Raw genomic sequence first — 57,671 nt, forward strand, 5'->3', positions numbered from 1 at the left:
CAATCCAAGGCCCTAACCCGGCCTTTGTTTTCTTAGAATTTTCAGGGTTTTACATACTGTTTAATCTTCAATTTTCAAGGTGCTTTCAACATTGACGCCAAAGCGTTTCAGCGGCAACTCCTCTATCCTATCACAACCATTCCGCTTTGTCAATCGTTTTTTTATTTTTTCTCTTGCGCATTGGTTCTTACCGCAGCGCAAGAGATATATTATCAGATGATTTAACAATTGTCAACAGCTTTTTTAACTTTTTTCAACATTTTTTTCATTTTATAAAAGCCCCCAAAAAAAGACTTCCTTTACATGCTGCTATCCAGAGTAAACCAGAATTTCACTCCCCCTTCCACATTTTCAACACCGCAGGCCTTATTATGAGAATCCATAATCGCTTTCACAATCGACAGTCCGATGCCGCTTCCTCCGTAAGCTCTGGTTCTGGCTTTGTCCACTTTATAGAATTTTGTCCATAGATTGTCCATGTCTTTCTCCGGAATGTGCTCTCCTGTATTGAATACGCTCACCTTCACCTCTCCTGCTACCTGCTCCAGATTGATTTCGATCTGCTTCGTTCCGGTCAGATGATTCATAGCATTGTTAAGATAATTAGTAATTACTTCTTCTATTTTAAATTCATCTGCCCAGACCCATACAGGCTCCTTCTCCTTAAATATTACCTTAGCCTCCTTCTGCTGAAGCAAAATACCGGCAGAGGAAAGAATCCCCTGGATTAAGCTGGTAATATCAAAGCGCTCTATAACCGGTACATCATTGCCAAATTCCAGAGCTGTCAGGTTCAAAAGCTGCTTTACCATGGTATTCATCTTGTTAGCCTCATCCATAATTACCTCGCAGTAATAATTCCTGCTGTTCTCATCCTCAGCCATCCCTTCGGTAAGTCCCTCTGCATACCCCTGAATTAAGGCAATGGGAGTCTTTAACTCGTGAGAAACATTTGCAATAAAATCTTTTCTTGCTTCATCAACACGTATCTTTTCCTCTATGTCTCTTTGAAGCTCATTGTTGGCAGTTTTTAGCTCCCCTATGGTCTCCTTCAGTTTATCGGACAGGGTGTTCATACTCCTGCCCAGAACTCCTACCTCATCCTTCGCCTCACCTTCGTACTTGGCATCAAAGTCTAAATTGGACATTTTCTCCGATAGGGCCGACAGAGTCATTATGGGAGAGGTAATCTTCCGGGTGGTTACGTACATAAGGACGCTTCCAATCATCAAAACAGTAATTCCTACATAGGTCAAAAACAAATTGGACAGCTGGACGCTGTCCCTGATACTGGCCAGCGGAATGGATACGATAAACATAGTGCTGTTATCGGAAAAAAAACCCCAGCTTTCCAAATTATAATTATTATTTCTGGGATCATAGGTTTTTTCTATGGTGTAATTTTCATGCTCAGCCACAGTCTCAGTACCGTTTTTATTCTGTCCCAGCACATACCGCTGTACCTTTAAGGCCAGCCACTCACTCTCTCTGGCCGATGACAAAAAGGCTTTGCCTGTATTGCTATCAATCATAACGATTGCCACATTGTTGCTCTCTCCCAGACCACGAATCTTTTGGAGTATGGACATGGCCTTATTCTCCTCCGTCTCCTCATTCTCTCTCCATTCAGAGGCCTGATCCTTTTGTCCTTTCGTTTTGCCCCATTCCATGGCAGCATCTGATCTTCTCTGGGCTTCCATTGCTGTTTCCAGCAAATCCACAATACTGCCTCCCCGGCTCATCTGCTCCAGAACCGCAGCGTCAATAAGGTCGTAGGTACGTTCCATGACCTTCACCTTCTGATTAACATAAAATGGCTCCAGATACCATGTATTCACTGCCAGAACCGCAAGAAGCACCAATGTCATCAGGCCAATAAAGATCAGGGTAAACCGATATCGGATGGAATATTTCATTCATTCACCTCAAATTTATAGCCCATTCCCCATATCGTCTTAATCAAATCTCCCTTCTCTCCCAGCTTGCTGCGAAGCTTTTTTACATGGGTATCAATGGTTCGGGCATCTCCAAAATAGTCATAGTTCCACACATTGTTCAGTATCTTTTCTCTGGATAAAGCAATTCCCTGATTTTCTGCAAAATAACTTAAAAGCTCAAATTCCTTATAGCTAAGCTCTATCTCCCTACCGTCAACTGTCACCTGATGGGCTGCCTTATCAATACAAATTCCGCCCAGGTTTAGGCTCTCCCCGGAGGTCATATTCGTTCTGCGCAGAATTGCCTCTACCCTGGCCACTAAAATCTTTGGGCTGAAGGGTTTGGAAATATACTCGTCAACTCCCAAGGCGAAGCCCTGCAGCTCGTCTCTTTCCTCGCTTCTAGCCGTCAGCATAATAACAGGAACCTGAGAGTATTTCCGTATTGTTTTTAAAACCTCCCAGCCGTCCATCTTAGGCATCATCACATCCAGAAGCACCAGGGAAATGTCCTTTTGCACAAAAAAAATGTCGACTGCTTTCTCACCATCCTCTGCTTCTATGACAGAAAACCCTTTGTTGGTCAGGAAATCCTTCACCAGTTTCCGCATTCTGGCTTCGTCATCTACAACTAATATTTTTAATGTATCCATGAAGCTGCCTCCTCAATCCCTTCCGGTTTAAAATTTGTAGGTTCTGGATGGTTTTATTTTAGCAAAAAAACAGGAACATTTCCATCATTTCACACAAGTTTCACAGCCCGGATTTGATCCACACAGAGATTTCAGGCATAAAAAGCCTTTGTTTCGGGCAGCAAAAAACCGACGCTGCACAGCGCCGGTCTTCCCGAATCATTTATAAAGTTCCATTCAAGCTTCATCCAGCTCCTCTTCACTGATAAGCTCGTCAAACTCCTGCTCATCCAAAAGCTCATTAAAGGCGTCTGCTACCAACTCATACTCATCATCATCCTCAATGTTATCCAGGGATGGCTCTCCTTCAGCGGTTTCGGCATAACGGTACAGGTATACTTCTCCTTCATCAGAATCAGCGCCTTCTACCGGAAGAAGTGCAATGTAATCACGCTCTCCTGCCTGGAAAATGGTCAAAACCACACACTCCATCTCTGTATCGTCGTCCAGAGTAAGGGTAACTGTCATCTCCTGATCTTCGTCATTTAAATTCTTCTCGTCTGCCATAGTATGATTCCTCTCTCAATAGATAGATTCAGATTTGTCTTTGCAGTTACACTGTAGCAGACTCATGAAAAAAATGCAAGGATTTAAAGTTTTTTCCATCTTCTGCTTCTGATCGTATATATTCCTATTGATAGGTCTTATTATATGAATACAATAATCCCAAAAGCCCTGCAAGCCCTGCAAGCTGCGCTCCCAAGTGCAGATATCCTACCGCTCTCTGCCCCCAAATAATCAATCCTACGAAAAAAACAAAAAGCAAGCCCTTTAAAATAAATACTCGCATCATAACTCTCCTTTTACCCCTTAAGTCCTCCAAGACTCATACCTTCCGTCAGTTTTTTCTGTACCAGCAAATAAAGAATCAGTGTAGGAAGCATAACCAAAACCAATCCTGAATAGAGCTGCCCATAATTGGCAGCAGCCTTCTGAACGCTGTTTAAATTCATCAGTCCTACAGGCAGCGTCTTATAGGCATCCTTAGTCATTAACGTCATAGCTAAAATGTATTCATTCCAGAATGTGAGGAAATTAAAAAGGATGATTGTAATAATGCTGGGCTTCGCCATAGGCATCATAATTCTCACCATAGTATTAAAATAGCCGCTTCCATCCACAAAGGCTGCTTCCTCATAATCCTTAGGTATGGTAGCGAAAAAACCGCTGAGGAGATAAACCGTAAAGGGCAGGTGGGTAGAAGCATAAACCAGCGACAAAACCACCCGGTTATTCAGGAAAATTCCTGTGGCCCCGATGGAACGAAGAAACGTATCCGCATCTACAAACATCAGGAAAATCGGCACCACAATATAATTCACATTGACAAATAGTCCTGCCATAAAAATAATGTTTAACAGCTTACTGCCTCTAAAACGGTACCTGGCCAGCACATAAGCGGCAGGCAGGGCAATTATCAGCAGAAATGCCAAGGACAGGGCCGTGACAATCACAGAATTCAGCATATAGCTTCCCATCTTCGCCGTTTTAAAGGCATCGATAAAGTTCTGGAAATACAGTCCTTTTGGTAACATCCATGGACTTTGTCCGTAAAACTCAGAATTTTCCTTAAAGGATGCCATAAATACCCAGGCCACCGGTACAGCAATACATACAGCCAAGAAAATTAAAAAGAAATAGGTTAAAACGTTTACCAATTTATTTAAAAATGCAGTCTTACTCTTATCCATCATTCCACCCCCTTAAAATTCCAAAGCATCGCGCTTCGTCACTCTATTTACAACAGCAGCCAATGCAAAAGAAAAGAGGAAGATCACCACTCCAATGGCCATACCGTATCCATATGAGGAATTCGTATACGCCTGATCGTACATATAATTCAGGAATACATCTGAGGCTCCGTCCGGCTTTCCTCCTGTCATTGCCTTTACCAGCTGAAAGCTCAGATTAATCGTGCTGATAATGAAGAAAGTCAGGGTGCTTCTGATATTAATCCAAATCATAGGAAGGGTCATGGAAAAAAACTGGCGCACCTTCCCAGCCCCTTCCAGAGAGGCCGATTCATAAATACTTTCCGGGACTCCCGCCATACTGGCCATGTACATAACCATATAATATCCAATAGCCTGCCAAATCAGCGCGATAATAATAGCCCACACTACCAGCCTTTGATTTCCCAGCCAGGCTATCAAACCTTTACCATCCGGCGCCACCGGACGGAATATATAAATAATACTGTTTAAAAGCCCATCCCTCTGATCGTAAACTGCTGAGAAAATTGCCGCAACAACTACAATGGACAGGATGTTGGGGATATAAAAAATCGTCCGAAAAAGAGCCTGCCCTTTTATCTTTTCCCGGCTCAGAATATAAGCAAAGATAATTGCCAAAGCCAAAGTTACCAACGTCACCACTGTAATAATCAAAATAGAATTCTGCATGGCTCTGAGAAATTTCATATCAGAGGCCAAAGTTTTAAAATTATTAAATCCTACAAATGTTTTTTCCGCTGAATACCCTCCCCACTTATAAAGAGACATCCGAAAAACATTGAAGGTAGGCACTATCATAAAGATAAATAACAGAACTGCGGCCGGAGCCACGCATAAAAAAATAAATAAGCTTCTTCTGCGATTTTTCACCTACATTCCCTCCTAAAGCTTGTATCCGTCAGGTCTTTCTTTATCAATACCCGGATACTTCGTAAAAAGAGGCTGCAGCAAAATACAGGAATATAGCTAGTATTTCGCCGCAGCTCTCCTAAATCTTACTAACAGGCTATCCTTTGATACAGACTACTTCATTGCCGCTCTCAGCTGATCGCTGACTTCTTCCACAGCGGCCTGCCATTCATCCACCGTCTTATCACCTGTTACAATACTGTCAATGGTAAAGAACAGAGTATCCTTCATGCTTACTCCTTCTACTGCTTCCGTTGTCGCAAAGCTTCCCATGGAAGCCTTTGCTCCGTTATCATAAATAGAGTAAATCAGCTTGCTGTCTTCATTGGTGATAAACTCGCTGACGCCCTCAACTGGCTGGATTGCGCCAGATTTAGCAAAAATCTCCACAGCCTCGTCAGAGTACATATATGCCAGGAATTCCTTAGCCAGCTCCTTATTCTCTGCCGCTTCAGGAATCCACATCTGCTCAAAGAAGGTAAATGCATAGCGATCTCCGCCCTTTTCCATTGCCGGCAACGGCATGAAGCCCCACTTAAAGCCCTCTGCTCTGGGAGCGTCTGCCATCTCACTGATAATCCAGTTTCCATTTGGCATAAAAATCGCCTTGTCATCCAGAACGAGCTGCTGATTCTTTTTGAAATTATCACTGTTTGCGTTACCTACAGTCGTAGGCTCTGTATAGCCAGCCAGCTTTGCAATCAGATCCAATGCTGTCCTAGCCTCCTGAGTTTCCCAAATACCGTCTGTATAGGTCATTGCCTGATTATAAAAATCCGGTCCGCCAATCTCAGTAAGAAGGCCAAACATAAATGCGTCAAAATATCCGGCTACCGGATAGGTGAACAAAGAAATCCCCTCTGCTTTTGCCTTATCTCCGAGGGCCCACATATCATCCCAGGTTTCTGGAAGCTCCCAGCCCTTGCTCTCAAACAATCCTGCGTCATACCAAAGACCGCAGGGGCTGTAGAACATAGGAGCCAGGTATGTTTTGCCGTCGTTATAAGGATTGGTTACCAGTGTGTCAACGAAGCCAGGAACAATCTTTTCCCCTACCGTTACGTCCTCTCCCGGAACCTTCATGGAAAGCACATCCGTAATATCCGCGATAGCCTTATCCTTCAGAAGAGTCTCAGGAAGGGCCAGCTCACGTCCTGTCGCCAGGTAAACAATATCAGGATAATCTCCTGCCTTCATCAGAGGGCTGATCACTTCTTCCAGATTCTTTTCCGCAGTCAGCTCAATGGTAACACCCGGATTGTTTTCCATAAACTTTTGGGTTACCTCTTTCCACATTTCCGTACCATAGCCGCCATCAAAGGCTGCTACCTTTAACGTTCCTTTCAGTCCCCCTTCCACAGGAGTCTCCTTTTCTTTATCAGCCGCCGCAGATTCCTCACCTTCTGCAGATGCCGCAGCCGCCTTTGTTGTAGACTTAGCAGCTTGTCCGGAACAACCGGCCAGGCTTGCCGCCGCCATAGCCGCCGCACAGGTTAACGCCATAATTTTCTTCAATTGCATAATCCTTCCTCCTCTATTAGATTAAACTTACTATTATCTTGTATCATTCATTATATATATTTCTTTTTTTATTCTCTATCATTATCTTGCCATATTTTATATAGATCTTGTTTTTTTTGTCAAAAAATTGTTTTATATTTACATTTTTATTCTTTTCGTATATAATTTGCTTAATTTGAATCTTTTTTTATCTTTAGCATTTTGTATAAGTGGTACATTTTTACTTGAATTTAAAAGGAGTTTTTCCCAAATGAGCATGCAGCGCTATGAAATCAAGCCTAAGCATTTCCAGCACTTAAATTCCAAACTGCTGTATATCTCCACGTCCAAATATCAGGGCGACTGGAAAAGCATACCTCACAGCCATCACTTCACCGAGCTGTTTTATGTAGTAAGCGGTAAAGGAACCTTTCTTTTGGACGGCCAGATCTTCTTTATCGGGATTAACGACTTAATTATCGTTCCTCCCAACATAGAGCACACAGAACAATCTCTGGATGCGTCACCTTTGGAATACATTGTCCTGGGAATTGAGGGTATCACCTTTTTTAACACTGAACTTTCCAGCAGCCGCATCATCTGCAACTACTCTAAAAAGACGGAATTGCTGAATATCCTGAACCTGATTATGGAAGAAGTTCACCATGAGCCTTTGGGCTACACTCTGGTGTGCCAACACCTTTTGGATATTCTTCTAATCCAGATTATCCGCTGCCAAAAGCTGGTTCCTGCCTCCATCGGCACGGCCAAAATGACACGGGAATGCGGACAGGTTAAGCAATATCTGGATTCCAACTATGCAGACAATATTTCCCTGGACTCTCTGGCTGCCTTTACTCACATGAATAAGTACTACCTGGCCCACGCCTTCACCAAATATACAGGGCTGTCCCCAATCAGCTATCTCAATACCAAGCGGCTTCAGGTCAGCCGTGAGCTGTTGGAATCCACAGACCACTCTATTGCGGAAATTGCCACATCCATCGGCTTTTCTTCGCAATCCTACTTTTCCCAGGTTTTTAAAAAAGCAACCGGCATGACTCCCAACAGCTACCGGAAGCTTAAAAACAGGGAACATAAGCATGCAGAACAAAAAAAGGAAGAGCATAACCAGAGTCGATTACACAAAATCAAAGATTAGGAGAATTTAACAATGAAACAGCCAAATATCGTATTAATTATGACTGATCAGCTTAGAGGCGACTGTCTGGGAATCTCCGGACATCCAGATGTAAAAACGCCTTACCTGGACTCTCTGGCAGCTAAGGGAACACGGTTTGACAGAGCCTATTCCTCCTGCCCCAGCTGTATTCCTGCCAGGGCGGCCCTCCATACCGGTCTTTCTCAGGAGCATCACGGCAGAGTGGGCTATCAGGACCTGACAGACTGGAACTATCCTCATACAATGGCAGGAGAGCTTGCCAAAGCCGGCTACTATACTCAGTGTGTGGGAAAAATGCATGTACATCCCCTGCGGAATCTTATGGGCTTCCACAGCATTGAGCTTCATGACGGATACCTTCACGCCTACCGCTATCCGAATACTCCCTACTATGAATCTCAGAAAATCGCTGACGATTACTTCTATTGGCTCAGTCAGGAAAAGGGGATCGGGGCCGACGTAACAGATACCGGGATGGAATGCAATTCCTGGATGGCTCGCCCCTGGATATATGAGGAAGCCTGCCATCCCACCAACTGGGTTTCCAGCCGGGCTATTGACTTCCTCAGAAGACGTGATACCAGCCGGCCGTTTTTCCTCATGGCTTCCTACCTAAGGCCCCATCCCCCTTTTGACGCGCCTCAATACTATTTTGATCTGTACAAAGACAAGCCGCTCTCCCCTCCGGCTTTGGGAAACTGGGAGGACAGCAAAGAACTGACCCATCTGGGCCGGATCTACGACTCTCCCACCGGCCCCCTGGACCCAGAGCTGCTGCGACAAGCTCAAATTGGCTACTATGCATGTATCACTCATCTGGATCACCAGATAGGACGGTTGATACAGGCTTTAGTCGAACACCAGCTGATGGATGATACTGTGATCCTCTTTACCTCTGACCATGGTGAGGAGCTGGGAGATCACTACTGCTTCCGAAAATCCAGGCCCTATGAGGGAAGCGCCCGTATTCCTATGATTATCTCCGGCCCTTCCCGGCTCATTGGGGGAGCTGCCGGACAGGTTTGCCACAGCGTAGCTGAGCTGCGGGATATTATGCCAACCCTTCTGGATCTAGCCGGGCAGCCTCCCATAGAAGGTCTGGATGGTCAAAGTCTCATGCCTCTGGTTCAGGACCCTTCCATCCAACTAAGAACATACCTTCACGGTGAGCACACCCTTGGCATCCACTCCAATCACTTTATTGTAACGGAAACCGATAAATACATATGGTATTCTCAAACTGGTGAGGAACAATATTTTGATCTTTCCCAAGATCCCCACGAGCTTTCCAATCTGATTGGGGAGCCTCACTTCCAGGAACGTATTACCTTTCTCCGCACCGCCCTTATCCAGCGCCTGTCAGACAGGGAGGAGGGCTACAGCAACGGACAGCAATTAATTACGGGAAGGCCGCCTCAAACCCTGTTAAAAAGCGTTCTCTCCCATTAGTATTCAATTCCCTTCCTGGCAGCGATTCCTTCTGTAAAGGGATGCTTGCGCAGCTTCATCTCCGTTAGATAATCCGCATAGGAGCACAAGGCTTCGGAGGGATTCCGGCCTGTAAGAATCACCTCCAAAGCCTCCGGCCGCTCCTTCAGTGCAGCAATAAGGGCCATCTCATCCACAAAGCCCAGATTAACCGCTCCTATTACCTCATCCAGAATAAGCAAATCATATCCGTCTCCCCCCTCTTTTCCTGCTGCCACACGCCAGGCTTCCTTAAAGCTGCGCCCATAGTAAAGCTCTGCCTCCTTACGGGTTTCTGGTGACATCTGCCAGGAAAATCCAAAATTCCGGAAACAGGGCATAAGCGTAATTCCCGGAAGCAACGGAAGGCTGATAACCTCCCCCGAATCTTCTGTTTTCAAAAACCTGGAAATTAGCACTCTTCTCCCCCGCCCGGCAGCCCGGACAGCCGCTCCTAAAGCCGCTGTAGTTTTTCCCTTTCCATCTCCGCAGTATATATGGATCAGCCCTTTCATGACCTTACCTCCTCTATGAATCTTGATACTTCCTGCCTCTTATGGTAGCGTTCTTTTACATAGTAGAGATGGAGCCTCTCTTTTGCTCTGGTCATAGCCACATAGAACAGCCGCCTCTCCTCCTCTACGTCAGGCTCCAACACTGCCTTGTGATGGGGCGTAATGCCCTCATTGGCATCCAGTATAAAAACCACCCGGTACTCCAGACCCTTAGCGCTGTGCATGGTCATGAGGCTTACGCCAAAGCCCTTTTCATTCCGGCTTCGGGCTTGCAGCAGCAGCTGCTCCTTATATTCTCCCATGTGAGCAAACCAATCCTCACAGGTCTTAAAACCAGAGGCGCTCTCCTGAAGCTGATCCAGCAGCTCCAGCAGCTCCTCCGGCTTCATGCGCCTGTCTTTTGCATACTCCCGGATATAGCCGTCATACTCCACAGCCTTACGTATATAGTTTACCGCAGCGGCAGGAGCCATATTCTTAAGCATCATTAAATCATATTCCAGCTGCTCGACGCGATCCACCATCCAGCTCTTATCCTGATAGAAGGACTTTACTGCCTCCCAGCTGACCCTCTGACCCTCTAAAGCATCCCGGCTGATATAGCGCTTAGGACGGTTGATAATGGTTAGAATGTTCCCCCGGCTCAGATCACCTTGGGCTGCCCCTATGTAAGCCAGCACATTTTTCGCAATCCAGTGATCATACAGATTGGGAAGGGTATCCCCCATGGAAAAGGGTATATTATACTCCATCAGCTTTTCAACCAGAAGCCTCGGCCCAAGGTTGGTGCGGTATAGGACTGCCATGTGCTCATAGGGGATTCCCATCTCAGCGTAGGACTTAAGCTCCGATGCAATGGCGGTGGTTTCCTCTGTGGGACTTGGCCATTCCTTTATGATTACATCCCGGCCATTGCCTCTGGCTGCCCGTATTTTCTTGGTAAATCTGGTACGATTGTGACAGATAACCCGACAGGCCGCTTCCACGATCTGGCGGCTGGAGCGGTAATTGGTGTCTAGCAGCAAAGTTTTCGCCCCAGGATAATCCCGCTCAAAGCCCAGCATCAGCTCCGGCTTGGCCCCGCGGAAGCGGTAAATAGACTGATCGTCATCCCCAACGATAAAAAGGTTGTTTCTGGGCCGGGACAGCATTTTTACAATTTCATACTGAATTCGGTTAATATCCTGAAATTCATCGATCAGTATATATTGATATTTGTTCTGCCAGGCAGCCAGAATATCCTTCCTCTCCTTTAAGAGTTCATAACACATTACCAGCATATCGTCAAAGTCCAAAAGCCCAGTTTGCCTTAACCGCCTCTCATATTCCTGGTACAGCTTTTTAAACACAGCCTCAGGGCAGTTTTTTGAATAGTAATAATCCAGACTTAACTGTTCCCCCTTTACCAGGCTGATTTCACTTAGAACTGCATTAATAAATTCTCCCTCATCTTCTATCTCTAGCTCGCACCCCTCCAGAGCCTCCCGGATAAAGCGGACTCTCTGCTCCTCCCTCACAATATCGGCAGCCTGGTAGCGGTAAGCCAGCTTTAACATGAGAAAAAAGACAGAATGAAAGGTTCCAAAGGAAACCCTGTTACATCCTGCCTGAGTTATCTGCTCATACCTTTCTTTCATCTCTCTGGCTGCTGCCCTGGTAAAGGTAATCACCAGGATGTCCCCCGGCTCCACTCCAGCCTTCTCCGTAAGATACCGAACCCGGTTGGTAATGACTGTGGTCTTTCCTGAACCGGGTCCTGCCAGTACCAGCATAGGGCCTTTTCCATGCCGGATTGCCTTTTTCTGTATTTCATTTAATGCCATGAAGTCTTTATCCTTGTTCCTGCAATAAATGGATTCCCTTGCGGATTCGCTCCAGGGATTCCTCTTTCCCCAGCACCTCCATAATCTCAGTTGCTCCCGCCGGCGTCATCTGCTTTCCAGATAGGGCTGTTCGGATCGGCCACATTACAAAGCCTGTTTTAACGCCTGTAGCCTCCACATACTTTGAGAGAGCTGTATAGAGAGCGCCGTTTGAAAAGTCCTCCTGAGCTTCCAGCACAGGAAGGAGATCGGCCAGCACCTTTAGGGAGGTCTGAGCGTTGGTCTTCATCTTCTTATGAGTGTACATGGCAACGTCATATTCCGGAAGTGTCTCAAAAAAATCAATATGTCCCTGAATATCAGGGAATACCTCAATTCTGGTTTTTACCATAGACGCAATCTTTTTAAGATCCAAGGGCTTCTTAATCACTGCCTTAAGGTAAGGCTCTGCCATCTCATAAAACCTGTCAAATTCCATGGCCTTCATATACTCGCCATTCATCCAGCGCAGCTTGGTCATATCAAATACAGCCGACGACTTGCTCATACGGTGATAGTTAAATTCCCGGATCATTTCCTCCAGAGAAAAAATTTCCCTGTTATCCTCCGGAGACCAGCCAAGCAAAGCCACATAGTTCACCACTGCCTCAGAGATAAAGCCCTGCTCTATCAAATCCTCAAATGAGGAATGTCCGCTCCTCTTACTCAACTTGTGATGCTGCTCATCTGTAATAAGGGGACAGTGGACATAAACCGGCACTTCCCAGCCAAAGGCTTCATATAGGCGGTTGTACTTAGGTGAGGAGGACAGATACTCATTGCCTCTGACCACATGGGTAATACCCATGAGATGGTCATCTACTACATTGGCAAAATTATAGGTGGGATATCCGTCGGATTTGATAAGAACCATATCATCCAATTCGGAATTGTCCACAGTAATATCTCCGTATATTTCATCCTTAAAGGTAGTGGAGCCTGTAACCGGATTATTCTGGCGGATCACATACGGAATGCCTGCTGCCAGCTTCGCTTCCACTTCCTCCTTTGAAAGGTGCAGGCAATGCTTGTCATAGGCCATAATCTCCTCGCCGTTTACCGTGGTCTTAAGCGAGGAGAGACGCTGAGGAGTGCAAAAGCAATAATAAGCCTCCCCCTTTTCAACCAGTTTTTTGGCGTACTCCAAATAGATCCCTGATGCCTGACGCTCACTCTGGACATAGGGTCCGCAGCCGCCGTCCTTATCAGGCCCTTCATCGTGAATGAGTCCTGTATCCTTAAGTGTTTGGTATATAATCTCCACTGCGCCTTCCACATAGCGCTCCTGATCCGTATCCTCTATACGGAGAAGAAACTCTCCTCCCTCGTGCTTCGCAATCAAATACGCATACAATGCGGTTCTTAAGTTTCCTACATGCATCCTTCCCGTGGGGCTGGGTGCGTACCTTGTCCTTACTTTGCTCATCTTCTTGATTCTCCTATCATTCCCCGGCAGTTTCTGCCTTCGCTGCTGACTGTTACTGAAACAGTTCACAGTGAACATTATATAACGAAGGTCAAAAAAAGACAATGCCCGATTTTTTCAGGCATTGTCCGTTTGCTTTTATTTGAATGTTGAAGCCTCTGCGTCTGCCACGAATTTATAATATCAGAGGGCATCCAGACAAGCGTTTCCTGCCAGGACTACGGAGCAGACCTCAAGCAGGGCTGCAAAATCACAGCTGCTTTTCTTTTCATTCCAAGTCACTAGGCCTCATGGTCAGGTTAATTCTTCCCATCTTGTCAACCTCAGTCACCTTTACAGTAACCTCATCTCCAATATTCACAACATCCTCTACCTTGCCCACCCGATTGTCAGCCAGCTTGGAAATGTGAACCATACCGTCCTTGTTAGGAGCCAGCTCCACAAAGGCTCCAAAATTCATGATGCGCACCACTCTGCCGTTGAACACCATGCCTGGCTCGATATCAGTCACAATACCTGTAATGATAGACATAGCCTTATCAATCATAGCCTCGTCTGTACCGCAGATACTTACAGAACCGTCATCTGTTATATCAATCTTAACACCGGTTTCCTCGATGATTTTATTAATAACCTTGCCCTGCTTACCCACTACATCGCCAATCTTCTGGGGATCAATGGTCAGCTGCTTAATCTTAGGAGCATACGGACTTAAATGCTTTCTCGGCTCAGAGATAACAGGCATCATGACCTTCTCCAGAATATACATTCTGGCTTCTTTCGTTTTTGCGATTGCCTCTTCAATAATCGGACGAGTAAGGCCGTGAATCTTAATATCCATCTGGATTGCAGTGATGCCGTTCCTTGTTCCGCCTACCTTAAAATCCATATCTCCAAAGAAATCCTCCAGACCCTGAATATCAGTCAGCACCAAATAATCATCATCCGTATCGCCTGTAACCAGACCACAGGAAATGCCTGCAACCATCTCCTTAATCGGTACGCCTGCCGCCATTAGGGACAGAGTAGAAGCACAGATGCTTGCCTGAGAGGTGGAACCGTTGGACTCCATGGTCTCAGATACAGTGCGGATAGCATAGGGAAATTCCTCCGTACTTGGAAGCACAGGAAGCAAGGCCCGCTCCGCCAGAGCGCCGTGTCCGATCTCCCGGCGGCCCGGCCCCCGGCTAGGCTTTGTCTCTCCCACGGAAAAGGAAGGGAAGTTGTAGTGGTGCATATACCGTTTGCTTGTCTCATTTTCATCCAAACCATCAACCCTCTGGGCCTCTGACAGCGGAGCCAGGGTGCAGGCATTGAGAATCTGGGTCTGTCCGCGGGTGAACATACCGGAACCGTGTACTCTTGGAAGAAGGTCAATCTCAGCAGCCAGATGGCGGATCTCGTTGATTGCCCGGCCGTCAGGACGCTTATGATCCTTTAAAATCATCTTGCGGACAGTCTTCTTCTCATATTGGTAGATTGCCTCACCCAGTATATTCAGCCATTCCTCGTTATCTGCAAACGCTTCCTCAAGGCGGGCAGTAATCTCCGCAATATTGCCTTCCCGTGTCTGCTTGTCGTCTGTAAATACGGCCCCCTCCATCTCAGTAGGCGGTACAATCTCCTTTATGGCAGAAAAAAGCTCCTCAGGAACGGCACAGCTTTCGTAGGTATGCTTCTCTTTGCCGCACTCAGCTACGATGGTGTCGATAAATTTGATTATCTCCTGATTTACCTCGTGGGCCTTGAAAATAGCTTCGATCATCTTCTGCTCAGGAACCTCGTTGGCTCCCGCTTCAATCATGATCACCTTTTCTCTGGTAGAGGCCACTGTAAGAGCCATATCGGAAGCCTTTTTCTGAGCGGCCGTAGGATTGATCACGAACTCGCCGTCCACGAGGCCTACTTGGGTAGTTGCGCAGGGGCCGTCAAATGGAATATCTGAAATGCTGGTGGCGATTGCTGCTCCCAGCATAGCAGTAAGCTCAGGACTGCAGTCCGGGTCAACGGACATAACAATGTTGTCCAGGGTTACGTCATTGCGGTAGTCCTTAGGAAACAGGGGACGCATGGGACGGTCGATTACACGGCAGGTAAGAACTGCGTTTTCGGAAGCCTTGCCCTCCCGCTTATTGAATCCGCCCGGAATCTTTCCCACAGAATACAGCTTTTCTCCATACTCTACGCTAAGGGGAAAGAAATCAATGCCCTCTCTTGGCTTGGCAGACGCAGTTGCCGTAGACAGCACAACAGTATCGCCGTAATGCATAAATGCTGCGCCGTTGGCCTGTGCTGCCACTCTGCCTACCTCTACGGTCAGCTTACGGCCTGCCAGATCCATGCTGAAACTCTTGAACATAATGGTGCCTCCTTTTCTTTCATACAAATGATTTGCTTTGGACAGAAGACGCCGAAACTACTGATCTGCCTGCCGGAACAAGGAGAGCTTCCCTCCTGCAGGTACATCAGCGGTCTCGGAGCAACCCTGCCCGTTATTGGTTCCCTGGTTTTGAAAGCAAAGATAGGGTGGAGTTATTTTCTCCACCCTAATTAATTACTTTCTGATACCAAGCTTTTCAATTAATGCACGATAGCCTTCCAGATCCGTCTTCTTTAAGTAATCCAGAAGCCCTCTTCTCTGTCCAACCATCATCAGAAGTCCTCTTCTGGAGTGGTGATCCTTAGGATTCTGCTTTAAGTGCTCTGTCAGTTCTGAGATCCTCTCTGTAAGAATCGCGATCTGAACCTCCGGTGAACCTGTGTCACCAGGCTTACGCCCGTACTCCGCAATAATCTGTGCTTTCTTTTCCTTTGAAATCATGGCCCTTCCTCCTTTTATAATTAAACTCACCGTAAACCAGGCTGTCGGCTGGAGTAACCAGATAACCGGGCATCGGCGCTTATTTCCGCAAGAGCAAGGCTCCAAGGTCAGGCTGGACTGGCTTAGGCACTGCCTGCGGCGTTAAATAATCTTCTGACGACTATTTAACTCATACCGGTTCAGTATAGCATAGTCTGCTCCATCTGTAAATATTTATTTTATTTCTCTTCTGTCATTTTGCCCAATTTTATCCAGTCTAATCTCAGGATGTTTTTTAAAATAACCGGCAGCAAAGGCTTTGTCCAGCTCAATCCTGGCTTTCAGCTCCTCCAGAGAGCCAAAGGTTTGCTCCGGCCGTTCAAAGGCCAGCAGCTGAACCTCGATTGTCTCACCATAGATATCACGATTCAGATCAAAGATATGCGTTTCCACTCCGATGGGATACTCTCCCTTTACAGTAGGCTTACAGCCAATATTGGTAACTCCTCTGTAGAAAGAGCCATTCACACAAACTCTGGAGACATAGACACCCTTCTTTGGCAGGTGCTTGTTGGACGGCGGCATCAGGTTTGCTGTGGGAAATCCCAGAACGGCCGCTCCCATGTGATTGCCATGAACCACCTCTCCATGGATGGCATATGGCTCTCCCAACAGGGCATTGGCCTTCTCCACATTGCCCTTTACCAGCTCCTCCCGTATATAGGTGCTGCTGATATCTCTTGCCGCATCCTTCTCCTTTTCAATAACGCAGAGGCGGTAGCCACATTCTGCCGCAAGCTCCCTCAGAAGCTTTGCGCTGCCCGCCCCCTGATAGCCAAAGCTGCAGTCAGGGCCAACGACAATTACCTTTGCATTCATCCTTCCAGACAGGATATTTCTAACAAAATCCTCCGGGCCCATATGGCGGATCGCCTCTGTAAAAGGATATTCAACCAGGTAGTCGATCCCCATTTTCTCCATGTTGGCTCTCCGCTCCTGATTGGTGGTAATGACAGTCTGCTTCTCACCGTCTGCTATACTAGACGGAACGGAATCGAAGGTAAAGATTGCTGTAGCATAGCCCAGCTCCTCCTTGAGCTCCTCCATGATTCTTAGCAGCTTCTGGTGTCCTCTGTGTCTTCCGTCAAATTTCCCCAATGTGACAATCGTAGGTTCTTTAATCTGAAACTCTGTCGTATCTGTTATATACCTCATCCTGCTATTCCTCTTTTTCTTCCTGGTCCCTCCGTCTTTGGATCTGCTCAGTTCAGGAGGGAAGGAACATCTTCCAAGGCTTCCACCAGCTTTTATCCTGCCGGTACTGGTAAACTCCTAAAAACTGTCCCTGACTGTTATATATCCTGAACATCTGGCCTTCACTTGGCTCTCCTCCTCCCCCCGCTTTTCCAAAATCCAACTGATTTTTAAAAAGGGGATTGCCATTACAGAGCAGCGCGTCAGCTTCTGGTTTTGCGGCAAGAGCGGGATAGGAGCTCAGGGCCTCCTCCACCGGAAGAATATATGCCGTAAGCCTGCCCTCATCCCTGACCTTCTCAATCTGATCCAGACGAAGGCTGTCTTTTAACTCAAAGGACTCCACACGGGTGCGGATTAGATGCTCCATACATCCGCCGCAGCCTAGAAGCGCACCGATGTCATGGCAAAGGGTGCGGATGTAAGTTCCTTTGGAGCAGGTCACCGTCATCCACACTCTGGGCAGCTCTATTTTGGTGACGGAAATGTCCAGAATCTGTACCTTTCTGGCCTGACGCTCTACCTCCCTTCCTGCTCTGGCAAGATCGCAAAGCTTCTTGCCCTTCACCTTAAGGGCTGAATACATAGGCGGTATCTGGGCATATTCACCCAGAAAGCCTGCAATGGCCGTTTCCACCTGCTCCTGGGCCAGCTTCAGATCTGGCTCCTGGGCCTTAGCAAGTATACGGCCTGTGGTATCCTGCGTGTCCGTAACCTGTCCTAAAAGCATTACAGTTTCATAGGTCTTGGTCTTATCCATCAACAGATCACAGAGCTTTGTACCCATCCCCAGACATACAGGAAGAACTCCCTCTGCCGCCGGATCTAGCGTTCCGGTGTGTCCGATCTTTTTTTGCTTTAAAATTCCTCTGAGCCGGGCTACCACATCATGGGAGGTATAGCCCGGCTCCTTATATATGTTTATGATTCCGTGATACATTGTTTCAAATCCTTTATATCTCTGAGGAAATGTTCCCCTTAAGCTGCCTGGCAATCTCATTGGAAAGGTTATTAATCACATCATGAATGCTTCCATTCATAGAACAGCCTGCGGCTCTCACATGACCGCCGCCGCCGAAATATGCGGCAATTTTACTTACATCCACCTCTTTTTGGGAACGCATGCTGACCTTAAACTCCTGGGCGCCTGTTTGATAGATAAAAATTGCTACCTCCACTCCCTCCGTAAGCCGCAGCTGGTCGATGATGCCATCCAGATCCTTACTGCCCACACCATAAAATTCCATCTCGTTCTGACGAACCGCACTGAAAATGCAGCGGCCTTTAAAAAAGGTAACGCTTTCCAAAAGGGCCCTCCCCAGAATCTGATTCTGTATATACGTTTTTTTATAAAAGCTGTTGTCAATAATTCCGCCGAAATCGATGCCCTTTTCCATAAGCTTTCCCGCAATTTCCATGGTCTTTCGGGAAGTGCAGGCGTATTTGAAAACTCCTGTGTCATGCACAATGCCTGTGTACAAGCATTCTGCCACCGTAGTGTCAATCTTATCCTCCTCCATCTGTCCAAAAAGAACTTCGCAGGTAGAACTGGCATTTTCCTCAACCAGGTTGGTATCCGCATAGCGGGTATTGGTTATGTGATGATCCAGACACAGGCTCCTTTTTGCCCGCTGCAAATAGCACGCAAACACTCCCAGACGTTCCATACCGCCACTGTCCAGGCAGACACAGAGGTCATATGCCTCTTCATCTGTCTCATGGCAGATCCGCTCAAAGCCTTTCAGATAAAGAAATTTATCCGCTGCCTCCTCCAAATATACGGAAGCCTTAATATTCGGATAATTCAGTTGAAGATAATTATAAAGTCCCAATGTAGATCCCAGGCAGTCCCCATCCGGCCTGATATGTCCCAGAATCGCAACGGAACCGGCATTCTCCAGCATCTGCTGTAAAATTGTCATTATAGCTCCTCCTTATCTTCTTCCATCCCTTTCTCGTCATCGTCCTCCTGAATGCCCTGTGTGACCTCGTCAATCAGCCTTGACATCGTAACGCCGTACTCTATCGACTGATCCAGAATAAATTTCAGCTCCGGCGTATTTCTCAGATTAATTCTTCTTGCCAATTCCCGGCGAACATAGCCTTCCGCACTCTTTAAGCCCTGGATAGTGGCTTTTGAAGCTTCCTCATCTCCCAGAACACTGATATATGCCTTACAGTACTTTAAGTCAGGCGTAACCTCAACTGCCACTACAGAGGTCATAGGATGGATTCTCGGATCCTTGATTCCCAGGCGAATAATCTCGCTTAACTCCCTCTGAACCTCCATATTAACTCTGGTATTCTTTATACTATTTTTACGCATGTAACTCCTCTCTTGCCTCAGGAGCCTATCTGGGCACCTCCACCATAGTGAATGCCTCAATCTCATCGTCCTCCTGGAGGTCATTAAACTTCTCAAATACAAGGCCGCACTCATAGCCTGCGGCTACCTCCTTCACATCATCCTTAAATCTCTTTAAGGATGCCAGAGGTCCTTCGTAAATCTGCTCTTTTCCTCTTTTGATACGGCAGCTACAGTTCCTTGTAAATTTACCATCCAGCACATAGGAGCCTGCAATCGTTCCCACTCCTGATGCCTTAAAGGTCTGGCGTATCACCCCATGGCCAATCACCTTTTCCTCAAATACAGGATCCAGCATGCCCTTCATGGCAGCTTCCACATCCTCAATGGCCTGATAGATGACCTTGTATAGCCGGATATCCACTTTTTCCCGCTCTGCCACAGACTTAGCCATTATATCCGGGCGGATATTAAAGCCGATGATAATCGCATTGGAGGCTGACGCCAAGGAAACGTCGGATTCATTGATAGCTCCCACGCCTCCGTGGATTACCTTAACCATGACCTCCTCATTGGAAAGCTTAAGCAAGCTCTGCTTAACAGCCTCCACCGATCCCTGAACATCTGCTTTGATAATCAGAGGCAGCTCTTTTACATTGCCTGCCTTAATCTGACTGAACAGATCGTCTAGGGACAGCTTTGCCTTAGTATCCTCAATCAGCTTATTCTTGCCCTCGGATATAAAGGTTTCCGCAAAGCTTCTGGCCTCCTTCTCATTCTCTGTAGCTACAAATACCTCTCCTGCATTAGGCACATCATTGAGCCCCAGAATCTCCACAGGGGTTGACGGGCCGGCCTCTTTCACCCGGCGGCCTCTGTCATCCATCATAGCTCGGATCTTGCCATAGCACGAGCCTGCCGCAATGGTTTCCCCAACGCGGATGGTTCCCTTTTGTACCAGCACGGTTGCCACTGGCCCCTTACCCTTATCCAGCTCAGCCTCAATCACAAGGCCTCTGCCCTTACGGTTCGGATTGGCTTTTAGCTCCAGTACATCCGCTGTCAAAAGCACCATCTCCAAGAGGTCTTTAATACCCTCCTTGGTATGGGCAGAAACCGGAACAAAAATAGTACTGCCTCCCCAATCCTCTGGAATAAGCTCATACTCAGACAGCTCCTGCTTAACCTTATCAACATTAGCGCTTGGCTTATCAATCTTATTGATGGCAACGATAATCTCAACCCCAGCTGCTTTGGCATGGTTGATTGCCTCTACCGTCTGAGGCATGACTCCATCATCTGCCGCCACTACCAGAATGGCAATGTCCGTAGACTGGGCGCCTCTCATACGCATAGCGGTAAACGCTTCATGCCCGGGGGTATCCAGAAAAGTTATCCTTCTGTCATTTATATCAATTACAGAGGCTCCGATATGCTGGGTAATGCCGCCGGCCTCTCTTGCAGTTACATTGCTCTCGCGAATTGCGTCCAGAAGAGAAGTTTTACCGTGGTCAACGTGCCCCATTACACATACAACCGGCGGTCTTGGAACCATATCGGCCTCATTTTCCTCATCCTCCTTGAGAAGTTCCGCAATTACATCCACTTTCACTTCCTTCTCGCAGAGAACCTCGAACTCCATGGCGATTTCTTCCGCCTTTTCGTAGTCGATTTCCTGGTTCAGAGTCACAATCTGCCCTTTTAAAAACAGCTTCTTTACGATAACAGAAGGCTGAAGCTTCATCTTTTCAGCCAGCTCCTTGATGGTAAGCACTTCAGGAAGGGTAATAGTCTTTATCTCTTCCACCTTTACCTCTTCCTTCTTTGGCTGAGGCATAATAAATGCACCCTTGCCAGTTTTCGGAGCCTTCTTTCCATCCTCTATCCGATCTCTCTTATCAAAGCGGTCATTTTTGTGAGCGTTTTTATTTTGACGGTTGCTGGTTGGCTTTGCCTGAATGGCAGCGTCAAAGGATGGTTTTGAATCGCGTGCTCCTGGACGACGGCTGTCACGCGTATTGCCTCGTGTATCTCTGTCCTTATCCTCACCTCCGCGGCCACCATAGCCACCCTGAGTTCTCTGGCCGTAACCTCCCTGGGGCCTCTGACCATAACCTCTCTGACTATCCCGGTTCCCCTGATAGCTTCCCTGGCCTCTCTGGCTGTCCCGGTTCCCCTGATAGCCTCCCTGGCCTCTCTGGCTGTCCCGGTTCCCCTGATAGCCTCCCTGGCCTCTCTGGCTGTCCCGGTTCCCCTGATAGCCTTCCTGACTTCTCTGGCTGTCCCGGCTTCCCTGATAGCCTCCCTGGCCTCTCTGGCTGTCCCGGCTTCCCTGATAGCCTCCCTGGCCTCTCTGACTGTCCCGGCTTCCCTGATAGCCTCCCTGGCCTCTCTGACTGTCCCGGGCTCCCTGATAGCCTCTCTGGCCGTCCCGGCTTCCCTGATTACTCCCCTGGCCTCTCTGGCTATCTCGGTTTCCCTGACTAACTCCCTGGATTCTCTGACCATCCCGGTCCCCCTGGGTCTTCTGCCCCTCAGGATTTCTCTGGGAGCCTCCCTGAGGCCTGACATTTTCACGGCTCTCAGCCGTTTCATTCTGAGCGGACGTCTGCGCCGGTTCCTCTTTTGCAGTCATGTTCTCCACAGACTGAGCCTGCACCTTAGGCCGAACAGGCTCCAAAGAAACTGACGGGGCAGAATGACGCTGCGTCTGCGGCTTTGGAGGTACCGGACGCTTAATCTGCTGCTGCGCATTCTGAGGACGAAACACAGCGGTAAGCTTCTTTTTCGCAGGCTCAGCCTTTGCCGCCTGTTCTGTGGCTCCTCCTGTTTTCACAGTCTCGGCCTTTGGCGCCTCTGCTTTGGCAATCTCCGTATTTGTAGCCTCTCCTTTGGGAGCATCCGTCTTGACAGCAGAAGCAGCCTTTCTAGACGCGAACGCTGCCCTGACCATGGCTTCCTGCTCCTTCGATACATTAGACGCCGCATAAAGAGATGCTTTGGCGTCGCCGCGCTTGATTACTTCTAATATTTCCTTGCTGGTCTTACCCAGATCATTTGCCAACTCACTTACTCTCATTCATACTACCTCCATTCATATTCATTAGTTCTTCCATCGACCTTGCGAACCCTGCATCTTCCACGGACAGGGATGCCCGAAACTCCTGCCCCATGGCGTGCCCCAGTTCATCCTTGCTTCCAAACAGATAGATTGGGACTTTATAGTGAGCACACATATTGGTAAACTGCTTCTTCGTGTTCTCCGAAGCTTCTTCCGATACAATTACCAGATGGGCTCTTCCGCTCTTAACCGATTTCTCCGTCGAAAATTCTCCGCTGACCACCTTTCTGGCCCTTCTTGCCAGACCGATCAGGCTTAACAGTTTCTTACGATTTACCAAGCTCTTCCATCTCCTTTTCCAGAGTTTCATATACCTCTTTGGGAATTGCCATTTTAAAGGAGCGCTCCAGCCCTCTGCTTTTTACAGCCCTTTTCAGACATTCCTTTGATGGACACAGGTAAGCGCCTCTGCCGTTCTTTCGACCAGTCGCGTCTAACATTATCTCATCTTCGGCGGTTTTAATCACTCTTATCATTTCCTTTTTGCTTTTCATCTCTCCGCAGCCAATACACTGCCTGAGCGGAACTTTTTTCATGCTCACTTACATCACTCCTAATCTTCTCAGAGTGCCCTTCTACTGTTCGGTAGTGTCTTCCTGGCAGCCCTCTTCATATTCCTGGTAGTTTCCCTCTTCTTCGTAGCTTTCCTCATATGCGTCCTCTGCAGGCTCAGGCTGTGAATCGCCGTACTGAAGCCCCATCTGTTCAAAAAGCCCCAGTTCCCTTGCCTGGCTCTCGCTCTTAATATCAATTTTATAGCCAGTAAGCCTTGCCGCCAGCCTTGCGTTCTGCCCTTCCTTGCCAATGGCCAGTGAAAGCTGGTAATCCGGAACGATAACCTGAGCTTCCCTTTCCTCCTCATCAGCCACTACGCAAATCACCTTTGCAGGACTCAAGGCATTTTCAATCAGATAGGCAGGATTTTCATCCCAGCAAATAATGTCAATCTTTTCTCCCCGCAGCTCATTGACAATGGAATTCACCCTTGCGCCGTTTAAGCCTACACAAGCTCCTACAGGGTCCACATTAGGATCCGTGGACATAACTGCAATCTTTGTTCTGGAGCCAGCTTCTCTGGCAATGGCCTTAATCTCTACTGTACCGTCTCTCACCTCTGCAACCTCAGATTCAAAGAGTCGCTTCACAAGATCAGGATGTGTTCTGGAAACGGAAACTCTCGGCCCCTTAGGTGTATCCTTCACTTCGATCACATATACCTTGATACGTTCTGTGGGGCGGAAAGTCTCCCCCTTCACCTGCTCGCTTTCATTCAGGATGGCGTCTACCCTTCCTAAATTAATGCTTATATTTTTACCAAGGTAGCGCTGAACGATGCCGGTCATTACGTCCTTTTCCTTTGTATAGTAATCATTATAAAGAACCTTTCGCTCCTCCTCGCGGATTTTCTGAAGAATCACATTTTTGGCATTCTGAGTTGCTATTCGGCCAAACTTTTTGGAGTCCAGAGGAATCTGCACCACATCCCCTGCCTCATATCTGGGACTCATCATCTTGGCCTCCGTCAGGCTGATTTCCATAATATCGTCTTCCACATTCTCAACTACCGTTTTCTCTGCGTATACGGCAAAGTCACATGTTTCAGGATTCATGGTTACTTTTACGTTATCGGCTTTTCCAAAATGGTTCTTGCAGGCAGTGAGCAGAGAATTTTCAATGGCCTCTATAAGCGTATCCTTGCTTATATTCTTCTCCTTCTCCAAAACTTCCATTGCCTCTAACAGTTCCTTGTTCATGTTTATCCTCCTATCCATGCCTCGGCATGTGAATTAACTAAAAGTCAAAAGCAAGCCGTATGAGAGCTATATCGGCCTTCTTAAATACCAGTTCACTGCCGTCCTCCATAGACAATGTCACAGTATAATCATCATATGCACGTAAGACGCCCGTAAATTCCTTCTGTTTATCCATTTGACGGTACAGCTTCACCTCCACGTCCTTACCCATGCTTCTTATGAAGTCCTTTTCTTTCTTAAGAGGCCGGCCCAGCCCCGGCGAGCTCACCTCCAAAATATAGCTTTCAGAGATAAAATCCTCCTTGTCCAGCCAGTCTCCCAGCTTCCGGCTGATCACCTCGCAGTCATCCACGGAGATTGAACCCTCCTTATCAATATAGGCTCTCAGATACCAGTTTCCTGCTTCCTTTACATATTCCACATCTACCAGCTCGAAGTTATGTTCTTCCGTCAGAGGAAGGAGGTATGCCTCCACCCTTCTTTCATAGTCTTCCTTTTTCCCCATGGGCCGCACCTGCTTTCTTACCCAAAATGAAAGAGTGGACCGATGTCCACTCTTTATCAGTAATCTACATTAGTTATCTCATACACTATAACATCATGTTTTAAGAAATGCAAGAGTTTTAAAGGAAATTTCTTAAAATTTCTCAAACTATTCCCAACAGCTTGAATAATTAAAGCGCTGTACACAAAAGCCGCAAACATGGCACACTGCCTGTCAGACGCCTCTTCTGCTCTCTACAGCATTTCCCTGCCTCTGCACCAGGTCTGAATAACGCTGTAATCATCCCCCAGAACCACCAGATCAGCGTCACAGCCGGCGGCGATCCTTCCCTTCCGTCTGTCTACTCCCAGACATCTGGCCGGATTAATGGTACAGGCGTTCACGGCCGTGTCAAAAGGAACCATAGCCTCCTCAACCAAAATCCTGAGCCCTTTATTCATATTAAGAGTACTTCCTGCAATGGTGTCCGTTCCCTTTAGCCTTGCCAGGCCGTCAGAGCCTATCTCAATATCATGTCCTCCAAGCTGGTAATTGCCTCCCGGAGGGCAATTTTTTGCCCTGAGAGAATCACTAACCATAATCCCATAGTCTCTGCCCTTTGCTGTAAAGAAATTGTTAAGGGCAGCCAGGTGGGAATGGCAGCCGTCACAGATGATTTCTCCGTAAATATCCCTGACTCTGAAGGAGGTTCCTACCAGCCCCGGCTTCCTGTGGTGGTAGGGCGTCATCCCGTTATAAACATGGGTCATAGACATGGCGCCATTGGCAATTCCCAAAAGAGCCTGCTCATAGGATGCGGAGGAATGGCCCATACTGACTACTACTCCGTTAGATGAGCAGTATCTTGTAAGGACATGATCCGGATCGTGCTCAGGAGCCAGAGTAATATACTTAATCCATCCCTTTGCGGCCTCCTGATATTCCTTAAACTGCTCTATGACAGGCGGCGTGATGGCCTCCGGCGGCTGAGCGCCTTTGTAATCCATATCCAGATAAGGCCCCTCAAAATGAATGCCTAGTATTTCCGCTCCTTCGTATTCTCCCTCTGCCACTGCCGCCACATTAGCTACAGCCTTTTTTAATATATCAGGCATCTGGGTGACAGTAGTTGGCAGAATAGCTGTCACTCCTTCCTCGGGAATTTGCTTCATCCACCTTCTAAGACCCTCTGGCTCTCCATCGTTTGTGTCGAAATCATAAGCTCCATGGGTATGGATGTCGATAAAGCCGGGAAGAACCCTTTTATCCCCATAATCTACATCTTCCTGCGCTGAACCATACTCCGCCACCTGCTTAATTATACCATTCTCAACAAGCAACGAAGCGGCCATAAACTGTCCTGCAATCCAAATACGTTTTCCCTGAATCCGCATGTTTACCTCCCTTTTCTAATATTTTTAGATTTTATTTAAATGATTACTATTATCTTTTTCTCAGGTTTAGTATAGCATATAAAAACATATTTTCAATCATTTTTATTTAATTAGAAATTTTTTTCTTTTTATTTTTTCAGTCTTTTGGAATCCGGCCGCAGAATCGCCGCAATCTGAGGAAATGGTTCCACGCTCCTCCTTAAGATTCCCTGGGTGTAGGCAATAAGAATCCCGTAGTTTGTTATGGGTACCCCCTGATCTGCTGCACGTTTCATACGGTACTTCATCTCCCTCTGATTGAGCATACAGCCGCCGCAGTGGACAATCATTTTATAAGGACTTAAATCATCTGGAAATTCTGTACCTGACATAAAGACAAACTCAGGCTCAGCTTTTGTATACCGGCGAATCCAGCCGGGCAGCTTCACCGTTCCGATATCCTCACACTGGCGGTGATGAGTGCAGCCTTCGGCAATAAGAATTTTATCTCCCTCTTTTATACTGTCCAAAGCCGCCACCCCTTTTACCACGGACTCCAAATCCCCCTTATACCTGGCAAAAAGAATGGAAAAGGAGGTGAGAGGAATATCCTCCGGCGTGTCCTCTGACACCTTGGCGAAAGCCTGGCTGTCGGTGATAACCAGACGAGGCTTCTTTCCCAGTAATTCCAGGGATTTGGCCAACTCAGTTTCCTTCACCACAACAGTTACAGCCTGAACTTCCAGCAGATCCCGAATCGTCTGCTGCTGAGGCAGTATCAGACGGCCCTTCGGAGCCGCAGAATCAATGGGAACCACAAGCACCACCACATCCATGGGATCTATCAAATCTCCCGCTATCCTCCGGCTGTTTTCCTCCGGCTTTCCCAGCCTCGCAAGACATTCCTTTAAGGCATGAATCCCCTCTCCTGTGAGAGCGCTTACAGAAAGCACGGGACATTCTAAAGGAACTAAATTTTTCTTTCCCAAATCGGCCTTGTTACAGACAACGACACAGGGAATTTTCTTTTCCTGAATCCGCTTCCAAAGAGCCTCATCCTCAGGACTCCATCCCAGGGAGCCGTCTATTACAAGCGCTGCCACATCGGTCTTGTTAAGCGCCTGAAAGCTCTTACTCACTCTGAGCCTACCCAGCTCCCCCTCGTCATCAATTCCAGGAGTATCAATCATTACGACAGGTCCCAGAGGCAAAAGCTCCATGGATTTAAACACGGGATCTGTGGTGGTTCCCCTGACATCCGATACCACAGCCAGCTCCTGACCTGTCACTGCATTTAATACACTGGACTTTCCGGCATTTCTCCTGCCAAAGAATCCGATATGAACCCGGTCGGATGCCGGGGTATTGTTCATTCCCATTCAAAATACTCCTTTCCTTTCAGCATAGAAGACAGCCACATGCTATGGCAGCAAACGCGGCCATACTACAGAGGCTGACGTCTGTCAGAAGACTTCTGTCTCCTAATTCCATGCTTCTCCACAAAGCCTGTAAGCATCATGGTCAGGGCACCGTCACCGGTCACATTGCAGGCCGTGCCAAAGCTGTCCTGGAGCGCAAAAATAGTAAGCATCAAAGCGGTTCCTGTTTCATCAAACCCAAGTATGCCTGTAATCAGGCCCAGAGAAGCCATGACAGTCCCTCCCGGAACGCCGGGAGCCCCGATGGCGAATACGCCAAGAAGGGCACAAAACAGCAGCATGGTACCTATCGAAGGAATAGAGCCGTAAAGTATTTTGGATACAGTCATGACAAAGAACACCTCGGTCAGAACAGAGCCGCACAGATGTATGTTGGCAAAAAGAGGAATGCCAAAATCAACCATATCATCTCTTAAGGGCGGCTGAGACTTTTTAGCGCAGCGGAGAGCAACTGCCAGAGTCGCGGCCGAAGACATGGTTCCCACTGCAGTGATATAAGCCGGACCATAGTTTTTGATCACCTCCACCGGGTTTTTGCCAGAGTAAACGCCTCCGATTGCGTAGAGCAAAGCCATCCAGATGAAATGTCCTACCATAACGATGACAACGACCTTCAGGAATACAGGCAGCTGCTTTGTAATGGTTCCTTCATATGACAGCGCACAGAAGGTAAAAGCGATAAAGATCGGAAGAATCGGTATGACGATTTTGGTAACAATGGAAAGCACAATCTGCTGAAATTCCTCCAATACGCCGGTTATTACCTTTGCCTTCGTCCAAGTAGCGGCCAGACCCAAAAGCAGAGAAAATACCAGGGCGCTCATAACAGGCATAATCTGCGGTATATCCAGCTGGAAAACAATATCCGGAAGCGTCTTTAATCCATCCGCCTTTGAAGCGATGGACAAATAGGGAATGATAACCTAGCCAGCTGTCATGGAAAACAGAGCGGCGCCAATGGATGACAGATAGGCAATGGTCACAGCAACTCCCAGCAGCTTTGACGCATTGCTGCCCAGCCTTGTAATAGAAGGGGCAATAAAACCAATGATAATAAGCGGAACGCAAAATATAATTATCTGATTCAGTATATATTTGATGGTTACAATCACATGCATGAAACCTTCATTGGCTGCCTGACCTATGAGAATTCCCAGAATCACGCCCAGCAAAAGCTTAAATGGTAAACTGCCTGCTATTTTTTTCATATCTATTCTCCAATCATAATTTTTATAATTTCCTTGTTGGTTTCCTTCATTCCCTCTTTTCCTAAACGACCAACGTTTTTCAGTGTAGCCTCAACTCCCTTGGTTACGATCCCGTCTCCCCCATAAAACTGCTGACCACGAATATACATATGGTAGCCCAGGATACCGGCATCTACAGCCGAAGCAATCTTCGCAGCGCAGGATGCCTTCGCCCCATCACAGACAATCCCTGATACGATAGCTAATGCGTTTACAACGGTATGCACCACCTCCTGGTATCCTCCTCCGCACAGATACGCAATTCCAGCGCCTGCCCCAGCGCCTGCACTTACTGCTCCGCAATAAGCTGATAAACGGCCTATTGGCGTTTTCTGATGAATTGCTGTGAGATTGGACAGGGTCAGAGCACGGTATTTTTTCTCCTCGCTTACCTTCAGCTCTCTGGCATATACTACAACAGGAACCGAAGCTGTAATTCCCTGATTGCCGCTTCCTGAATTGATGATCACAGGCAGCTCACACCCGTTCATTCTGGCATCAGAACCGGCTGCGGCCATAGCCTTGGCCTTGGTTTGTACATTATCTTCCGACATGGCAATCAGCACCTTTCCGATATTGGCGCCATAATCCCCTTTAAGCCCTTCCTCGGCAATGGCCATATTACACTCAATCTGACGATCCAAAATCCCTTTCACATCCGCAATATCCACTGTATTGGCAAAATCCCATATATCCTCCATATTCAGCAGGCTTCTGTCTGTCAGTCCATCTTCTGCTTCCCCCTTCACCTCCACCTGCCGCAGTATGCTTCCATCCTTCTCAATCAGCACAATATTGGTGTGGTAGACGGCGATACGCACCTTGGCATAGGAACTCCCCTTATACAGAGTAATCATGATATCAAAGGTAGCTCCATGATCCACATGCTCCACTATAATATCCGTATGTTCCATAAACTCCTTCATCTGCGCGGCCTGCTTTGGTGTAACTTTTGCAATCACCTCCAGCTCCTTTTCCGGCCTGCCTGCTATGATACCGGCTGTGACTGCAGCCGGTATCCCCTTGAGATGGCCGGTATTGGGTACGATAACAGACTTTACATTTTTAATAATGCTTCCGCTGGCCCCGATGACCACCCTGTCCGGTATAGTTCCAAGGGTTTTTCTGGCTATCGCCGCGGCATACGCCAAAGCAATGGGCTCCGTACATCCCATAGCAGGAAGCAGCTCCTCCTTAAGAATTTGTACATAAGCTTTGTACTTTTCATTCGTCTTTTCCATAACAATGCTGTTTCCTTTCCTCTTGGGTCTGATTTTACAAAACGCAGCCATAATTCATTTGCTCTTTTTCTACTGTACCATAAAATGATGCTGATGTAAAATTAATTTAACGATTTACCATTCCAGAGAAGTTGAATCTGTAAATGCCAATTTTATATCAGAGCTTTACATTTTATCCTATATATTGTTATAATAAAAATATATGATATGAAATAAATCCATAAAAATTCGTTATAGATAGAGAGGGGGAAGTTATGGATCAGAATCTATCCCAATATAAGATATTTTATGAGGTAGCCAAGGCCGGAAACATTTCAAAAGCGGCAAAGGAGCTTTATATCAGCCAGCCCGCTATCAGCAAGGCCATCAGCAAGCTGGAGGATAGCCTGGGCCTCTCTCTCTTTACCAGAAGTTCCAGAGGAGTACAGCTGACTGCTGAAGGCGAAGTCCTCTTCGAACACACCAAAGAGGCCTTTGACGCTCTGGAACGGGGAGAGCTGGAGCTTAAGCGGATTCAGGAATTTGATATTGGTCATCTGCGCATTGGCGTCAGCAACACACTATGCAAGTACATCCTGCTGCCCTACTTAAAAACCTTTATCGATCAGTATCCTCACATGAGGATAACCATAGAAAGCCAATCCACAGCCCAAACCCTGTCCAGGCTGGAGCAGCAAAAAATTGACCTTGGACTAGTAGCCGAGCCATCTGTGCGCAGGGACTTGTCCTTTATTCCAGTGATGGATATACAGGATATTTTTGTAACTACTCCCTCCTACCTTGAGAATCTCTATCTCAGAGAAGGCCGGGATACTGATATATTCGAGACAGGAAACATTATGCTCCTAGACTCCAGCAACATGACCCGGCACCATGTGGATGAATACATGGCACAAAACCACATACTTCCAAGGCAGATTTTGGAGGTAACTACTATGGATTTACTCATTGAGTTTGCTAAAATAGGGCTTGGCGTAGCCTGCGTTATAAAGGAGCTAATTCAGAAGGAGCTGGATAACCACACGCTGATTGAAGTGCCGCTTGACATCCCTATTCACAGAAGAACCATCGGATTCGCCTATCATCCATCCAATCAGACTACGGCTCTGAAAACATTTCTGGAATTTCTATACTAAAGAAAAAGGACAAAATCACGCCTCGGACTGGAGCATGACTTTGTCCCTTTATTATTGTAATATTAGTTATTGATCAGCTTATCCGTATCATTCCAGCTGTAAAGCTTTCTAAGCTCAGCACCAACCTTCTCCAGGGGCTGATCCGCTTCATTCTTTCTCATTGCGTTAAAATGAGGGCAGCCAGATTGGTTTTCCAAAAGCCAATCCTTGGCAAAGGTTCCGTCCTGAATGTCGCTGAGAATTTTCTTCATAGCCTTCTTTGTCTCATCCGTAACGATCTTAGGCCCTGTTATGTAATCGCCGTACTCAGCCGTATTAGAGATAGAATACCGCATACCCGCAAAGCCGCTCTCATAAATCAGATCCACAATAAGCTTCATCTCATGAACGCACTCAAAGTATGCATTCTCAGGCGCGTATCCCGCCTCCACCAGAGTCTCAAAGCCAGCCTTCATAAGAGCTGTCACACCACCGCAAAGCACAGCCTGCTCGCCAAATAGATCTGTCTCAGTCTCAACCTTAAAGGTAGTCTCCAAAATACCGGCCCTTGCGCCTCCCACGCCCTGGCCGTAAGCCAACGCCATATCCAGCGCCTTACCAGTGGCATCCTGATAAACGGCCACCAGACAGGGGGTTCCTCTTCCTCTCATATATTCGCTTCTTACAGTATGTCCCGGAGCCTTAGGAGCGATCATAGCAACATCCACATCCTTTGGAGGTACAATCTGTCCAAAATGAATCGCAAAGCCATGGGCAAACATCAGCATCATACCAGGTCTTAAATTAGGAGCAATAGACTCCTTATACATAGCCGCCTGCTTTTCATCATTAATAAGAATCATAATAATGTCAGCCCTCTTAGCTGCCTCTGCGGTTGTATATACCTCAAAGCCTTGCTCCTTTGCCTTCTTCCAGGAGCGGCTTCCCTCATACAGACCCACAATCACATTGCACCCTGACTCTTTTAAATTCAAAGCATGGGCGTGTCCCTGACTGCCGTAGCCGATCACCGCGATGGTCTTGCCTTCCAGTAAGGATAAATTACAGTCTTCCTGATAATAAATCTTTGGCATTCCTTTTTCCTCCTTAAAATTCCTTTGAAAATGTATATGCTAAGGCAACAAAACCGGCGGCTCTCAGTCCGCCCCTGGCCGCCCCTTATGCACCCAATCTGCCCAAAGGCTTCTATGGTAAAACCCGGATATCCTCGCATCCTCGCTCCAGCCCTGTAAGGCCAGTGCGGGCCAGCTCCAAAATCTCGTAATCCTCCAGCAGATTAATCAGAGCATCCAGCTTAGACTGATCGCCTGTCAGCATAACCGTCAGAGAATCCTTGCCTACATCTACGATGGTCGCCCGGAAAATGCTGGATATTGCGCTGACTGACTGCCGGTCTGCCGCATTTGCGCGAACCTTGATCATCATAAGCTCACGATATACGGAGCGATCCGGCTTTAATTCCTTGATATCTCTTACATCTTCCAGCTTATTAAGCTGATTCTTTATCTGCTCCAGCACCGTCTGATCTCCCAGAGAGACCACCGTCATTCTGGAATACCGCGGGTCAGCAGTAACGCCTACGGTCAAACTCTCAATATTATATCCGCGGCGGCTGAACAACCCCGCAACCCGCGCCAGTACACCGGCAGTGTTGTCTACAAGCAGCGATAACACGATTCTGTCATCCATCTCATCCCACCCTCTCTGCATATGGAACGTTTCCAAACGCTTTGCAGCCTGACAACGCCCCTTATAATCATAGTTCCAATCATAACAATCATTGTTCTATTTGTCAATTGCATAATAGGAATAGATAGCATGAGCCTAAGTTATATGTCTTCTACATAGACAGCAAAAGCCTCTTAAGCTCCTCCACTGTTTCCACCATATAATCTGGACGGCAGGCTCTCATCTCCTGCATGTCTCCATATCCATAAAGTACGCCTACGGATTCCATCCCCCACCGTCTAGCTCCCAACACATCATATTCCCGATCCCCCACCATAATCGCTCTCTTCACTGCTTCCTTATTAGAGCTTAGGCCGCACCGCTCCAGGACATAGCCTATCACCTCCTCCTTCCGGCTTCTGGTTTCCCCTAAATCCGCGCCTCCGATACATTCAAAATACCCTGCCATGCCAAAATGCTCCAAAATCTGCAGCGCGAATACCTCCGGCTTGGAGGTAGCCAACAGCAAATGCCTGCCGGACTCCTTAAGAGACTGAAGCATTTCCTTAATTCCGGCATACACCTTGTTCTCCTTCCAGCCCCTGGCGCTAAAATATTCTCTGTAAACTAAAATGCCTTCTCGCGCCTGTTCATCGGAAAAGCCATAATATTTTTTATAGCTGTCTGTAAGAGGAGGACCGATAAAGGGGCACAGACTGTCCAAATCCTCCACCTGAATGCCATAATGCTTCAGCGCGTAGCAAACAGACTTGGTAATACCTTCCTTGGGGTCTGTAAGGGTTCCGTCCAGATCAAATAAAATATGGGTCTTTTCGCTCATTGCAGTATACTCCTTTTTCCTTAACAGTTCGATTGCTTTCCATCCTTAATTGCTTCCTTAGGCATCTGAATCCAAACGTTCTGCCATATGCCTTTAAGGTTAAAGGTATTTACAGTATACCACATTCAATTTCTAAATGTAAAACAATTAAAAAAGGCAGCTATTAGGGCAGCTACTCATAAAACAGTATCATTAACAAACTGAAAGAGGATAACTGCCATACAGGGTGCAACATGAATAAAGTGGAAATTCCTTATTATTTAGGAGTGTTCGCTTTGCTTTTTTTAGACAGATGGTATGATTATATTACAATTATTATTACTAAGGAGTAAATGAAATGGAAGATGTATATATGTCTGCTTTGGCAGAAATGGGTGTATCATTAACTACTCTTGCGGTAAAAGGTGCCGCGACCGCTATAAATACAAAAATCAAATCCATTAAGGACGAGAAGAATTTAGAGAAAGTTCGCAACACTTACGATGAAATTGTTAATGAGCTTTTATCTGAACGCGAAGAAGCTATCCGTATTGCTCAAGCATATAAAACAGAACTGGATAGAATAGTAATTAGCGACGAGGATATTGAACATCTTCATAATACGGTTTCTCGTGTGCTTGAAATCATAAAATCTTTCCAGCTTATTTCCTCTATGACTAAAGGCGAGGAAGAAGTAAGTAAATAAAAAAAATGAGCAGGTAAAAAGCTATGAGCAAATTAAAGAATTGATTAGTGTGGATACGCTCAAAACCATGCAATTGTTAGGATTTAATTATAAAGCTGCCATTGTCATGTTCTCATCACCCCCTTTCTTCCCAGTAGGGGGCTATTACAACAAACGCCCATGAAGTGCAAGACTACATAGGCGTTTGGGTAATATGAGTTATCAAGACATACTAAATGAGCTGATAGTTCATCTTTATGGGCAAAATATTCCACAACGGGGAACAGAATTTTTTTAACCGTTTAGGAATATGGACAGTATAAGAAAAAACATGGCGATACCTCCGGCATACCGCCATATCTGAATAATCTCAACACACAAAATATGTTACTGCACGACGGCTTTTTTTCTTTTACCGTCGTGCGGCAAGATATAGAATATATTACATTTTCTGATTGTGCTTTGAATCTCCGGCATACGGGAATTGCGGATTGCATAAGTGAAAAGAAAAATTTTCTCTGTCTACTAATCCCACAATCTTATCACTGTCGTACAATTCAAGCAGAAATGACGCCACCTGTTCGGTTGTATGATAAGTGCCAAAAAGCCTGTCATAATCATATTCCGAAACATCATTCGCTACTTTTCCAAACTCCGTTTTTGTCGCGGCCGGGGCTAATACCTTTACTTTCATCTTTGCCCCGCACTGCTTTAACTCCCACGCCAGCCCCTCTGTAAAAGTGCTGACATAAAATTTCGCCGCACAATAAGTTTACAGCATTAGGAACAATCGTATAGCCGCCGCAAGAAGAAATATTGATAAGCTGTGTCCCCTCCGTGTCCTTGAAGTCGCGGACAAATAGGGAAGAAAGAATCGTCAGTGCTTCCACATTTAAGTGCAGCATTTGTTGGATTTTCTTTAAATCCTGATGTGAAACACTGTCATAATTCCCGAACCCCGCATTGTTAATCCACGTTTTCAGAGGATATGTTTTTACGTCCTCATAAAACCGAAAAGCATTATTGGATATAGATAAATCTGTTGTCTTAATGACAACATCAATCGACGGATATAATACTGAAATCTCCTGTTTCAAGTTTTCCAGTCTGCCTTTCCGACGGGCGGCTATAATCAGATGACTGCCCCGCTCCGCAAATACCTTTGCTGTTTCATATCCAATACCCGAACTCGCTCCTGTAATAACGGTGTATCTGCCTGTATCTTTTACCATTTGCAAATCCTCCTCGTTCTTGATATAATACGAGCATACAATGTAGAGTGAACTCTATGTCAAGAGATAGGGAGTGATTTTTTGGGAATATTCAATAGGCGAATTTTCGAGATTGACAAATTTAGGTATTCACACCTTGCGTTATTATGAGCATGAGCATTTAATCACACCAGAACGCAATTCCAGTAACCGGCGTTGCTATTCTGATAAAGACCTTGCATGGATTGAATTTATCAAACGTCTGAAAGATACAGGTATGCCGATTAAAGAAATTCAGCATTATGCAGAATTGCGGGCGGCGGGCGCTTCGACGCTTAACGAGCAAATGGAAATGCTGATTATGCACCGAAAATATCTGAATGAACAAATACAGCAGTTACAGGAACATATGGAAAAACTGGACGATAAAATTGATTTTTATTTCCATGAAATTGAGCGCACCACAAAAGAATAAATCTTCCACGCAATAACACGCCTGTTTTCATCTGATTTGAATGAACGCAGGCGTAATTTTTTTCTCTTTACTTTGGCATTTCATAAACTTTCCCGTATTAAGAAGTAAGAAAAGAGTTGAAAAAAATTTCGCTAAAACTTCGGCAAAATCGCCTTGTGCGGTGTTGTAGGTAGTGAAAGGAATTTCAGAGGGTTTGGGAGACTTCCCAACAAACAAAATCTGTCCGACAAGCCATAGGCATAGGCGGGCAGATTTACGAAAAGGGTATCCCTTTTCTATGCTTGCTACGAAACTTATTACATTACAAAACAAGGAAAGGACGGGAAAGGAATGGAAAAGAAACGAAAAATCAAGGACGGGCATATCGTGGTGGAAAATCCGCTGTTTCAAGAGTTACCAAAGCATGAAGTAACGTTAAAATCCGGCAGAACGCTCTATCGCTTTACGGGGAGCCATGACGCGGAAAGGAGCCTGCCGCATAAGGTTTTACGCCTCATGGAGCAGGAAAAAGGTAAGAAAGATGTTGATTAAAAATACCGGAGCCGATACAATAGAGATAAGCAATCCTGTATTGGCAGACTGCCCGCCAACGAAAGGAGCAGAAACTATGTTAAGGCAGTCTGACAAAATTACCGCCCTTTATTGCCGCTTATCGCGCGATGATGGTTTTCCATTTTGGTATAAAGACGGTTTATTGTAATGCACCCACAAACTTGTAATAGATAGTGATGATTTTTTCTTTGCCCTTGCGGTAGCGCCCCATGCCTGGAGTCTCGTAAATAGTGATCTTCTCAATTAGTTCATGTAGCATGAAACTGTCAAGCTCGTCAAAGCTGGTATATTTCCGGATCATTTCTGCAAACCGCACCACATCCGACCTTGCGGCGGTGGAGGCGTCTATACGTTTTTCCAAATCTCTGATGGTTTCCCGCAGCCCAGCCTTCTCCTTGTCATAATCAGAGATGAACATGGTAAATATGTGGTCAGGAAGCTTGCCGGAAAGATTGTCCTCATACACACGACGCAGCTTTGTGTCCAGAGCACCAAGCTGCTTTCTGGAAGAAACCAGTTCCGACTTCATCTGCGACAATCGCTTTTCATCCTCGGAACACTTCCGCTCCATCAATTCTTTTATTGCCCGTTCTGTATCCCCGGAGAACAGAACGGCATTTCTTTTTATGTCCTCCTGGACGATCCGGGTTATTACATCGCAGTTAATGTAATGGCTGGAACAGGCAAATTTGCCCTGCTGATGGTGGCGGCCGCAGACATAATACACATACTTGCCGTTGCCCGTCCGGTGCTTTCGCATGGCCGTGCCGCAGGCCTCACAGCGAAACAAACCAGAAAACACATCCGGGTCTGTATGGTGGGGGCTGTTCGCGTGGGGCTCGATTCGGCGGGAGTGGAGCGACTTCTGTGCCTGGTCGAAAAGTTCCTTTGAGATGATCGCCTCGTGCATGTCGGGAACAACGATCCAGTCTTCCTTTTCTTTTTTCACCCGCTTTTTTGTGCGGTAGGATGGGGTGTGCTGCCTTCCCTGGACCATGCTGCCGATGAACATTTCATTCTGCAGGATGGTACGGATATAGGTCTGTCCCCAAAACTTCTTCCGCACAAATGGCCCGTCCTTTTCGGGATCGTGTTTTTGGAAACGGATGTATTCTGCGGGTGAGAGGACACCTTCCTCGTTCAGCCTTGTCGCTATGCTCCTGGAACCCATACCCCCGGCACACATTTCAAATATTCGGCGGACGATGGGCGGCGTCGATCACCGAAAGAGGAAGAAGCTCTTTTCCTTTGTATTTAGGCTGCTTCATTCGCGTTAACCTCCCTTCGGCATAAGCGCCATCAATTTGATCCGAAGCTCGCTGAGCGATTTTGTCCGTCCCCGCTGTACGGCGCTGCGGGATATTCCCACAAGGCGGCCGATCTCATGGTCCGGCAATTCCAGGACACAATGCAGGATCAAAATGCTCTGCTCCTGGGAGGACAGACCGGCAAAGGCATCCGCCACAAGCTCGTTGTCGATATGCAGGTCATACCCATGGGACGAGAAAGTAAATCTGTCGCTGGGATACCTGTCAACCATATAGAGATTGTCCATCTCGGCCTGCGGAAGATCGCTGAATGACAGTTCCCTGTCCCGGCGTCTCTGCATTTCCCGGAGATAGTCGATTGCCTCATGGTAGAGTACCAGCTTGCAATAGGCATCAAACTGGCACCGCTCGCCATAGTCATTACTGGGGATCACATCCATCTTTTCACCCCCTTTCCTGGGGGAATGAGGTGGATTTCTCCCTTTCTGCTAACAAGGCGAACGCAAGGCCGTCCGCTGCCCGCTAAAAGCCTCCTTTTTTGATTTTTTTGAAAATATGTTTTCGGCCGCCCTGTAAAACAACAAAAAGCGCCCGACTGGTACAAGACCAATCGGGCGCGCGGGGATACAAAAATGTAGGATGCTACACAGTACAGTACATACTCAACGCCGGACTTACCCGGAGGGGGAGCTACGCTTTTTTTAGCTGGTGAAGCTCATGGGTATTGTGCAGAAAACCAAAAATAAGCACGGCGGCATCCTCCTATGTGCCGCCGCGCTTTTACACGGTGTTAGGGTCGTCGTAGGTTTAGGAAATACGAAAAGAAACGGCGGCTCTGCAAATCAAAGCCGCCGTTTCAAATGGGCGTGTCAAATAGTCTGCTGTACGACGGCTTTTTTTCTTTTGCCGTCGTGCGGCAGATTAAAATTTATGAATTACAATTCGTTGATGGTTGCAGTAATCGGCATATTGCAAATACGCTTTGCCGGAGCGAAAGGTGCAAGAAGAGAAATGAACACAAGCAGCACCAATATTCCTCCAATCGATGTGAAAGGGATTTGCCATGCCGTTCCCCAATAATTTGTAATCATTTGAGAATAGAGAAAATGATGCAGCGGTAAACCCAGACCACAACCTGCGAGGAGTCCAAGCGTTGTGTATGTGGCGGCTTCCATGACAATCATCTTCTTGATTTGCAGGCTATCCATCCCTACTGCACGCATGGCTCCGTATTGCTTTATCCTTGCAGACACGCTCATAGAAATACTGTTTACCGTATGAATCATGGTAATCAATGTGATCACGGCGAGGAATCCATAAACAAAGAGACAGAACATATAATAGGTATTTTGTGTGTCCTTGTTTTGTGCCAGTCGATCATAAAAGCGATAATGTTCATCTGCCAATGCATAAAGCTCATTCACATTCTGTGCTGTTGCCTCTTTGGACATCTGTACGTCAAGAACAGCATAGGCATCTTTGCCTGTAATCTCCTCAAACATTTTCTCTGAGCAGATCACAGTTGGCTGATCCGATGTATCAAAGGGACTATCTTTCAAGACTCCGGTCACAGTAAGCTCTGTCTGCTCCAGCCGAATCGTATCGCCCACCTTCAAAGAGTTGCTTTTATCAAAAACCGTCAGTACACCGTTGCCTTCGGAGACAGCCGATATATCACCTGCAATCAAATCTTCTGCTGCCCACTGAAACTGCTGACTCTCATAAGAAATCAAATCAATTTGCCCCAATTTCCCTTCATATTCTGCAGGAAGGCTTTGATACATCCGCCCAAATACCCGCTTTACATACGGCCGGCTTTCTACCTCTTTGGCAAAGCTTTTTTCAATTTCGCACAGGTTATCAGGACTGCTATAGAAGACATCCGGTGCCCATGGCTTTAATGGATTGAGCGCCATATTCACCCATTGTATAAGAACGGAAAAGCTCAAAATCATAATGATGCTGAGCGCAAAGGAGCCAGTCATGAGAAGTAGATTTTGGGGAGAGGATACGGCATGATGAATCCCCAATGCCGTCTCAATTTTCAAAAAGCTTCTCCTGATGGGCCGAGATACGTTCCCTTTTTCGGAAAGATTTCCGGTAACAGCCGCAACCGGAGAAACACCTGCCGCCCGCCTCGCGGGAGAGATGGAAGATAACAGCACGGTCAAAACACCAACGACAATTCCGCTGATGATACCGACGCTACTAATTCCAAATAGCGGAATTTGTACAAACTCAGCGCCCGCGCCAAACCGAAGCAATGCACAAAGCATCCATGTACCCGCAATTCCAACTATCACACCAATCGGAACCGCTGTTTTGCACCAATAAAGAGCCTCTAACCTGACTATGTGCATGATTTGTGCCCGGCTTGCCCCAACACAGCGAAGCATTCCAAAAAATTGTGTTCGCTCCGCGGTTCTGCTGTTCAGACTTCCCGCAATCATAAAGACTCCCGCAGCCAGAACCAGCACAAACAAGATTGCAGCTACAAGGTACATTCCCATGATGTAAGAATCACTGCTGAATCCTGTTAATCCCAGCAAAGCCGTGTTTTCGGATAATGTTTCATCGGTAAAGCCATAGGTTTGCCTCAGCTCTGCAATTACCTTACGAATATTGATATTCTCGTCAAAGCGTACAAAACAGACGGGAGCAAGCTTACTTCCTTCTGCTTTTGCAAGACTTTGGAAGGAGTCCCAATTCAGAAAAGCACCCACAATATCGGCATCTGTGGTGATGGTAACATCTCCTCCAAAACCGGAAATCGTATAGTCAAAATCTCCGGCTGGTGTATGTACGGTAATCGCATCTCCAATCTTCAGAGAAAGCAGTCCCTTTGCACGATTGGAAAGTAAAATTTCATCCTCGTTTGAAGGATAGTGTCCCTCGGTCAAATTGTCATAGATCTCCGTTAGAATCGCACGATCACCACCTGCGATGACACAGCTTTTTCCCTTGATCGTATAGTCTTTGGATAAATTAAAGTTCAGTCCGTCATAACGGGAGAAAGCCATCACATTTGTTCGCTGTGCGATTTGCTCGGTCTGCTGCTCAGATGGCTCCTTCAACATGATATGCCAGTTCCCATGTTCTTCGATCACGCGTGTCTTTTCCATGCGGATCGCCATATCTGCCATGCTGAAAATTATCGTAACCAGCAGCACCGAAATGATGATGCACAGCATCGTCATCCGATTCTGTCTCTTCCGTATCTTTGCGGAAATCGGAATAAGACTTAAGTAGCTTTTCATTCGCGGCACCTCCCGAAATCGGTGAGGTTGCCATCCGATACCTGCAATACACGGTCAGCCGTTTGCGCGATACTGCGGTTGTGGGTAATCATAATGATGGTCTGCTCGTACTTTTTGGACGCCTCTTTCAGCAGGGCGATGACCTCGCTGCTGTTCTGGGTGTCCAGATTGCCGGTCGGTTCGTCAGCCAAAATCAGAGCGGGGCGGGTAATCAACGCACGTCCGATGGCTACCCTCTGCTGCTGACCGCCGGAAAGCTGGCTGGGCAAATGGTTCCGACGCTCTTTCAAATTCAGCACCGCCAGCAGTTCTTCCAAATACTTCTTGTCCGGCTTCTGGTAATCCAGCAGCATCGGGAAGATAATATTCTGCTCCACGGTCAGTTCTGGAATCAAGTTAAACGCCTGAAAGATAAAACCAATGTTCCGACGACGGAATACGGTCAGCTTTCGGTCGTTCATGGAAAAAATGTCCTTGCCATCAATCAGTACCTTACCCGAAGTGGGAGTGTCCAGTGCGCCAACCATGTTGAGCAAAGTACTCTTGCCGGAGCCGGATTCTCCAACGATTGCTACATACTCACCCTTGGGAACGGAAAAGCTGACATCCTTCAAAGCCTTGACGGCAGTTTCCCCACTGCCATAGGTCTTACAAATATTTTTGACCTCTAATAAATTCATAGTGCAAACACCTCTTTCTAAATGTTCTTGCGATGCAGACAGGTGGACTTCTTTTTCTGTCTGCGATGAAAAGGATAGCACCGAAATATTACTGTCACCCTACAACCAGCCTACAATTTTGTAGGAATTAAAAAATTCATCGTAAAGATTGTGCCTTTCCCTAATTCGCTGTCTACCTCAATCGTGCCGCTGTGGGCCTCCACAATGGCCTTTGCCAGCGGCAGACCCAGCCCGATTCCCTGCTTGTCTTTAGAAAAACGGCTGCGGTAAAACCGTTTGAAGATATGGTGCAAATCCTCCGGGTGGATGCCGCAGCCATTATCTTTTACGGTGATCTGAACGGCAGAGGACAACTCTCTCCATGTAATACGAACCATATCGCCGCTTTCCGTATGGTCGAGGGCATTTTTCACGATGTTGTCAATGGCTTCGGTCAGCCAATCGCGGTCGCAAAGAAGCGAAACATTGTCCGAGCCAGACAGGATGATTTCTTTCTGCTCCTGTCTGGCCCTGTATGCGAAATGCAGCTCAATATCCCGCATCATATCCGCTACATTCTCTGTGTCCTTTTCAATCACGATAGAACCGGCATCCAGCTTTGTGATTTTGAGCAGGCTTTGCACCAGCATTTCAATGCGGTCAAGTTCCTGTTCGGATAAATCGGCAAATTCTTTCACCGAGGACGGTTCCACATCTTCGTCCTGAAGCAGACCGTTATAAATGTTCAGAGCCGCCAGTGGTGTTTTTAGTTGATGGGAAATATCGGAGATCGTATTTTTCAAAAACGCTTTTTCCCGCAACTCATTATCTGCATGAGCATTTAAGACTGCTGCTAATGAATTGATAGAGTGAAATAGCCGATACAGTTCACCCTCGTTGTCACATTCAATACGGGCATTTATATCGCCGTCAAGATACGCATGGATCTGTGATACCGCCTGTTCCATGACCTTATTTTGCTTTCTGAAATAGGCCCAGCAGACCGCCCATATTGCAACTGACGCCAACAGAAAAATAGACAGCAGGCTCAAAGAAAACCGTTGATAGCGCAGCCATAGGAAACCTTGTGCCAACATGAGGGATACTGCCCAAATAACCGATAACGAAAGGAACAAATTTTTGATGTCTTTATTCGCAAGTATTTTCATAGGCCACCTCATTGAACGACATTCCATTTATAGCCCATGCGCCGAACGGTCAGGAGCATTTGAGGGTCACTTGGATTATCCTCAATCTTCATGCGAAGCCGCCGCATATATACAGTAAGGGTACTGCTGTCAATATAATTTCCATCACAGTCCCATAGCTTATCTAAGATTTGTTCCTTGGTGAGTACCATATTAGGACTTCTCATAAACAAACACAGCAGCTTGTATTCTGCGGCGGTCAAATCCAGCAGTTCCCCATTTTTGAAAGCCTGTCCTTGAAGCAAAAGAACCTTGATTCCATTCGATTGCAATTCTGTGTCTGTTGCATTGAAAGAATTTGCCCGGCGAAGCAGTGCATTCACTCTGGACACCAGTACACCCAACTTAAATGGCTTTGTGATATAGTCATCACCGCCAATATCCAGCCCCATAATAATGTTCATTTCTTCGTCCGAAGCGGTAAGGAAAATAATCGGCACTTTGGAAACTTGTCGTACCTTCTTGCAAAATTCAAAGCCGGAGCCATCCGGCAGCGATACATCCAGTACCAGCAAATCATATTTTCCATCTGCCCATAACGCATCCGCTTCTTTGAGCGTTCTGGCAATATAGGGTTCAAATCCCTGCTTTTTGAAAGCAAAGGAAAGCCCGTTGATAAGACTCAGATCATCTTCTAAAAGTAGTATCTTACTCATGTTTCAAAGCCCTCCCTTGTTTTGTTCTACCATCAATCGGCTTTTTCGCATCCTTGGGTATCAACCATACCGTCGCCATTTTCACAGCGCCGGGGATGCGCCCTGCAGCGCAGTAATAGTTTATCCATCGTGGGGACACGCCCCATTTCTCGCCTGCTTCTTTCAAAGTCATGTAGTCCATACCGCACCTCCCATATATATCATAATTCGTCTTCTCGAAGAATACAAGGTATAGTTTGTGAACTTTGAAAAAGATAAGGTAGCAAGCACAGCAAGTGTAGCCACACTTGCGGATTTTCTCATTTTCAGGTCCCTTGCCCGAAAATAAAAAATCGCTTGCTGGGATATCCCAGACCCTTATCAGAAAACGAAAAGAATTGCGCCATGGAAATGTGCATAACAGGCCGCTCCGCCGATGGAAAACCCATTCACAGCCCATGGAAAAGGACGGGTCTTTCCCATAAGCCTGCAAACAGGTTTCCCACAGCTCCGATATGAAGGCCGGTTATACACATTCCCACAGCGCCTACTGCTGCGACAAATCATCCCTTCCGATCCTATTCAAACCATCAAGAAAGTGTCGAAAATCCACCCCTTTCTCCTCTGTATGGAGCGTGGGCGGTCAAGATGGGAAATCATAATGCCTACTTCACAAAAAGCCAATATAAGAGATTTATTTGCTGTTTTTCAACCCTAATCACTACATTTTTTCGTGCCCCTGTCCTGGAATTTGAAAACACACCATGCAAATCTCTTTTTGTGTCTGCTTCTATCCAGTTTTTTTCTATCCCTGCCGAAAACGAAAAGGGAACGGATAGGATAGAATTTGATATTTCTATACTTGATATATTATTTATTTAATTATATCTATATTTAATTGGGCGGGATTTTCCAATATTGGCAAAACCAAGATTGCACTTTCATATTTTCCTACTGTATCAACATAATACCCTCTGCACCAAAAATGTCGATTCCCATACTTATACTTTAAATTGGCATGTCTTTCAAAAATCATTAGACTACTTTTACTTTTCAAATATCCCATAAATGAATACACACTCAAATGCGGCGGTATCTCTACCAACATATAAATATGATCTGGGCAACACTCCGCTGCTATGATATTCACACCTTTTCTCTCGCATAACATTCTTAGTATCTTTCCAATATCTGCTTTCAATTTCCCATAAATTTCTTGTCTTCGATACTTAGGTACAAATGCAATACTGTTCTGAATCACACACAGGGACAGTATTTTGCTCTATGTAACCGGCTGTCTGGAAGAAGCCGGTGTAATCTTCTCCGGAACAGTCCTTGATAAAGATGTGGCAGTAACGCTCGTCATCCTTATCCACAATATAAATTCTTTCTACAATCGTCTGGATCAAAGTGACCAGAACCTCCGGCTGCGCATCCTTTGCATATTCTGCAAAGGAGAGCAGCCTTTCTTTTGTCATTTCCAAGTCACGGATGGCAATCATATTGTTCTTTCTGCCTTCATCCAGTTTGGAAAGCTGCCGCTCCGTTTCCCTCAGTTCTTCAGCCAGATTTTGCAAATCCTCTTGAATAAATTGCTTGATACTGCCATCTGCTTCACGCAGATTTCTTGTCTGTGCTGCAATATCCGCTTTCAGCTTATCACGTTTCTTTTTAATGAGGTTATGTTCCTGTACCGTCTGTGACTGTTCCAGAACCTCCTCGATTTTAATTTCCAGAATCCTTCTGAAACGCTCGCTGTTTTCATCCGACAGTTCAGATAGCTGCTGTACGACAAATTCATCCAGAAGAACGCCATCCACTGCCTTAAAATTACATTCCTTTTTACGATAACCGGGACAAACATATTTAAATCGAGGCTTTCCATTCGTCCAACGGTCGGACTCGGAAATTACACTCAATCGTCTGCCACAGTGAGGACAATGCGCCAGCCCCGCCAACAGTGCGTTGGTCTTTCTATGAGGTCGATTGTATTTCTCTGCAATAGCATCCAGAAGTTCCTGCACTTCAATCCATTGTTCACTTGGAATAAAGCCTTCATGCCTTCCGACCGCAATAATCCACTCGCTAACAGGCTTGCTTTCAATGGTCTGAACATATTTTGGAGAGATAAATGTGCTGTCACTGCCTTCATACTTTTCCTGATCAGTTTTATTGTAAGCCGACAATCCGTGAGTTCCGTCAAACTCTATCATATCTCCAAACACATTGCCGTCATGGTCGATGAAATAATCATAGCTGCGTTTATCAGCAGTACAATAGATAGGATTTCTCAAAACCAGTCTTGTGGTGGATGCGTTAAATGCAGCACCGGAAGGAGTGTGAAATCCTTCCTCATTCATCTGCTTTGCAGTGGTCTGGATACTGCGAGTGGTTCGAAAAATTTCATACAAACGCTGAACCATACATTTTTCTTCTGGCAGACTTTCTAAGTAGCTGTAGGCTGATTTGCCCTTACCGCTTCCGGTTGTTACACGTCGAACGGTAAATCCCATCGGTGTATTGCCGCCGAGCCATCGACCGTCCTTTGCAAGTTCCATCATATTATCTACAATTCTTTCTGTCAGAGTATCCCTTTCAAATTCCGCAATGACCGCAAATATCTGAATGAAGATTTTATAGAGTCCGCTGGCAGTATTGATACCGTTTGAGCAAATCAGCAGGTCAACATGGTACATTTCCAAGAAATCCATCAGGCGGATTAGGTCGGCTGTTTTTCTGCCGACACGATCCAGCTTGTAACATACGATTGCTTTGATTTTTCCGTCCTGCACATCATGCAGCATTCTCTGAAAATCCGGTCTGTCTGAAAAATATCCGCTGAGTCCTTTGTCCTCGTATTGTAAAAATTCATACTCCTCATCCAACCCCAATTCCTTTTTGGCGTAATCCGCACATTGTTTGAATTGAACACCGATACTGTCACCCTTATTGGTGATACGAGATTTACGGGCGTATATCGCAACGCCACGGTTATCTTTTTCAACTTTTCTCTGTTTCTTCATGGGTAGTCACCTCCGCTCATATCATACCGCCATCCCAGTTATTCTATCAAGTTTGTGGCCGTTGCCACGAATCCATTCCAGAAACACATACAAGGTTTCTGCGTCAAAACTTCTGATTCCCTGTGCGATAAACTCTGCTCGTTTCTGCTGAAAAGCTTCCATAGTTTCTTTGAATTTTTGTCCTCTGTGAATTACTGCAATCAAATAGTTCCCTCCGTTTCTATCTGTGGTTCTGACCTCGGACCAACTTGGTTCAAAGTCAGATAATGAAAAAAGCTGCTACACAGATGCAACAATAACAGACACAAAAGATTCTGTATCTGACTTGATGCTTCCATGTAACAGCTCCGACAGTTCGGACTGACTAAAAATATGTTTGTATAAATATGGGGCTTGCCCATCAATAAAATCTTGTATGAAGCAGTATTTAATTTTCATCTGTAGCTATCATAGCATGAAATGTCGAAATAAGCAATCTTGTCAAGTTCAGCCAAAGAGCATATCCCAAAGTTGAGAACAGGCAGCTAATAGCAGATTTTCATTTTACCGTAAGTTGTAGTAAGGATATTTTTGATTTTCTAATTGAAGCATGATGATACCTCTGGACAAATTGTCCAGAAGTCATTTTGACATTTACGAAATTCCGGACACCTCATCAAGAATTTACAATACAAAATCTCTACGCCTTACTTTGGTGCAAGTTACACCGTAGCACTTCATCCCAACTTGGGACGAAGTTGATTTTCAGAAAATAAAAGCACTGTCTTGTGTCCAATTCGTTCACAAGCATAAAGCTCAGCCCTTCAACTTCTACCCCAATTATGTCGAAGTGATTCTCATTTTTCTGTTTCCTACATTTTTAACTTTGTGCCAAGTTGGCACGAAGTTTTTCACCCAACTTGGGATGAAGTTGTATCCGAGCATTGCCACTTTTGTTACTTGTGGGCGAGTTGCCCACAAGGCTTCCCGACAATATGTTGGGAAAAGTGGATTGCCATACATCACATAAATAATCAGAGACAACTTCTCCCATGTTTTCATTTTTTCGTTTATGGAAAATTGAACTTCTATGCAAATTGCGCAGAAGTCAGTAAGTAAAAGTATTCAGAATGAATGCGTAGCCGTCACCCCAGGTGGCGTTCAAAGGGGATTGGGGATGCTTCCCAAACAAGCAATTTACGAAGATTTCCCCTCTGGGGGAATCTTCGTAAACGAGTGAACCTGTACAGGTTTACACTGCTTGCCACTTTGTAACGCCTATAATATGCGGGCAAAATTATTCCCAAGTCGGGAATAAAAATTGATACATCTCCGCACAAATTGGACGAAGGTTCCGATTCCGACTTCTGCCCAATTAGAGCAGAAGTTAATCCGTACTTGTTCCCAACTTGGGCACAAGTTATATGTTGGAAGGAAACTGGCAAGCAGGGCAAAGTTACAGCACTTTGCCCATTTTCGCATTTTCTCCTTCGCCTCAATTTGCAAAATGACTTGTCAGGGAAAGCTCCCTGATACCCTTTGAACATCAATTTCATTGATGGCTGCTCGTTCATCCTGAACGCTGTTCTTATAATTTGCCTTATGAAATAAGCAACAGAAAAGAGTCTATGAAATAATAATTGAATTTATAGCAACATCACTCACCGTTCAAAGAACGATGAGTGATGTCTTACTTCTAACTACTTAATCGATTTTTCTTTCGATATACTGGCTGAAGGTAAAAATATTCTGTTCTCCAACAAGTTCAACCAAAAACGATTTGAAGATGGAATCAATAGGAACCGTTACAAAGAAAATCAACCTTTTCTTTGGCCTTGAACAACATACATAAAACAGATTTCGATTTCTTTCATAGGAAGCCTGCTTCCCCTTTGGTATAGGAGCATGTCCCGTTATCATTGGTGCATAGGTTTCAAATTGATATTGATTCCATCCTTTGCCAATAACAAAGACAACATTATCGTATTCTTCGCCCTTAACGCCGTGCTCCGTCGAAAACTCTGCTTCAGGGTATAGAAATTCAATTGCAGCCCGAAATTGGCTGTAATCTAAATCTAAAACATCACGGATTGTTGAATCCAATCCATAGATTGTATCCGGGGCATCATAATATAGATGGTAGTATCCATCAACCAATGACGGAACAGGAACCAACTTTGTCTCTACAATAGTATTGACAACATCAATGGCTTTCTTCTCACGAGCCTTCTTTAGCTGCGACTCAAACTCTTTCCATTTCATCTTCTCGGATTTTTTCGTGATCGGATAGCGTCTAATTCCAAGCGTATCAAACAGCAGTTGCATATTTGATGTACTAAGTGCTTCGTATATCGGTTCTACGGTATTCATGAAGAATAGCAAAAATGGATCTTGTTTATCTCGAAGTCCATCATCAATAATAGCTAATAGGTGCTCATATCCTTGCTGTGTGGCAAGAACCTTATGAGTTATCATCAAAATTTTGATATTTTCATCTTTTGGCACATTCTTCTTGATACATTCTGAAAGCTGGTACAGCCTGGATTTTAGTTCTTCTGCTGGGAGATCGTCTTTGAATGTGCGATCTGATCGACGAATTCCAGAAAAATCTTCACAGGTTACAACAACTACTTCGCCTTCAAAATTATCTATTGCAGATTGTTGTGGCAGATCTGGGCGAATATCATTTAAGAGCTTCACGATTCTGGGAGAAGATCTAAAGTTTGAACCTTTTTTGATTTCCTCAAGATTGGTGTGTTCTATCGCACCGCAGGCATTATTGGTTTGGTAAATAGTTTGCCATGCATCTCCGAAAAAGCCAAATTGCGGTCCAGTTCCTTCAGCAATAAAGAAATTTATAAAACGTGTGACAATCGGTTTGTAGGAATCTTGGTATTCATCAATTAGAATCAAAGGGTACTTGTCGGAGAAAACACGGCGAAATTTTACATTATCCAACAGAGTGCAAAAAAGTTTCAAAACATCGTTATGGTGCAAATAATGTACCCCTTGCGAGACATAACGGTGTCCTAAGGTATAACGGATTTCCAACACCTTGCTGAAATCCGTTTCAGTCGTTGCTAATGACTCATCGTTATCAATAATGCTCATAAGAGTACTTTGGTACTGCTTGATTGCACTCCAAGCAAAGGAATGAATCGTCGACGGAAGAATAAATGAATCTTGGGATAACCGCTCCGCAATAACATCAACCGCTGCATTTGTATACGTAATACATATTACATTTTGCTTTTTCCGACGATAATCATTCCACTTGTTTGCTTGAATCCACTCGATTACACGGTTGAGTGAGTAAGTTTTTCCAGAACCAGCACCGGCCTCCACACGGAAGCTACGCCCAGCCTTGAGGGCAGCAACAATCTGCTCGTCGACCTTGTCTGCTTCCGCCTTAGCTATGTCATAATTTGAAAAGCCACAATTCTTAGACAATCCTCAGCACCTCCTCACTCAAGAACTCGTTGATTATTAAGCCAGATCAAACCATTTTTAATATATTGGGGAATAGAATAATTGGGATTATTGCAAATCAGGTTGAGTGCAAAGTCAGTCTTGCTTTTTTCGGTAAACTCCAAGTCTTCTTCCGCAACAGGTTCCACGAACCCATAATGATTACGATTCACATTCATGACAGCTTCTTCCAAGGATCTGCCGCATATCCCATTTTCCAGAGTTTGATATTCGATATGACATTTCCCCAGAGTCTTTTCTGCATCTGTTGCTGAGATGATATTAGCAAGTGAAATCTTATCTTTGCTATTCTGCGGAATACCCTTAATTTTACGCATCCACCACTTTATTGTTGCATTGGAGGTGGTCTTACCTTTGCTGACAACAGCCTTAGTTCTGCCATCTATCATAGAATCTATATCCGTAAGAATTAAGCAAGGTAGTCCAAGGAAGTCCGCAAAAGGTATGAATTTATATGCGTATGCCCCTCCAATTTCAATCAAAGCATAATACTGTGCAGGCAGTTTATACTTTTCTGAATCAAACAGTTTTTCTTTCTCACACTTTTCTATCATGTCCGGTATCAGCAACCGCTCCGACGCACCCTCAACAAAAATAATTTTATCTGCAAAGAACAAGTCGCATCTGCTAAGCGTAAGGTATTTCTTGATGAAATCCATATTGTCGACATTTTCTTTAGCAAAGATATCAAGATTCTTATAAACAACTCCAGATTTGGATTTTTTTGCATATCGGATTTTAGAAAAATCCATGGTATTTGCTATGTGTGCAGAGTGTGTAGTTAAAAATGTCTGAATATGAACGGTGGTAATTTTTGCAAGGAATTTTTCCAAATGTTCAGCAAACGCCCGTTGCATTTGAGGATGCATATGTGACTCTGGTTCTTCAATAAACAGCAACGGAATGCAGGCTTCCCCCTTCTTCTCAACATCTCGTGCAAACGCAGCCAGGAGAAATTCCATTTTAATCAAATTCTTGTATCCAAGTCCATTATAGGCGCTGGGCAGGCTTTCGTCTCTGGTACCAGAAGTATATGAAAGACGTGTCTGGTTTTTTATCTGATCATCGATCCTCAACTCTGTGATAACACCAAGCTGTAATTCTTCAACATTAGGATAGCCAAAACCAACTGCTTTGTTGACCAAGTCACTGAGTATTCGATCACTTTCTTTTTGCACATCTTTATTTGCACCATCAACCACTGAGCGGAGTTCCTTAACTTTCTCCACTATGTCTGGTGTCAAGTCTTCCTCGCTCAAGTTGAAATAGTCCGAAATCAATGAACTAAGGGACTCATTCTTTTGAGTACCATCTTCTCCAAGTATACGTTCTGCAGGAATCGGATAATAAGGGAAAAGGTCTTCAAGTTCTCTGTGACTCTTAACTTGTCGATCTTCTAAATTCTTCGGATTAACCGCATAGATGGTTAAACCAAACAACCTCGTAAAATTGCTTACAAGTACATCATGCATTTCCTCTGTTTTGGGAGTAAACTTGCCCCCACTATAGCAACTCTCCTTAAACAGTTCCCGCAGTTTATTTTCGTCAGTTTTCAACTGATATTCCACACGAATTAACGCTGTAGTGGTATCCACATCAACGTCGATAATGAAAGGTGATAATGCCCCCAATTTTGTATCTGGATCATCCAATGAATAATCAACTACAAATTCTATAGAAATAGGTTCTATTCCTTTGCAGAGATCTTCATAACTTAATTTTTTCTCCATGAACTGCAAAAACAGGTTGTAGAGATTTTCTCGCTTTGACAGAGGATAATCATTGTATGAAAAATCGCTTCCTTGCAACACAGTGTTGATACAGTTATTACAGGAAGTTTTGGCGGTATTGTTCCTGCCAACGATAAGAGTTGTTTTTTCATCGACATCCAGCTCGGCATCAATAAGCAATCTGTAGTTTTTAATTTTGATATTTATTAATTGCATATTTTCCTCCGTATTTATCTGTAGTAAGCTATCAATCGTTTGAAGCTACCGTATCAGTTTTTTCTTGGCGCTTTTTCAGTCACCGAAAAAATAGATTAAATCGGTTTCCGTGCATTTTGGGCTTTTTGTATCTTCTCATCTCCAGCTGTTGCAAAATATTTTGCTAATGTTATAAGAAATAGATAATTATAATCTGTCGCTATACGGCAATGATTTCATATAGGCGTCCATCCAATCCCAGTCAGGATTTCCGTCTATTCTTACTGGCAATTTTATGGAGAATTCTCTGTCAATGTGCGTATCCAATTCTCTCCCAAAAGCACAGTATTTTATCTTAGACTCGAAACGAATCAATGTGCAAATAAAGAGTTTTGAATAAAGAGTCATTTCGGCATCCTTCGGAGTCAGCACAGCCATATGTGCTCCAGTATAAAATGGCTTTAGTTGCACAAAGGATGAACCCAAGTATTCTCCGCCCAAAGCAACGGTAATACAGCCACCATCAAATGGCTTAACATTTTCAAGCTGCTCAATAACAGAGTTGACCCCATTATTATAGCTTTGCCTTGAAATGAAATTAATACCATTATCAGACCCATCATCTAAAGCGATCCTCGACAATCCATTTCCTCGACAAATATCAAACAAGTCTGTCAGCTTAAACTGCTTCCAATCTGCTAATTTCATATCTCTACATTGGCTTTTTATCGCTGTTGAAATTCTTTTTGAGTGCAGTTGTCTAATATACTTTTCCATATACTCCCAATCCGGCAAAAAACCAGCAGGTGAATATTTGTGGTCTTTATCAATAATAGCATTGCCATTTTCGTCTTGCATGATAGGTAATTTTATTTCTGAAAAAACCATTCGTTTGGGACGCCACTTTCTGCCGTAGTCCCAACGATATCTATCGTGCATTATAACTGTTGCAACAAATAAGCCGGTATATTCGTTAAACTCGTTATCTTTTAAATATAGTGCATTCACATCGTGACTACATGTAAATGTCTTGTTTTGATAATACGCATAACCAACAGAACCGTTATTTGTAACACATACAGCTTTTGGCGGAAATAATTTTTTATCAAGCGGTGCATTGGGCAAGTCTCCCGTTTTGGATGCAGACTCTATTTCCTCAGTAGTATAATATTCCGTTACACCATTGTTGTCATCAACGGCGCCCAAAAAGGGGATTGTCCCCTTACCACAGTTTTCAGGCTTTTTGTTATAAAACCCGTTTTTAATTATGAAAATATCAGAAAAGCAAAACTTTTCCCAACGTCTGGCATCAAGACTCATAAACTTCTCCTTCCTTTACCAAGTACGAAAGATAGGAATTAATTGTCGTTTGAAAGTCATTCTCTTCTAAAGTTTCATAATCGGTTTCCATGTATGCTTCTGCCAACCACTCATCTTCATAGGTGACTTTATATTTAACAGAAAGTCCAGGGACTACTTTCCTATTTTTATACAAATCAAGCCACAACTTCTCCGTTTTGATCCACAGACTATTTCCTTCGCTATCTGTCATTTCAATTCTGCCAAGGCCCTTCCTCTTTATAAACTTATCGTCCTTGAAATATCCAAAGAAAGTTTCTTTATCAGAACGTGTATGTTTCTGCGACAAATCAAAAATCATACAGCATGCAACCGCTGATGCACCAGGATAAAACATTTCTTTAGGTAAAGAAAAAACTGCATCTAAAGTGTAATTATCCATCATTTTCTTTTTGAATGCCTTTATATCTTCGGAATTTCCTATTGCCGCCTGCATAGGCAGTAAAACAGCCATCTTACAGGTGGACGGGACATGGCGAGCTACCCACTCTACAAAGTGCAAACCTTTGGAGGGATCCTCCTTTTTCTTGGCATCCCATCCCTTGGTATAATCCGGGTCACAACACTTTTTAGTTGCGTTATAGGGAGGATTCATCAGAACAATATTGATGTTGTTCTCGGCAATCCATTTTGCTCGCTTAAACATTGAATCCTGAACAACATTAGAGTTACCGTCACCATGTATCAGCATATTGGTAGAAGAAAGGCCAAAGGCTCCCTCCTCATATTCAATGCCGAATATTTGGTTCTTTTTAACTTCTTCACGTTCTTCTTCAGTATCACAATCGTCCATGGCATCAGTCATTGCCCTAACAAGAAACGCACCACTTCCGCAGCAAGGATCCAAAACACGGGAATTTTTGTTCACACCAACTGCTTTACTCATAAAATCGCAGATATGGTCAGGAGTAAATGCTTGGTTTTTATCAGATTTTCCAACGTACTTGTTGAATGTGGTGAAGAACAGATTTAACAAGTCTTGTCCAGCGGTGCTCTTGTCATTGATGTAAGGAACAACATTATCGTCAATGAACTGCAAAATATCCTCAAGCTCTTTGTAAGTCAAACTTGTAACATCCTGATCATCGAGAACTTTGCTGTTCAGAACAGCAAGCTTTCCTGCTTTGTTCAAACTGCCGCCACGAGTAAGCAAGCCCTCCAGAATATCTTTGATACTCTTTAAGACAACACGTTCAGGAGCGAGTTTCTTTCCGGTTTTGGGATCGAGCGTTTCTTTTACATTTTTGAAAACAAGGCCGTTTTTAAGGGCAAGAAGGCAAGTGCCCACAAACTGACTACGCAGTTTTTCGTTGATGCCATCCGAATGAAGTTTCTCATTAAGCGTTTTAATAGAATCAACAACTTTGATTTTGTCGTTCACTCTACCAAAACACAAGTTTTCATATTCTTCAAATGTACGAAGAACTGTTTCTTCTTGTATGCGATGCTCATCATCAATAATGACAGATTGACCGTACCAAACCCACACTTCATCGCCATCGGTTTCCGCAAGAATAGCAACAATCTTTTTATCCGAATATGCTTTTTCAAAACGAACATAGTCCTGTAACTGACCTTGAATTTTATCCTTATCCCAACGACTGAACTTGTTTTTACATTCCACAAGAACTGCCAAACGTTCATTTTCAAAACGAAGGTCAAGGAATTTGTGCTGTGCTCCTGTTGTAGCCTTTTGATAATCCTTAATGTCTTTGCCGACAGTTTTCAGTGCTTGAGCGTAGCTAAACTCGCCTGTTTCAGTGTTGCCAATACGATACTTGTCGCCAATTCTATTTATTATATCAAATCTATTCATAACTGTTCTCCTTTGTTCATTCGGATTTGTGTTCCAACGCCAACCCAATCAATCGATCCGCCTGATCTGTCATGAACAGCGGGATATTCAGCACATCATCGTCCAGTTTCAGATTGTCCAATGAGAAACGGATGCGAAGCTTGACCTTATCAGGGAACAGTTCCTTGAACTTCTTCATACTCTTGCTGGTTGTGTTGGCTTCGGATTTGACCTCCACGGGGAAGATGTCGTTCTCCCGCTGAATGAGGAAATCCACCTCGTAAGGTGGGTTGTTCTGGCTCCAATAACGGGGCATGACTTCAAACTGAGTAATTAAAGTCTGCAACACAAAGTTTTCGGTTAATGCGCCTTTGAATTCAGTAAATAGGCGGTTCCCTTCGCCAAAGGCAGTGGGAGCCAACTGTGCCAGACGGCGGAGCAGTCCCACATCTACCAAATAAATCTTGAAAGCGGACAAGTCATCGTAAGCTGCAATCGGCAAGCCGGGAGCTGAGCTGCGATAAATTTTATGCACCAGACGGGCATCCACCAGCCATTGCAAAGCATCCTCGTACTCACGGGCTCGTGCGCCTTCCTTGACCACCTTATAGATAAACTTCTTGTTCTCCCTTGCCAGTTGAGAAGGAATGGATTTCCAGATCATTGAGATTTTCGGGAACTCACTGAGATTAGGATGCTTGGCAAAATCACGCTCATAGGCTCCAATGATTCCGGACAATGCTTCCTGCATGGCAGAAACATCCCGTGCCTCCGTCCACATCAATACCGACTCCGGCATACCACCGGTGACATAGTACATCTTCAGCTTCTCATACAGCGGATTAAAGAAGGCGTCAGGGATAGGTTCAAGGGTATCCACCTGTTCCAGATACTGCGCCAGATTTTCATCACCGTTGGCAAGTAGAAACTCAGCGAAGGTCATGGGGTCAATCTGCATGAAGTTGACCTTGCCTACTGGAAAAGAGGAAGGTTTCGCCAAGGCGATACCTAACAGAGAACCGGCGCAGGCAACATGGTACTGCGGTGCGTTCTCGCAGAAATATTTCATGGAGTTAATGACTTTCGGGCAGTCCTGTACCTCGTCAAAGATGATGAGGGTCTTTTCTGGCAATATCTTTTGACCGCTTGCTAGCATAAGGTTTTGTAGAATCCGGTCCACATCCTTGGTTGTTTCAAAAAATTGTTTATATTCTTCGTTTTCGTCGAAGTTAAAGTAGGCTGTATTTTCATAACAGCGTCTGCCGAACTCTTTCAGAATCCAAGTCTTACCCACCTGACGTACGCCCTTCAAGATTAAAGGCTTGCGGTAGGGAGAATTCTTCCAATCCAGCAACTTTTTTAAGATAAATCGTTCCATAGAATCACTCCTCACATTTTTATTGGAGTTTTATGCTTTATAATCACACTTTTATTATATGCGAAATCTATGAAAATTACAACCGAAATCACAAAATTATTAAAATTTAATGCTTATCAATCACACTTTTATATGAGATAGCGAAAAAATTTTCTACAATAAAGGCAGACCACAGCCTCAACATTAGTTATATTACATCTTATCATTCCTGTTCCATTCCGGATAGGAAAGGATAAGATCAGTATCACTATAATCAGTATAGTTATTATCAGTATTCTTGCATTGTGCTTTTGACAGTTCTTGAATTGTCAAAAGCACAATTCCGAGACTGCCATAAACACAATTCAAGAATTGTCCCATCAAAGAAATAAGGCTGACCTGTTATAGTCAGCCCTAAGTAAAAATTCTATATTCTGTTAGCAAAAAATCAGTTCTGCATTAACGATTTCCTCCGCCTGTGCTTTTAGACTACTCATGTGCTGCACCCAAGCAAGCTGTTGGGTTGACTTATCCGGAGTCGGATTTTTCTCCAGAAGTTCAGTCATTATCTGTTCCACTCTACGGTGAGCAGTTTCGTCAATTTCCCATAAATGCGGAAATAATGTCTCTGTTAGAATCATGTCATCTAAGAGTATTGGATTATTTTCCGCAAGAAAAACTCTGCGCATTCTACCGTACTTCCCAAGTGGTTTATCGCTTACATAGCTCAACCGAATATCAGGGATGAGATAATCACCACAACGGGTATAAGTCAAATTCTGTGTCATAGCAACTCCTCCAATCATTTTTTCTTTCACTTTCATTGTAATGGATGCTCCCCTAAAAGTGAAGTTTGTAGACTGGTCGTTTCAAGCGCAGCATATATCTTCTGATAAACCTTTCGTGACGGTCTGCGATTGCCTTCTTC

50 protein-coding genes and 2 pseudogenes (1 of these 52 running past the window's edge) are annotated in these 57,671 nt (G+C 45.2%); 6 read left to right on the forward strand and 46 right to left on the reverse strand.

Features of this window, described 5'->3' with window-relative positions; translation table 11 throughout:
* Positions 1-299 precede the first annotated feature (299 nt).
* From FYJ39_RS16800 to FYJ39_RS16825, 7 genes are all read right to left on the reverse strand, one after another.
* Positions 300-1,916 carry a sensor histidine kinase gene (locus tag FYJ39_RS16800; RefSeq protein ID WP_154473581.1) on the reverse strand — a complete coding sequence of 539 codons (1,617 nt, stop codon included), beginning with the start codon at positions 1,914-1,916 and terminating at the stop codon, positions 300-302.
* Entirely contained in the window at positions 1,913-2,590 is a 678-nt protein-coding gene (locus FYJ39_RS16805; protein ID WP_154473582.1) for a response regulator transcription factor, read from the reverse strand. Before FYJ39_RS16805 ends, FYJ39_RS16800 begins: the two co-directional genes overlap by 4 nt.
* 216 nt (positions 2,591-2,806) lie before the next feature.
* Positions 2,807-3,136, reverse strand: a complete 330-nt coding sequence (locus FYJ39_RS16810) for a DUF1292 domain-containing protein (protein WP_154473583.1) — start codon at positions 3,134-3,136, stop codon at positions 2,807-2,809.
* 124 nt (positions 3,137-3,260) lie between these two features.
* On the reverse strand, positions 3,261-3,422 hold the full coding sequence (locus FYJ39_RS20585) for a DUF6903 family protein (protein ID WP_178258194.1): 162 nt from the start codon (positions 3,420-3,422) through the stop codon (positions 3,261-3,263).
* 10 nt (positions 3,423-3,432) lie between these two features.
* The gene (locus tag FYJ39_RS16815; protein WP_154473630.1) at positions 3,433-4,320 is read right to left on the reverse strand and encodes a carbohydrate ABC transporter permease; all 888 of its coding nucleotides are present in this window, start codon (positions 4,318-4,320) and stop codon (positions 3,433-3,435) included.
* A 12-nt stretch (positions 4,321-4,332) separates the two neighbouring features.
* Positions 4,333-5,232: a carbohydrate ABC transporter permease gene (locus tag FYJ39_RS16820; protein WP_287846845.1), complete on the reverse strand. Its 900-nt coding sequence runs from the start codon at positions 5,230-5,232 to the stop codon at positions 4,333-4,335.
* A gap of 153 nt (positions 5,233-5,385) precedes the next feature.
* Positions 5,386-6,792, reverse strand: a complete 1,407-nt coding sequence (locus FYJ39_RS16825; protein ID WP_154473584.1) for a carbohydrate ABC transporter substrate-binding protein — start codon at positions 6,790-6,792, stop codon at positions 5,386-5,388.
* Between the two features lie 250 nt (positions 6,793-7,042).
* On the opposite strand from FYJ39_RS16825, the gene FYJ39_RS16830 reads away from it, so the two are divergent.
* On the forward strand, positions 7,043-7,933 hold the full coding sequence (locus tag FYJ39_RS16830) for an AraC family transcriptional regulator (protein ID WP_154473585.1): 891 nt from the start codon (positions 7,043-7,045) through the stop codon (positions 7,931-7,933).
* Between the two features lie 12 nt (positions 7,934-7,945).
* Positions 7,946-9,403, forward strand: a complete 1,458-nt coding sequence (locus tag FYJ39_RS16835; protein ID WP_154473586.1) for an arylsulfatase — start codon at positions 7,946-7,948, stop codon at positions 9,401-9,403.
* Here the strand turns inward: FYJ39_RS16835 and FYJ39_RS16840 are convergent.
* The 18 genes and pseudogenes from FYJ39_RS16840 to FYJ39_RS16925 form a co-directional block, all read right to left on the reverse strand.
* On the reverse strand, positions 9,400-9,936 hold the full coding sequence (locus FYJ39_RS16840) for a cob(I)yrinic acid a,c-diamide adenosyltransferase (RefSeq protein ID WP_154473587.1): 537 nt from the start codon (positions 9,934-9,936) through the stop codon (positions 9,400-9,402). The genes FYJ39_RS16835 and FYJ39_RS16840 overlap by 4 nt on opposite strands.
* On the reverse strand, positions 9,933-11,759 hold the full coding sequence (locus FYJ39_RS16845; protein ID WP_154473588.1) for an ATP-dependent helicase: 1,827 nt from the start codon (positions 11,757-11,759) through the stop codon (positions 9,933-9,935). The genes FYJ39_RS16840 and FYJ39_RS16845 overlap by 4 nt, the downstream gene beginning before the upstream one ends.
* A 7-nt stretch (positions 11,760-11,766) precedes the next feature.
* Positions 11,767-13,224 (reverse strand): glutamate--tRNA ligase, encoded by a 1,458-nt coding sequence (gene gltX, locus FYJ39_RS16850; protein ID WP_154473589.1) that lies wholly within the window; start codon positions 13,222-13,224, stop codon positions 11,767-11,769.
* A gap of 268 nt (positions 13,225-13,492) precedes the next feature.
* Positions 13,493-15,583 carry a polyribonucleotide nucleotidyltransferase gene (locus tag FYJ39_RS16855; RefSeq protein ID WP_154473590.1) on the reverse strand — a complete coding sequence of 697 codons (2,091 nt, stop codon included), beginning with the start codon at positions 15,581-15,583 and terminating at the stop codon, positions 13,493-13,495.
* Between the two features lie 195 nt (positions 15,584-15,778).
* Positions 15,779-16,045 (reverse strand): 30S ribosomal protein S15, encoded by a 267-nt coding sequence (gene rpsO / locus FYJ39_RS16860; RefSeq protein WP_154473591.1) that lies wholly within the window; start codon positions 16,043-16,045, stop codon positions 15,779-15,781.
* A gap of 213 nt (positions 16,046-16,258) precedes the next feature.
* Complete coding sequence (locus tag FYJ39_RS16865) at positions 16,259-17,239, reverse strand: bifunctional riboflavin kinase/FAD synthetase (protein ID WP_154473592.1); 981 nt, start codon at positions 17,237-17,239, stop codon at positions 16,259-16,261.
* A gap of 52 nt (positions 17,240-17,291) precedes the next feature.
* Positions 17,292-18,218: a tRNA pseudouridine(55) synthase TruB gene (gene truB / locus FYJ39_RS16870; protein WP_154473593.1), complete on the reverse strand. Its 927-nt coding sequence runs from the start codon at positions 18,216-18,218 to the stop codon at positions 17,292-17,294.
* A 13-nt stretch (positions 18,219-18,231) separates the two neighbouring features.
* The gene (locus FYJ39_RS16875; RefSeq protein ID WP_154473594.1) at positions 18,232-19,200 is read right to left on the reverse strand and encodes a DHH family phosphoesterase; all 969 of its coding nucleotides are present in this window, start codon (positions 19,198-19,200) and stop codon (positions 18,232-18,234) included.
* Entirely contained in the window at positions 19,200-19,604 is a 405-nt protein-coding gene (rbfA, locus tag FYJ39_RS16880) for a 30S ribosome-binding factor RbfA (protein WP_154473595.1), read from the reverse strand. The genes FYJ39_RS16875 and rbfA overlap by 1 nt, the downstream gene beginning before the upstream one ends.
* A gap of 25 nt (positions 19,605-19,629) precedes the next feature.
* The gene (gene infB, locus FYJ39_RS16885) at positions 19,630-22,662 is read right to left on the reverse strand and encodes a translation initiation factor IF-2 (RefSeq protein WP_154473596.1); all 3,033 of its coding nucleotides are present in this window, start codon (positions 22,660-22,662) and stop codon (positions 19,630-19,632) included.
* On the reverse strand, positions 22,649-22,984 hold the full coding sequence (locus tag FYJ39_RS16890) for a L7Ae/L30e/S12e/Gadd45 family ribosomal protein (protein ID WP_154473597.1): 336 nt from the start codon (positions 22,982-22,984) through the stop codon (positions 22,649-22,651). Before FYJ39_RS16890 ends, infB begins: the two co-directional genes overlap by 14 nt.
* A complete protein-coding gene (rnpM, locus tag FYJ39_RS16895; protein ID WP_154473632.1) occupies positions 22,971-23,240 on the reverse strand; it encodes an RNase P modulator RnpM in 270 nt (89 codons plus the stop codon). The genes FYJ39_RS16890 and rnpM overlap by 14 nt, the downstream gene beginning before the upstream one ends.
* Positions 23,241-23,279: 39 nt before the next feature.
* Positions 23,280-24,458 (reverse strand): transcription termination factor NusA, encoded by a 1,179-nt coding sequence (gene nusA, locus FYJ39_RS16900; protein WP_154473598.1) that lies wholly within the window; start codon positions 24,456-24,458, stop codon positions 23,280-23,282.
* 37 nt (positions 24,459-24,495) lie between these two features.
* Positions 24,496-24,963 carry a ribosome maturation factor RimP gene (locus tag FYJ39_RS16905; RefSeq protein WP_154473599.1) on the reverse strand — a complete coding sequence of 156 codons (468 nt, stop codon included), beginning with the start codon at positions 24,961-24,963 and terminating at the stop codon, positions 24,496-24,498.
* A 233-nt stretch (positions 24,964-25,196) separates the two neighbouring features.
* The gene (nagA, locus tag FYJ39_RS16910; RefSeq protein WP_154473600.1) at positions 25,197-26,336 is read right to left on the reverse strand and encodes an N-acetylglucosamine-6-phosphate deacetylase; all 1,140 of its coding nucleotides are present in this window, start codon (positions 26,334-26,336) and stop codon (positions 25,197-25,199) included.
* 128 nt (positions 26,337-26,464) lie between these two features.
* A complete protein-coding gene (gene hydF / locus FYJ39_RS16915) occupies positions 26,465-27,694 on the reverse strand; it encodes a [FeFe] hydrogenase H-cluster maturation GTPase HydF (RefSeq protein WP_154473601.1) in 1,230 nt (409 codons plus the stop codon).
* Positions 27,695-27,759: 65 nt separating this feature from the next.
* Positions 27,760-28,962: pseudogene (locus FYJ39_RS16920) on the reverse strand (dicarboxylate/amino acid:cation symporter).
* 2 nt (positions 28,963-28,964) lie between these two features.
* Positions 28,965-30,248: an L-cysteine desulfidase family protein gene (locus FYJ39_RS16925; RefSeq protein ID WP_353847314.1), complete on the reverse strand. Its 1,284-nt coding sequence runs from the start codon at positions 30,246-30,248 to the stop codon at positions 28,965-28,967.
* A gap of 248 nt (positions 30,249-30,496) precedes the next feature.
* Here FYJ39_RS16925 and FYJ39_RS16930 point away from each other — a divergent pair, with 248 nt between their 5' ends.
* Complete coding sequence (locus FYJ39_RS16930; protein WP_154473603.1) at positions 30,497-31,378, forward strand: LysR family transcriptional regulator; 882 nt, start codon at positions 30,497-30,499, stop codon at positions 31,376-31,378.
* A 62-nt stretch (positions 31,379-31,440) separates the two neighbouring features.
* Here the strand turns inward: FYJ39_RS16930 and ilvC are convergent, their stop codons facing one another.
* The 3 genes from ilvC to FYJ39_RS16945 all read right to left on the reverse strand — a co-directional run bounded on the left by ilvC (position 31,441) and on the right by FYJ39_RS16945 (position 33,887).
* Positions 31,441-32,451, reverse strand: coding sequence for a ketol-acid reductoisomerase (gene ilvC / locus FYJ39_RS16935; protein WP_154473604.1), 1,011 nt, complete (start codon positions 32,449-32,451; stop codon positions 31,441-31,443).
* 112 nt (positions 32,452-32,563) lie between these two features.
* Entirely contained in the window at positions 32,564-33,088 is a 525-nt protein-coding gene (gene ilvN, locus FYJ39_RS16940) for an acetolactate synthase small subunit (protein WP_407923860.1), read from the reverse strand.
* 130 nt (positions 33,089-33,218) lie between these two features.
* The gene (locus FYJ39_RS16945; protein WP_154473605.1) at positions 33,219-33,887 is read right to left on the reverse strand and encodes an HAD family hydrolase; all 669 of its coding nucleotides are present in this window, start codon (positions 33,885-33,887) and stop codon (positions 33,219-33,221) included.
* 337 nt (positions 33,888-34,224) lie between these two features.
* Between FYJ39_RS16945 and FYJ39_RS16950 the strand changes: the two genes are divergently transcribed.
* Positions 34,225-34,572, forward strand: coding sequence for a hypothetical protein (locus FYJ39_RS16950; RefSeq protein WP_207708708.1), 348 nt, complete (start codon positions 34,225-34,227; stop codon positions 34,570-34,572).
* 611 nt (positions 34,573-35,183) lie between these two features.
* On the opposite strand, the gene FYJ39_RS16955 is transcribed toward FYJ39_RS16950, so the two are convergent.
* Positions 35,184-35,783, reverse strand: a complete 600-nt coding sequence (locus FYJ39_RS16955; RefSeq protein ID WP_353847312.1) for an SDR family NAD(P)-dependent oxidoreductase — start codon at positions 35,781-35,783, stop codon at positions 35,184-35,186.
* A 73-nt stretch (positions 35,784-35,856) separates the two neighbouring features.
* On the opposite strand from FYJ39_RS16955, the gene FYJ39_RS16960 reads away from it, so the two are divergent.
* On the forward strand, positions 35,857-36,237 hold the full coding sequence (locus tag FYJ39_RS16960; RefSeq protein WP_353847311.1) for a MerR family transcriptional regulator: 381 nt from the start codon (positions 35,857-35,859) through the stop codon (positions 36,235-36,237).
* 330 nt (positions 36,238-36,567) lie between these two features.
* A complete protein-coding gene (locus tag FYJ39_RS16965; protein WP_154473607.1) occupies positions 36,568-36,768 on the forward strand; it encodes a hypothetical protein in 201 nt (66 codons plus the stop codon).
* A 160-nt stretch (positions 36,769-36,928) separates the two neighbouring features.
* Here the strand turns inward: FYJ39_RS16965 and FYJ39_RS21405 are convergent, their stop codons facing one another.
* The 17 genes and pseudogenes from FYJ39_RS21405 to FYJ39_RS17050 all read right to left on the reverse strand — a co-directional run.
* A complete protein-coding gene (locus FYJ39_RS21405) occupies positions 36,929-37,996 on the reverse strand; it encodes a recombinase family protein (protein WP_287847831.1) in 1,068 nt (355 codons plus the stop codon).
* A 66-nt stretch (positions 37,997-38,062) separates the two neighbouring features.
* Complete coding sequence (locus FYJ39_RS16975; protein ID WP_154473609.1) at positions 38,063-38,497, reverse strand: sigma-70 family RNA polymerase sigma factor; 435 nt, start codon at positions 38,495-38,497, stop codon at positions 38,063-38,065.
* Positions 38,498-38,992: 495 nt separating this feature from the next.
* A complete protein-coding gene (locus FYJ39_RS16980) occupies positions 38,993-41,314 on the reverse strand; it encodes an ABC transporter permease (protein ID WP_154473610.1) in 2,322 nt (773 codons plus the stop codon).
* Positions 41,311-41,994, reverse strand: a complete 684-nt coding sequence (locus FYJ39_RS16985) for an ABC transporter ATP-binding protein (RefSeq protein ID WP_154473611.1) — start codon at positions 41,992-41,994, stop codon at positions 41,311-41,313. Before FYJ39_RS16985 ends, FYJ39_RS16980 begins: the two co-directional genes overlap by 4 nt.
* A 110-nt stretch (positions 41,995-42,104) precedes the next feature.
* Entirely contained in the window at positions 42,105-43,142 is a 1,038-nt protein-coding gene (locus FYJ39_RS16990; protein ID WP_154473612.1) for a sensor histidine kinase, read from the reverse strand.
* A gap of 8 nt (positions 43,143-43,150) precedes the next feature.
* Positions 43,151-43,837, reverse strand: coding sequence for a response regulator transcription factor (locus FYJ39_RS16995; protein WP_154473613.1), 687 nt, complete (start codon positions 43,835-43,837; stop codon positions 43,151-43,153).
* Positions 43,830-44,018 carry a helix-turn-helix domain-containing protein gene (locus FYJ39_RS17000; RefSeq protein WP_154473614.1) on the reverse strand — a complete coding sequence of 63 codons (189 nt, stop codon included), beginning with the start codon at positions 44,016-44,018 and terminating at the stop codon, positions 43,830-43,832. The genes FYJ39_RS16995 and FYJ39_RS17000 overlap by 8 nt, the downstream gene beginning before the upstream one ends.
* Positions 44,019-44,747: 729 nt before the next feature.
* Positions 44,748-45,092 (reverse strand): annotated as a pseudogene (gene tnpA, locus FYJ39_RS17005) (IS200/IS605 family transposase); the annotation flags it as partial.
* The gene (locus FYJ39_RS17010) at positions 45,046-46,839 is read right to left on the reverse strand and encodes a recombinase family protein (protein WP_154473615.1); all 1,794 of its coding nucleotides are present in this window, start codon (positions 46,837-46,839) and stop codon (positions 45,046-45,048) included. The pseudogene tnpA and the gene FYJ39_RS17010, both read right to left, overlap by 47 nt.
* Before the next feature lie 21 nt (positions 46,840-46,860).
* Entirely contained in the window at positions 46,861-47,043 is a 183-nt protein-coding gene (locus FYJ39_RS17015; RefSeq protein ID WP_154473616.1) for a hypothetical protein, read from the reverse strand.
* 1,479 nt (positions 47,044-48,522) lie between these two features.
* Positions 48,523-50,268: a UvrD-helicase domain-containing protein gene (locus FYJ39_RS17020; protein ID WP_154473617.1), complete on the reverse strand. Its 1,746-nt coding sequence runs from the start codon at positions 50,266-50,268 to the stop codon at positions 48,523-48,525.
* Positions 50,269-50,282: 14 nt separating this feature from the next.
* Positions 50,283-52,253 carry an ATP-dependent nuclease gene (locus tag FYJ39_RS17025; RefSeq protein ID WP_154473618.1) on the reverse strand — a complete coding sequence of 657 codons (1,971 nt, stop codon included), beginning with the start codon at positions 52,251-52,253 and terminating at the stop codon, positions 50,283-50,285.
* Positions 52,254-52,439: 186 nt separating this feature from the next.
* Positions 52,440-53,552, reverse strand: coding sequence for a restriction endonuclease subunit S (locus tag FYJ39_RS17030; RefSeq protein WP_154473619.1), 1,113 nt, complete (start codon positions 53,550-53,552; stop codon positions 52,440-52,442).
* Positions 53,542-55,407 carry an HsdM family class I SAM-dependent methyltransferase gene (locus FYJ39_RS17035; protein ID WP_154473620.1) on the reverse strand — a complete coding sequence of 622 codons (1,866 nt, stop codon included), beginning with the start codon at positions 55,405-55,407 and terminating at the stop codon, positions 53,542-53,544. Before FYJ39_RS17035 ends, FYJ39_RS17030 begins: the two co-directional genes overlap by 11 nt.
* A gap of 16 nt (positions 55,408-55,423) precedes the next feature.
* Complete coding sequence (locus FYJ39_RS17040) at positions 55,424-56,764, reverse strand: ATP-binding protein (protein WP_154473621.1); 1,341 nt, start codon at positions 56,762-56,764, stop codon at positions 55,424-55,426.
* Positions 56,765-57,180: 416 nt separating this feature from the next.
* Positions 57,181-57,567, reverse strand: coding sequence for a TnpV protein (locus FYJ39_RS17045; protein ID WP_456236695.1), 387 nt, complete (start codon positions 57,565-57,567; stop codon positions 57,181-57,183).
* Positions 57,564-57,671, reverse strand: the 3' end of a protein-coding gene (locus FYJ39_RS17050) for a helix-turn-helix transcriptional regulator (protein ID WP_268890683.1). It continues 384 nt past the right edge of the window; only the last 108 of its 492 coding nucleotides appear in the window; the start codon falls outside the window, past its right edge — the gene reads right to left on this strand; it ends in the stop codon at positions 57,564-57,566. Before FYJ39_RS17050 ends, FYJ39_RS17045 begins: the two co-directional genes overlap by 4 nt.

This window comes from Clostridium porci (assembly GCF_009696375.1).
In the GTDB taxonomy this organism is placed as follows: domain Bacteria; phylum Bacillota; class Clostridia; order Lachnospirales; family Lachnospiraceae; genus Enterocloster; species Enterocloster porci.

Bases quoted from the DNA above. Each gene is read 5' to 3' on its own strand.
- FYJ39_RS16800 (WP_154473581.1), bottom strand. From the start codon at position 1,916: ATGAAATATTCCATCCGATATCGGTTTACCCTGATCTTTATTGGCCTG.
- FYJ39_RS16805 (WP_154473582.1), bottom strand. From the start codon at position 2,590: ATGGATACATTAAAAATATTAGTTGTAGATGACGAAGCCAGAATGCGG.
- FYJ39_RS16810 (WP_154473583.1), bottom strand. From the start codon at position 3,136: ATGGCAGACGAGAAGAATTTAAATGACGAAGATCAGGAGATGACAGTT.
- FYJ39_RS20585 (WP_178258194.1), bottom strand. From the start codon at position 3,422: ATGATGCGAGTATTTATTTTAAAGGGCTTGCTTTTTGTTTTTTTCGTA.
- FYJ39_RS16815 (WP_154473630.1), bottom strand. From the start codon at position 4,320: ATGGATAAGAGTAAGACTGCATTTTTAAATAAATTGGTAAACGTTTTA.
- FYJ39_RS16825 (WP_154473584.1), bottom strand. From the start codon at position 6,792: ATGCAATTGAAGAAAATTATGGCGTTAACCTGTGCGGCGGCTATGGCG.
- FYJ39_RS16830 (WP_154473585.1), top strand. From the start codon at position 7,043: ATGAGCATGCAGCGCTATGAAATCAAGCCTAAGCATTTCCAGCACTTA.
- FYJ39_RS16835 (WP_154473586.1), top strand. From the start codon at position 7,946: ATGAAACAGCCAAATATCGTATTAATTATGACTGATCAGCTTAGAGGC.
- FYJ39_RS16840 (WP_154473587.1), bottom strand. From the start codon at position 9,936: ATGAAAGGGCTGATCCATATATACTGCGGAGATGGAAAGGGAAAAACT.
- FYJ39_RS16845 (WP_154473588.1), bottom strand. From the start codon at position 11,759: ATGGCATTAAATGAAATACAGAAAAAGGCAATCCGGCATGGAAAAGGC.
- gltX (WP_154473589.1), bottom strand. From the start codon at position 13,224: ATGAGCAAAGTAAGGACAAGGTACGCACCCAGCCCCACGGGAAGGATG.
- FYJ39_RS16855 (WP_154473590.1), bottom strand. From the start codon at position 15,583: ATGTTCAAGAGTTTCAGCATGGATCTGGCAGGCCGTAAGCTGACCGTA.
- rpsO (WP_154473591.1), bottom strand. From the start codon at position 16,045: ATGATTTCAAAGGAAAAGAAAGCACAGATTATTGCGGAGTACGGGCGT.
- FYJ39_RS16865 (WP_154473592.1), bottom strand. From the start codon at position 17,239: ATGAGGTATATAACAGATACGACAGAGTTTCAGATTAAAGAACCTACG.
- truB (WP_154473593.1), bottom strand. From the start codon at position 18,218: ATGTATCACGGAATCATAAACATATATAAGGAGCCGGGCTATACCTCC.
- FYJ39_RS16875 (WP_154473594.1), bottom strand. From the start codon at position 19,200: ATGACAATTTTACAGCAGATGCTGGAGAATGCCGGTTCCGTTGCGATT.
- rbfA (WP_154473595.1), bottom strand. From the start codon at position 19,604: ATGCGTAAAAATAGTATAAAGAATACCAGAGTTAATATGGAGGTTCAG.
- infB (WP_154473596.1), bottom strand. From the start codon at position 22,662: ATGAGAGTAAGTGAGTTGGCAAATGATCTGGGTAAGACCAGCAAGGAA.
- rnpM (WP_154473632.1), bottom strand. From the start codon at position 23,240: ATGAAAAAAGTTCCGCTCAGGCAGTGTATTGGCTGCGGAGAGATGAAA.
- nusA (WP_154473598.1), bottom strand. From the start codon at position 24,458: ATGAACAAGGAACTGTTAGAGGCAATGGAAGTTTTGGAGAAGGAGAAG.
- FYJ39_RS16905 (WP_154473599.1), bottom strand. From the start codon at position 24,963: ATGGGGAAAAAGGAAGACTATGAAAGAAGGGTGGAGGCATACCTCCTT.
- nagA (WP_154473600.1), bottom strand. From the start codon at position 26,336: ATGCGGATTCAGGGAAAACGTATTTGGATTGCAGGACAGTTTATGGCC.
- hydF (WP_154473601.1), bottom strand. From the start codon at position 27,694: ATGGGAATGAACAATACCCCGGCATCCGACCGGGTTCATATCGGATTC.
- FYJ39_RS16930 (WP_154473603.1), top strand. From the start codon at position 30,497: ATGGATCAGAATCTATCCCAATATAAGATATTTTATGAGGTAGCCAAG.
- ilvC (WP_154473604.1), bottom strand. From the start codon at position 32,451: ATGCCAAAGATTTATTATCAGGAAGACTGTAATTTATCCTTACTGGAA.
- ilvN (WP_407923860.1), bottom strand. From the start codon at position 33,088: ATGCAGAGAGGGTGGGATGAGATGGATGACAGAATCGTGTTATCGCTG.
- FYJ39_RS16945 (WP_154473605.1), bottom strand. From the start codon at position 33,887: ATGAGCGAAAAGACCCATATTTTATTTGATCTGGACGGAACCCTTACA.
- FYJ39_RS16950 (WP_207708708.1), top strand. From the start codon at position 34,225: ATGGAAGATGTATATATGTCTGCTTTGGCAGAAATGGGTGTATCATTA.
- FYJ39_RS16955 (WP_353847312.1), bottom strand. From the start codon at position 35,783: ATGGTAAAAGATACAGGCAGATACACCGTTATTACAGGAGCGAGTTCG.
- FYJ39_RS16965 (WP_154473607.1), top strand. From the start codon at position 36,568: ATGGAAAAGAAACGAAAAATCAAGGACGGGCATATCGTGGTGGAAAAT.
- FYJ39_RS16975 (WP_154473609.1), bottom strand. From the start codon at position 38,497: ATGGATGTGATCCCCAGTAATGACTATGGCGAGCGGTGCCAGTTTGAT.
- FYJ39_RS16980 (WP_154473610.1), bottom strand. From the start codon at position 41,314: ATGAAAAGCTACTTAAGTCTTATTCCGATTTCCGCAAAGATACGGAAG.
- FYJ39_RS16985 (WP_154473611.1), bottom strand. From the start codon at position 41,994: ATGAATTTATTAGAGGTCAAAAATATTTGTAAGACCTATGGCAGTGGG.
- FYJ39_RS16990 (WP_154473612.1), bottom strand. From the start codon at position 43,142: ATGAAAATACTTGCGAATAAAGACATCAAAAATTTGTTCCTTTCGTTA.
- FYJ39_RS16995 (WP_154473613.1), bottom strand. From the start codon at position 43,837: ATGAGTAAGATACTACTTTTAGAAGATGATCTGAGTCTTATCAACGGG.
- FYJ39_RS17000 (WP_154473614.1), bottom strand. From the start codon at position 44,018: ATGGACTACATGACTTTGAAAGAAGCAGGCGAGAAATGGGGCGTGTCC.
- FYJ39_RS17010 (WP_154473615.1), bottom strand. From the start codon at position 46,839: ATGAAGAAACAGAGAAAAGTTGAAAAAGATAACCGTGGCGTTGCGATA.
- FYJ39_RS17025 (WP_154473618.1), bottom strand. From the start codon at position 52,253: ATGCAATTAATAAATATCAAAATTAAAAACTACAGATTGCTTATTGAT.
- FYJ39_RS17030 (WP_154473619.1), bottom strand. From the start codon at position 53,552: ATGAGTCTTGATGCCAGACGTTGGGAAAAGTTTTGCTTTTCTGATATT.
- FYJ39_RS17035 (WP_154473620.1), bottom strand. From the start codon at position 55,407: ATGAATAGATTTGATATAATAAATAGAATTGGCGACAAGTATCGTATT.
- FYJ39_RS17040 (WP_154473621.1), bottom strand. From the start codon at position 56,764: ATGGAACGATTTATCTTAAAAAAGTTGCTGGATTGGAAGAATTCTCCC.
- FYJ39_RS17045 (WP_456236695.1), bottom strand. From the start codon at position 57,567: ATGAAAGTGAAAGAAAAAATGATTGGAGGAGTTGCTATGACACAGAAT.